Source organism: Rheinheimera hassiensis (assembly GCF_022436675.1).
GTDB classification, from domain to species: Bacteria; Pseudomonadota; Gammaproteobacteria; order Enterobacterales; family Alteromonadaceae; genus Alishewanella; species Alishewanella hassiensis.
The window spans coordinates 1-57,671 of record NZ_JAKUJZ010000012.1; the positions used below are offsets into that span (position 1 = coordinate 1).

A 57,671-nucleotide genomic window follows, 5' to 3' on the forward strand; every position below is an offset into this window, starting at 1 on the left:
ACCGAAATTAGGATGACACTATATTTTCAATGACTGAATTTTATTATGTGGGGTGAAACTTTATTTTCACCCCACAGCCTTAATATTCTTAACGCTACATTTATTCCACCGTCACACTCTTCGCCAAATTACGTGGCTGGTCTACGTCGGTGCCTTTGATAATGGCGACGTAGTAGCTGAGTAACTGCAGTGGCAGGGTGTAGACGATGGGTGCCAGGATGTCGGCGACGTGCGGTACGTTGATTACCCGCATGGTGGCGTCAGACTGGAATTTAGCATCGGCGTCGGCGAATACGTACAGAATACCGCCACGGGCGCGCACTTCTTCAACGTTCGATTTTAGTTTTTCCAGCAGGTCGTTATTCGGTGCCACCACAATAATTGGCATCTGGGCGTCAATCAGCGCCAGCGGGCCGTGTTTTAACTCGCCAGCGGCGTAGGCTTCAGCGTGGATGTACGAAATTTCTTTTAGCTTTAATGCGCCTTCCATTGCGATGGGGTATTGATCGCCACGGCCTAAAAACAGCGCGTGGTGTTTATCGGCAAACTCTTCAGCCAGGGCTTCAATTTGTGGCGCCAGCGTAAGGGCTTGTTCCAGCTTGCCAGGTAAGCTTTTCAGCGCTTCGGTCAGCTCGCGCTGCTGCGCGGCAGTTAAGCCGTTATATTTGCCAATCGCCAGCGTTAACATGGCCAAGCCTACCAACTGCGTGGTAAAGGCTTTGGTTGAGGCTACGCCGATTTCGGCGCCGGCGCGGGTCATAAAGGCCAGATCAGATTCGCGTACCAGTGATGAACCGGCCACGTTACAAATGGTTAAGCTACCAACATAACCGGCTTCTTTGGCCAGCCGCAAAGCGGCTAAGGTATCGGCCGTTTCGCCAGACTGGGAAATACTTACCAGTAAGCTGTTTGGCTGCACGAACGATTTGCGGTAACGGAATTCAGAAGCAATTTCAACGTTGCAGGAGATACCACCTAACGATTCTAACCAGTAGCGCGCGACCATTCCGGAGTGATAGCTGGTACCACAGGCGACAATTTGTACGTGTTTTACTTTTTTGAACAGCTCGGCCGCGCCGTTGCCGAAGGTTTCGTCCAGTACAGAATCACTGCTTAAGCGGCCTTCCAATGTGTTGTTGATGGCGTTTGGCTGTTCGTAAATTTCTTTTAGCATAAAGTGGCGGTACTGGCCTTTGTCACCGGCGTCGTAACTAACGTTAGACTCATGCACTTCGCGCTCAATCGCGTTGCCGTTGCTATCGAAAATACGCACGCTGTGGCGGGTAATTTCAGCTACATCGCCTTCTTCAAGGAAGATAAAACGGCGCGTTACCGGCAACAGTGCCAGCTGATCAGAAGCAATAAAATTCTCGCCAATACCTAAGCCAATTACCAGCGGGCTGCCTGAGCGGGCAACAACAACGCGGCTAGCGTCGGTTTTATCCATTAACACCGTGCCGTAAGCGCCGTGCAGCTGCTTAACCGATTTTTGTACTGCGGCTAACAGGCTAGCGGCGCTTTTTAGTTCTTCTTCCACTAAATGCGCGATAACTTCGGTGTCGGTGTCGGAGGTAAATACATAGCCTTTGGCTTGTAAGGCTTCGCGCAACGGTGCGTGGTTTTCAATAATGCCGTTGTGCACTACGGTAATATTGCTGGAAACATGCGGGTGGGCGTTACGTTCGCTTGGCTCGCCATGCGTTGCCCAGCGCGTGTGGGCGATACCGGTGCCGCCGGTTACCGGGGCAGCAGCTACGGCGTCGGCCAGTTCTTTTACTTTACCCAGGCGGCGCAGCCGGGTTAACTCGCCGGAGCTGTTTACCACGGCCACACCGGCTGAATCATAACCCCGGTATTCCAGACGGCGCAGGCCTTCAACCAAAATATCCACTACATCACGTTGCGCTACAGCGCCGACTATTCCACACATAATTATTCTCCGGAAAGCTTAAATATTATAACGTTACGTTAAGGTGTGGCGGTGAATCAGGCCTGAACCCGTATTACCTTAACACCCTGTTGTTCAATTTTTTTGGCATCGGCTAACGATAAGCCTTCATCAGTAATCAGCACTTTTATCATCGCCCAGGGCAGTTCAAGGTTATGAATTTTGCGCCCCAGCTTATCGGATTCAAGCATTACAATAACTTCGCGCGCCACTTCTGCCATTACCCGGCTTAAGCTGTATAACTCGTTATAGGTGGTGGTGCCACGGGCTAAATCTATGCCGTCGGCACCAATAAATAACTGGTCAAAATCATAGTTGCGCAGCATTTGTTCTGCCAACTGGCCTTGAAAAGCTTCGGATTGCGGATCCCAGGTGCCGCCTGTCATTAACAGCGTTGGCTCGTTTTCCAGCTCACGCAGGGTATTGGCAATGGCCAGTGAGTTTGTCATTACCACTAAGCCACGTTTTGCCGCCAGCTCGGGCAATAACGCGGCGGTAGTGCGACCGCTGTCGATAATAATGCGGTAGTGATCTTTAATCAGGCTGGCGGCCGCTTTAGCAATGGCCAGCTTTCGCTTTGAAACTTTCTCTAAGCTGGAGTCACTAACAAAATCCTGCGGCACCGGCACGGCACCGCCATAACGGCGCAACAGCAAACCGGCTTGCTCCAACACGGTTAAGTCTTTACGAATAGTCACTTCAGAGGTATTAAACTGCCCGGCCAGCTGCTCAACCGACAATTCGCCCTGTTGCTGCAACTGACTAACAATAAGATGCCGCCGTTGTTGGGTGTTACGTTTGTTCATTTCTTTCGCTTAAGTTTCAAAACGAAAGATATTTTACTGGCTATTGCGGCTTTTGCAAGCAAAACGTTGCGATATCCATTTGCTGCAATTATTTAATGAGAACCATTTGCATTTGAGAATTAGTCGTATTATAGTTTGCAGCGTTCAGGGATGAAGGTAGTTCCGGGCCCCGGATGGGCTTCTCTGGTCGTTGTTTTACTTGTCTTGCACGTTAAGGGGTGGGTTTTGCCACCCCTGTTTTTCTTTTGAGGCTTTATGTTGCAGCGCTGGCAAACCAAGCTGGAGTGGTTGAATTTAGTATTATTGCTAATGTTGCCGCTGTACCACCTTTATTCTGCCGATACCTTGCAACCGGGTAGCCTGGCATTACTTTACCTGTTTAATCTAGCGGCTCTTATCGCCAGTTTCTGCCTCAGGCCTTACTCTGCTGCAGTAAAAAAACTGCCGGCGTCTGCCTGGCTGGAGCAACATTTACTGCTGACGTTAATTATTACGCTGTTGTGCTGGTTTTATCTGCCGCAAGCGCCTTTTATTCAGCCCCAAGCGCAGTGGTTATGGCTGAGCACCCAACTAAGCATTATGGGTTTACTGCTACGGCTATGCTGGGCAGTAAAAAAGCAACCCTTAGCCCCTGCTGCCAGCGGGCAAAACTGGCTGGTGGGCTATGCCAGCCAGTCTGGTATGGCGCAACAACTGGCACAAAGTAGCGCCAGGCAGCTGCAGCAGGCAGGCTTTAGCGTTGCGCTGGCAGAGTTGAACCAGCTAACCCAGCAGCAGCTAAACCAATATCAGAAAGCGCTTTTTGTGGTAAGCACTTATGGCGAAGGTGAAGCGCCTGACAATGCCAGCCAGTTTTTTCAGCTGGCGCAGCAATGGCAAAGCTCGTTAGATCAGTTGCAGTTTGCCGTATTAGCACTGGGCGATCGCAGCTATCAGCAGTTTTGTGCCTTTGGCCACTGGTTGCAGCAGTGGCTGCATAGCCGTGAAGCAAAAGCGCTACAACCACTGCTGGAGCTGGACAGCTCTGAGCGGCAAAGCGCGGCCTTAACACAGTGGCAGCAGCTGCTTACCGGCTTTACAGCACCCTTAACAGCACAACAAGCGCCAACAATAGATACCGGCGCTACCTGGCTGCAGGCCAGCCTTAGCAGCCGTTATATTGCCAACCCGGCCAGCACCGGCTTGCCTTGCTATATTGTTAAGCTGCAAGCACCAGCCGGCACTCAGTGGCTAGCTGGCGACATTGTTGATATTCAACCGGAAAACAGCAAATGCAACGTAGCCCTGTGGCTAACACGACATTTAGTTAATGGCTGCCAGGCCGTGCATTATCATGGCCGGCATATTCCGCTATGCTGGGCATTAGCCGAGCTGCAACTGGACAAAGTGCAACCACCGGCCAACGGCGAATCGTTAGCCCAATGGCTGACAGCACAGCCCAAGCTGCCACTACGTAGCTATTCTATCGCGTCGGTACCCGGCGAGGGCCCGATAACCTTACTGGTGCGCCAGGTGCAATATAATAACGGTGCTTTGGGTATTGGCTCTGGCTGGCTAACGGCCTGGGCGATGGAGCAGCAACCGGTGCAAATTCGCCTGCGTAGCCATAACCAGTTTCATTTACCGGCTGATAGCAGTAACACTCCGCTTATTTTTATCGCCAATGGTACCGGCATTGCCGGCATTCGTGCCTTGCTGGCGCAGCGCGTTGCCCTGGGCCAACGACAAAACTGGCTATTGTTTGGCGAGCGCAAACAACAAAGTGACTTTTTCTTTGCCCGCGATATTCAGCAGTGGCAGCAGCAGGGTTTTATCAGCCATTGCAGCCTGGCATTTTCGCAAGACCAGGCCGAAAAGCGCTATGTGCAGCATGTGCTGGCAGAGCAGCAGCAACAGTTACGGCAATGGCTGGCGCAGGGCGCGGCTATTTATGTGTGTGGCAGCCTGCACGGCATGGGTGAAGCCGTGCATGAGGTACTACAACAGGTGGTTGGCGAGGCCGGCTTAGCGCAGCTTAAACAACAAGGCCGCTACCGGCGCGATCTGTATTAATTTTTACCCGGTGTAAAACTGATGCGGCCGCTTTGCACGGCCATATTTACCGGCACCGCGGTAAGTATTTTAACGGTAGGGTTAGATGTATCCAGTTTGTAAACCGGGTTCGCTGCCAGATAGCTGTTAACTAACTGCAATAACTCATTGGTTACCGGCGCCAGATTACCGCGATAACCGGCAGCTTCAATCTGTGAGCCCAGCAACTTAACCGAGCGCAGATATACTGCTTTCTCTGTACCATCATAATAAGGCACGCCTTCTACCTGCAGTTGCATATTGGCCGGATAACTTAAGCCAAACAATGACAACGCAGCAGTGGCGGCGGTATTAACCCGTATCACCTCAGAGTTATCCGGGCCTATTTCCACCTGCATGCTTTCTACCTGCATCTTTAGCGGAATACCTGCCACATTGGCCTGGCGGGTTAGTTTGGGTATTTGCTGGCGCAACAGTTGCTCTAAGTCTGTCTCCGTAACGTTATACGCCGACATTTGCTGCAACTGGCTACACGCCGCCACTAACGTCATTATGATTAACAGCATTATCTTGCGCATGTTTCCCTTTCCTTATGTACTATCCAGTCTGAATTGAGCTTAGTTTAACACGGCAATAAGATAACGCTTAGTGACTGACTTTTACCTGAATATAAGTTGCTCCACGTGAAACACAGCCGACCAGCTAAGCAAGGCCAGCCAGTTTAAGTTGTGATATGCTTTGGCGCGTTCACCGGGAACCTGTATAACATAACGAGAAACAACCATGTCCTTGATCCTTAAACTGATTGCCGGCATTATGCTGGGTATGTTGTGTGGCTTGTATGCACCACATTGGCTAACACAACTATTAATTACCTTTAAAGGCCTGTTTGGCGAACTGTTGTTCTTCACCGTGCCGCTACTTATCCTGTTTTTTATTACCAGCGGAATTGCAGCTTTACCGCGAAATTCCGGCAAGTTACTTAGCCGCACGCTGGGTTTTGCCTACTTGTCTACCGTCATTGCGGGCACCTTAGCGTTTTTGGTTGCCAGTGTAGTAGTACCTATGCTAACCAGCGCAAATACTGCTGCCGCGCCAACCGAAGTGACGCATTTAACCGCTTTTATCGAAATGGATATTCCTCCGGCAATCAGTGTAATGACAGCCTTAGCACTGGCATTTATTTTTGGTTTAGGTATTGCAGCAACACAAGCCCAGCAATTAAGACAGTTATCGGATCAAGGCCGTGATGTTATTCAGCTAATGCTGGAAAAAGTCATTATTCCACTGCTGCCGCTGTATATCGCGGGTGAGTTCGCACAAATGGCGGCAGCCGGTACCGTATTTACCACACTAAAAACGTTCGGCATCATACTGGTGCTGGCGGTTGTCATGCACTGGTGCTGGATTATTACGCTATACACTATTGCTGGCATTAAAGCCGGTAAGTCGCCTTTTGCCTTAATTAAAACCATGATGCCGGCCTATTTTACAGCACTGGGCACCATGTCGAGCGCGGCAACCATTCCGGTTTCACTACAAGCCACTAAAGCCAATGGCGTAAAACCGGATGTGGCTAACTTTACCGTACCACTGTGCGCAACCATTCATTTATCCGGCTCTACCATTACTATCGTTACCTGCGCCATGGCCGTTGTCACCATGGTAAACGGCCTCGAAATGCCGTCGTTATTAACTGTACTGCCGTTTATCTTTATGTTGGGCGTAGTAATGCTGGCCGCACCTGGCGTACCCGGCGGTGCGGTAATGTCTGCGGTTGGTCTGTTAGGTTCAATGTTGGGCTTTGGCGAAGCAGCAATTGCACTAATGATTGCCCTGTACATGGCGCAAGACAGCTTTGGTACCGCCTGTAATGTGACCGGCGACGGTGCTATTGCGGTGTTGGTGGATAAGGCAGAGTAAACGGTATCAGATTGCGCAGGTTGGAATCCCGATTTGGGCGTCACAGAGTGTCTGAGCCCTGCCGCAGGCATAAGAGCGAGTTGCTGTGACGAGCCAAAGCGGGAGCTGTAACCGAAGCCCCGTAGTATTACTGATATAAAACAGCCCGCAAATGCGGGCTGTTTTATTTAGGTTACTTTTTAATTTTCACCGGCCGTTGCCAATCGCTGATATGCCGCTGCTTAGCGCGCGCCACCACCAACTCACCATCGGCAGCATCACGCGTTAACACCGAGCCAGCACCCACAGTAGCATTAACGCCCACTGTTACCGGCGCGACTAAAGCACTGTTCGAACCGATAAAGGCACCGTCTTTAATGGTGGTAACAAACTTATTCGCACCATCATAGTTACAGGTAATAGTACCAGCACCCACGTTTACCTTCGCGCCTATTACTGCATCACCCAGATAGGTCAGGTGGTTCGCTTTAGACCCTTTACCTAAAGTGGTTTTTTTCATTTCAACAAAGTTGCCGACATGACTGTCATCCAGCATCACGCTATCCGGCCTCAGGCGGGCAAAAGGGCCTACCGAACAATCGCTGCCGACAGTAGCCTTTTCAATCATTGAATTTGGTTTAATCTCAGTGTTATCGCCGATAACGCAGTCTTTTAAAATACAGTTTGCGCCAACAGTCACGCCCTTGCCCAGCACCACGGTGCCTTCGAAGATCACATTGATATCAATCATCACATCATTACCCACCTCAACCGTGCCGCGGATATCAAGCCTGGCCGGGTCGCGTAAATTCGCCCCTGATAGCATCAGCTCTTCGGCTTTACGCAGCTGATAGGCGCGCTCTAGTGCTGCCAATTGCACACGGTTATTGGCACCTTCTACTTCCATCGGGTTTTGCGGCTGCGCAGTGGCAATTTCTACACCTTCACCGTGCGCCATCGCAATCACATCAGTTAAGTAATATTCACCCTGGGCATTACTGTTGGATAACCGACCCAGCCAGCTTTTCAACTGCTTGCCCGGCAACGCCATAATGCCACTGTTTACTTCATTAATTAACAGCTGCTCAGCGCTGGCATCTTTTTGCTCGACAATACCGGTTACCTTAGCGTTTTCACGCACGATACGGCCATAGCCGCTCGGGTTGGCTAAGTTCACCGTTAAAATGGCCAGGCCATTAGCCGGCTTTACCGCCAGCAACTGCTGTAAGGTCTCTAAACGGGTAAGTGGTACATCACCATATAGCACCAGTACAGTGTCATCATCGGCAATATTCGGTATCGCCTGCGCCACCGCATGGCCGGTGCCCAACTGCTCAGCCTGTAATACCCAGTGCAATGGCTGATCGCTAAGACCTGCTTTTAGCGCATCAGCACCGTAACCATACACCAACTGTGGTTTCGCTGAGCCCAAGGCGCGGGCAGTATCAATTACATGTTGAACCATCGGCCGCTCAGCCACTTTATGCAGCACCTTAGGTAAATCTGATTTCATCCTTGTGCCTTTACCGGCCGCCAGAATCACTACATTTAATGCCATAAAAGAATCCCTGTAATCATGCTTCATCGATAGTGTGGTTATTCTAATAGATAACGCAGCAGATTACAGGGCCAGGGTGAAGTTTTGCTGAACCCCCTGAGCAAAACCAATAAAAAAGCCACCCTAAGGTGGCTTTTTATATTTCGGAACCCGAACTTATTTTTTGCGCATTTTTTGAATAATACGCAGCTGTGCAATGGCTTCAGCCAGTTGCGCGGCAGCTTCAGCATAATTGAAATCTGCGCCAGCGTGTTGCATCGCTTCTTCGGCACGTTTTTGTGCGTCTAAAGCGGCTTGCTCATCTAAGTCTTCGCCGCGTACCGCGACATCGGCCAGTACGGTGATGGTATCGGGCTGTACTTCAAGTACACCACCGGCTACGTATATCACGTGTTCTTCGCCAAATTGTTTCACGATACGGACCATGCCAGGTTTCAGGGTGGTCAGTAACGGGGCGTGGAAAGGTAAAATACCTAACTCGCCCTCACTGCCTGTGACCTGCACGGATTCGACAAGGCCAGAGAAAATTTTCTCTTCGGCACTTACTACATCCAGTTGCACTGTCATCGCCATCTCCGCTCTCCTAAAGCCTGAACTTACAGTTTCTTCGCTTTTTCGATCGCTTCGTCGATTGAACCTACCATGTAGAACGCTTGCTCTGGCATATGGTCGAACTCGCCTTCCAGAATGCCTTTAAAGCCACGGATAGTTTCTTTCAGCGGTACGTATTTACCTGGTGAACCGGTAAATACTTCAGCAACGAAGAATGGCTGTGACAGGAAGCGCTGAATTTTACGCGCACGGTATACCGTGGTGCGGTCTTCATCAGACAGTTCGTCCATACCCAGAATCGCGATAATGTCTTTCAGTTCTTTATAACGCTGCAGTACAGACTGTACGCCACGCGCCACTTCATAGTGCTCTTTACCGATAACCAGTGGATCTAACTGACGTGAGGTAGAATCCAGTGGGTCGATGGCCGGGTAAATACCCAGTGAAGCAATGTTACGGCTCAGTACTACTGTCGCGTCTAAGTGCGAGAAGGTCGTAGCTGGTGACGGATCCGTTAAGTCATCTGCAGGTACGTATACGGCCTGGATTGACGTGATAGAACCAGTCTTGGTAGAAGTGATACGCTCTTGCAGCGCACCCATCTCTTCTGCCAATGTTGGCTGGTAACCTACCGCTGATGGCATACGGCCCAGAAGTGCAGACACTTCAGTACCGGCCAGCGTGTAACGGTAAATGTTATCGACGAAGAACAGTACGTCACGGCCTTCATCACGGAATTTTTCCGCCATGGTTAAGCCGGTTAACGCTACGCGCAGACGGTTGCCTGGTGGCTCGTTCATCTGACCGTACACTAACGATACTTTATCCAGTACGTTAGAGTCTTTCATCTCGTGATAGAAGTCGTTACCTTCACGGGTACGCTCACCTACACCGGCGAATACTGAGTAACCGCTGTGCTCGATCGCGATGTTCCGGATAAGCTCCATCATGTTTACGGTTTTACCTACACCGGCACCACCGAACAGACCAACTTTACCGCCTTTGGCGAACGGGCATACCAGGTCGATAACCTTGATACCGGTTTCCAGCAGGGCGTTAGACGCCGCCTGATCTTCGTAGCTTGGCGCAGCACGGTGAATAGGCATACGCTCTTCTTCACCGATAGGGCCAGCTTCGTCGATTGGCTCGCCTAATACGTTCATAATACGACCCAGTGTGGCTTTACCCACCGGAACGTGAATTGCTTTACCGGTGTTAGACACGGCAGCGCCGCGACGTAAACCGTCTGTTGTACCTAACGCGATAGTACGAACTGTACCGCCACCCAGCTGCTGCTGTACTTCCAGCACTAAACCAGCCAGATCACCGTCAGTCACGTTTAACGCGTCATAGATACCAGGTACCGCATCTTGTGGAAAGTCGATATCCACAACGGCGCCAATGATTTGGACGACCTTACCTTGACTCATGATGTTTCCTCAAATTTCTCAAAACTGTTTACCTTAGCCTACAGCTGCCGCACCTGCGACGATCTCGCTAAGCTCCTGGGTAATCGCGGCCTGACGTGCTTTGTTATAAACAAGCTTCAGGTCGTCCATCAGGTTACCGGCGTTGTCGGTTGCAGCCTTCATGGCTACCATCCGCGCAGCGTGCTCACTGGCAGAGTTCTCTACCACGCCCTGATAAACTTGCGATTCGACGAAACGGTCTAACAACATATCGATGATAGGTTGTGGGTCCGGCTCGTACAGGTAATCCCAGTTATGCTCTTTTTGTGCAATGTCTGCTTTTGGCAAAGGTAAGAGTTGATCGATCACTGGCTCTTGTTTCATGGTATTGACAAACTTGTTGTACACCAGAAATAAGCGGTCAATCCGGCCTTCGTTAAATGCATTAAGCATCACTTTTACCGAACCAAGCACATCAGCCAAACGTGGTACGTCACCTGAACCCGCCTGTTGCGCGACTACCTTACCACCGAAACGCTTAAAGAACGTTGTAGCCTTATTACCGATAACGGCAAACTGGGCATCAACGCCTTTGTCTTTCCAGCTTTTCAGCGCAAGGGCAACTTTCTTAAACTCGTTGGTATTCAGGCCACCGCAAAGACCACGATCAGTAGAAATGATAATGTAACCAACCCGTTTTACCTCACGCTCCGCTAAATACGGATGGCGGTATTCCAGGCTGCCATTAGCAACGTTACCGATCACTTTGCGCATACCTTCAGCGTATGGGCGTGTTGCAGCTACACGGTCCTGCGCTTTGCGCATTTTGCTGACCGCAACTTTTTCCATAGCACTGGTGATCTTGCGAGTATTATTAATACTCCCGATCTTACTTTTTATCTCTTTACCACCGGCCATGACTGTATCTCCGATTCATTCAACGAATGGGGTGGCACGCCACCCGCATTGATTACCAGCTCTGAGTTGCCTTGAATTTATCAATAGCAGCTTTGAACGTAGACTCGATTTGGTCGTTGTAGTTACCGGTTTTGTCGATATCAGCCATCAGCTCAGCGTGTTCAGCTCGCATGAAAGCAATGATGCCGGCTTCAAAATCAAGGATTTTGGCCACATCTACGTCTTTCATAAAGCCTTTTTCGATAGCGAAAATAGACACACCCATATCGGCTACAGACATCGGGCTGTACTGCAGCTGTTTCATCAGCTCAGTAACCTTTTGGCCGTGCTCTAACTGGGCGCGGGTCGCTTCGTCAAGATCAGACGCAAACTGGGCGAACGCCGCAAGTTCTGAGTACTGCGCTAACGCCAGACGAATACCACCACCTAATTTCTTGATGATCTTAGTTTGCGCTGCACCACCTACCCGCGATACCGAAATACCCGCGTTCACCGCAGGACGGATACCGGCGTTGAATAAGTCAGTTTCTAAGAAGATCTGACCATCAGTAATCGAAATTACGTTAGTAGGTACGAACGCAGATACGTCGCCAGCCTGAGTTTCAATAATTGGCAGTGCGGTTAACGAACCGGTTTTACCTTTTACTTCACCGTTGGTGTATTTTTCTACGTAGTCGGCGTTAACGCGTGATGCGCGTTCCAGCAAACGAGAGTGTAAATAGAATACGTCACCCGGGTAAGCTTCACGGCCTGGTGGACGACGTAACAGTAACGAGATTTGACGGTAAGCTACAGCTTGCTTAGACAAATCATCGTATACAATCAGCGCATCTTCACCGCGGTCACGGAAGTATTCGCCCATGGTACAGCCTGAGTATGGTGCCAGGAACTGCAGTGCAGCCGCTTCTGATGCAGACGCTACCACAACGATAGTGTGCGCCAGGGCGCCGTGCTCTTCCAGCTTGCGTACTACGTTGGCGATAGTAGAGGCTTTTTGGCCTACAGCAACGTAGACACACTTAACGCCGGTGCCTTTCTGGTTGATGATAGCATCGATAGCCAGTGCCGTTTTACCGGTCTGACGGTCACCGATCAGCAACTCACGCTGACCACGACCGATAGGGATCATCGCATCAACCGACTTATAACCGGTTTGCATTGGCTGATCTACCGACTGACGTTCGATAACGCCAGGAGCGATTTTCTCTACCGGCTCAAAGCCAGCAGCTTCAATCGGACCTTTACCGTCGATAGGTGCACCTAAGGTGTTAACCACACGGCCTAATAACGCCGGGCCAACTGGTACTTCTAAAATACGGCCGGTGCTTTTTACTTTAGTGCCTTCGGTTAAGTCCGCGTACGGGCCCATAACTACAGCACCAACTGAGTTGCGCTCTAAGTTCAGCGCGATAGCGTAGCGATTGCCAGGAAGCTCAATCATCTCGCCTTGCATACAATCCGCAAGACCATTGATACGAATAATACCGTCTGTTACCTGAACGATAGTACCTTCGTTACGAGCTTCACTGACCACTTCGAACTGAGCAATACGACTCTTGATCAGTTCTGATATTTCAGTGGAATTCAGTTGCATTCTCTGTTCCCCAATTATGACTGCAGCGCAGTTGCTAAGCGATCCAGCTTACCGCGGATCGAGCCATCAATAACCATGTCACCTGCTTTGATCAGCATGCCGCCAACCACTGCAGGATCTTCGCTACAGTTCAATTTAACTTTGCGTGCCAAACGTTGCGATAATGCTGTGGCCAGCTTGTCTTGTTGTGCTTTGGAAAGCTTGGTAGCAGAAACCACAGTAACGTCGATTTCTTTTTCAAACTCAGCTTTAAGCGTAACAAAGGCAGCTAACACTTCAGGCAACGCCAACAAGCGATGATTTTCTGCCATCACTTTAATAAAGTTCTGGCCGTGCTCATTGAGTTGCTCACCACATACCTGAATAAACAGACCGGCCTGCTTATCAGCAGCGCCGTTGGCGCTTAAATAAGCGCCAACCTGGTCGTTCTTTGCTACTTCAGCAGCAAAGGCCAACATCTGTAGCCAGGCGTCTAACGCTTTTTGCTCAACCGCAAAATCGAAAGCCGCTTTGGCGTAAGGACGAGCAATATTAGTCAAATCAGACATAGCTCTTCCTCATTACAGTTCTTGAACCAGTTTTTCCAGAATGTCGCTGTGAGCAGCTTCATCAATAGACCGTTGCAGAATTTTTTCTGCGCCGGCTACCGCTAATGCAGCAACTTGCTTGCGCAGCTCTTCGCGTAAGCGATTACGCTCAGCTTCCAGTTCTGCTCTGCCAATGGCCAGAATGTTTTCACGTTCGGCGTTGGCTTTGTGCACGGCTTCATCCAGCATTTTGGCTTCGCGTTTTTTCGCTTGCTCAATAATGTCTGCTGCCTGCGCTTTAGCATCTTTTAACTGATCTTTGGCTTTGTCCTGAGCTAGTGCCAGGTCTTTTTCTGCCCGATCAGAAGCGGCTAAACCGTCAGCAATTTTCTTCTGGCGCGCTTCGATCGCATTGATCAACGGCGGCCAAACAAATTTCATACAGAACAGCACGAACACCGCAAATGCGATTAATTCGCCGATCAGAGTGGCGTTTAAATTCACGACCGCTCCTCCTTAGTTAACAGTTGTTCGGAATAACACAAACCTTCAATTACATTGCGAACAACATGTACATGGCGATACCAACGCCAATCATCGCAACGGCATCGATCAGACCTGCCAGGATGAACATTTTAACTTGCAGTGAAGGGGCCAGTTCCGGTTGACGCGCACAAGCTTCTAAGAATTTACCGCCCATGTTACCGAAACCCAGTGCAGTACCGATAGCACCGAAACCGATTAACAAAGCAACTGCGATTAATTTAAGACCTAATACTAGTTCCATTTTTCTCTCCGATATTTCAATAGTTAAAGTTAAAGTTTAAAAAAATCAGTGGTTATCTGAACTGGCCATGCTTAGGTAAACAATGGTCAGCATCATAAATACAAACGCCTGCAGCACTATTACCAGAATATGGAATACTGCCCAGATAAAGTGCAGTGGTAACTGCGCTAATCCCACGGCACCAATCAGGATAAAGATCATCTCGCCGGCATACAGGTTACCGAATAACCGCAGCGCCAGTGAGAACGGCTTAGCGACTAGAGCAATCGTTTCCAGCAATAAGTTAGCCGGGATCAGGACAATTTGCAGTGGTACGTTTTTAGTGCTGAACGGGTGCAGCGTTAATTCTTTAATAAAGCCCAATACGCCTTTAATGCGAATGGAATACCCGATCATCAGAATAAATACCCCGATGGCCAGTGCAGCAGTTAAGTTAATATCGGTGGTGGGTACAATTTTCATGTACACATCGTGCGAATCCATACCCAAGGCTTGCTCACCAACAAAGCCGGCAAAGGCGGGCAGGAAATCCACCGGAATTAAGTCCATCAGGTTCATCAGGAACACCCAGACAAAGATAGTCAGTGCCAGTGGTGCGATTAATTTACTTTTGCCGTGATAAGTATCTTTAACGTTAGTGGCAACCAGCTCGACCACCATTTCGATAAAGCACTGAAACTTACCCGGAACGCCGGTAGTGGCTTTTGTTGCTGCACTGCGGAAAACCCACAAAAACAACAAACCAAGGCCAATAGACCACGCTAATGTATCGACATGCCATGTCCAGAACCCGGCCTCACTACACGCTTTATTAAATGCAACGCTACCATCAACGGTACACATTTTTGCGTTAGTAAGGTGGTGCTGAATATGGCTGGATAGAGTTAACTCTTCACCTGCAGCCATGTTTCATCCCATTGTTAATGTTTAAAAAAAACTGGTGCTGTCCATTGTGCTAACAGCGTAAGCAGAAAACCGGTTAAAAATATCTCAGGTACCGGTTGTTGCTGCGTAAATACGACGGCCAAAAGCACAGCGGTTAATATTAATTTTAGTGACTGCCCCCGCATAAAGGCTGCCAATACTGCATTTGCGTTATGTAATGCACTGTAACGAAACGCAAAAAACACAAATACACAATTTGGTATTACGGCAACCAAGCCACCTTTAAAGGCGGATTTGGCTGCTGCTGCATCGGCAGCTAAAAAAAAAGCCAGTGCGATAACCCCGGCTACTGCAAGCTGGCACAGTACCAGCTTATAAGCTGATTTGCGCGCCAACGCCGCATTTTGATCAGTCATTGTTTGTCCCCCTGAAATCACCCGTGAAGGGGGTATGAAAAACTTGCGAAAGTATACTTATCTGCCTTTAATTTGCAACAAAAAGCGGTGCAAGCACCGCGATAGTACAGATATCTGGTACATTTTGGTGCATTAATGCTCAGCGACGTTCAACTTATTTATAATACCGTCTAACTCATCCAGACTACTGTAAGCAATTTCCAGCTTACCTTTGCCTTTGTTGTTGTAACTTATCTGCACTGGTGCAGCAAAACGCTCGCTTAAGCGTTGCTCCAGCGCCAGTACATCCGGATCACGCGGTTTTTCTGCTACTGCAGGTTTAGGTTCTAAAATCCGTCGTACTAAATTCTCAGTTTCGCGCACCGTAAGCTGTTTTGCTGCCACTAAACGCGCCGCATCAGATTGCTCAGCATCTTTTAATGCCAATAAGGCCCGGGCATGGCCCATTTCAATATCGCCGTGCTCGAGCAACAGCTTTACATCATCATTTAACTGATTAAGGCGCAATAAATTGGTGACCGAAGCACGGGATTTACCCACAGCATCGGCCACTTGCTGGTGGGTCAAAGCAAATTCAGTCAGTAAGCGATCCAGCGCCACCGCTTCTTCCATCGCGTTTAAATCTTCGCGCTGAATATTTTCAATCAGTGCAATAGCGACAGCGGCTTCGTCCGGTACATCTTTAACAATACAGGGTACTTCAGCCAGCTGAGCTAACTGGCTGGCACGCCAACGCCGTTCACCGGCGATAATTTCGAACTTATCTTGTGCCAGTGGCCGCACTACTATTGGCTGAATAATACCCTGAGCGCGGATAGAACTGGCTAAATCTTCCAGTGCTTCCTGCGACATATCTTTACGTGGCTGGTATTTGCCCGGCACCAGAAACTCAACCGGCAGCTGTTGCAGCGCGCTGGCTGTAGTCGTGGCGGTATCACTGTTACTGGTTCTGTTGGACGTAAGTAAGGCATCCAGACCCCGGCCCAGGCCGCGTTTCTTTACCGACATGCTAAATAGCTTCCCTAAAATTATTCAGATCAGACAGAGGTAGTGCTGTTAACCGTTTTTTTATCAGCCCGGCGTAGCATTTCGCCCGCCAACGCCAGATACGCTTTAGCCCCGGTTGAGCTTTTATCGTAATACATTACCGGTGCACCAAAACTGGGCGCTTCAGCCAACCTTACATTGCGCGGAATCACCGCGCGGTAAACCTTGTCACCAAAATGTTGTTTTAACTGTTCCGAAACATCATTTGCCAGACGATTGCGCGGATCGTACATGGTTCTTAATATACCTTCGATCTTTAACTCAGGATTAACCGCAGCAGCAAGCTGATTAATGGTATCAACCAACGCCGTTAAGCCTTCCAGCGCAAAGTATTCGCACTGCATCGGTACAAGCACGGTATCAGCAGCGGCCATGGCATTTACAGTAAGCATATTCAGTGACGGTGGGCAGTCGATAAAAATAAAGTCGTAACTGTTGCGGTAATCTTTCAGCGCGTTGCGCAAACGCAGTTCTCGGGCAAACACATTCATTAAACGCACTTCTGCGGCGGTAAGATCAGAGTTTGCCGCAACCAGGTGATAACCACCGGCGGTTTCTTTTACCAGTACGTCAACCAGCGGTTTTTCATCAACCAGTAAATCATAGGCGGTGGCCGGCAGGCTATATTTATCTACGCCGCTGCCCATGGTGGCATTGCCTTGCGGATCAAGATCGATCAATAGCACCTTGCGCTTGGTCGCAGCCAGTGAGGCAGCCAGATTCACTGCCGTAGTGGTTTTACCAACACCACCTTTCTGATTAGCTATTGCGATCACTTTCGCCACAAGATGTCCTCGTTATCAGTTAGCAGGGGTTCAGTATTACCAAATGCCGTTGTGCTTGCAACTGCGGTACAACAAGAGGCTGAACGGAGGCTACTTTAACAAAATCGGGCAAAGCTGCAATTTCTTCTTGTACTGCAGCACCTTTCATGGCGAAAAAGCAACCGTTTGTCGCGGGTAAATGCCGACACCAGCTGAGCATATCATTGATTGAAGCAAATGCCCGGCTTATTACACCATCGTAGCCTTGTTCGGGCTGATGTTCTTCAACCCGGCTTTGCAACGGCTGAATATTAGCCAGTTTCAGCTGTAATTTAACCTGATTTAAAAACCGGATACGTTTGCCCAGACTATCTAGCAGGGTAAAGTGTTTATCCGGGTAATAAATAGCCAGCAACACGCCTGGTAACCCTGGGCCTGTACCCACATCGATAAAGCGCTCACCGGTTAAAAACGGTGCAACCACTAAACTGTCCATTACGTGCTTGATCAGCATTTCTTCAGGGTTACGCACTGAAGTCAGGTTATAAGCACTGTTCCATTTATCCAGTAACTGCACATAAGCGACACATTGTTGCAACTGCTGTTCAGACAGCGTCAGGCTGGTTTGCGCTACCAGCACCCTAAGTTTTTCTAACATCGTGATCCTTAAGCTGGCTTAGGCTGATTTTCGCAGTAACCCTTGTTTTTTTAAGTAAACCAGCAGTAATGATATCGCCGCCGGAGTAATACCGGAAATACGCGATGCCTGGCCGACAGTTTGCGGCTGAGTCTGATTTAGCTTAACGATTACCTCGTTAGATAAACCTCTAACTTGTTTATAATCAAACTGTTGTGGTAACAAAGTTTGCTCGTTGCGCTGCTGTTTCGCAATTTCATCTTGTTGACGGTGAATATAACCTTCGTATTTGATCTGAATTTCTACCTGCTCAGCAGCGACAGGATCTGCCAGGCCTGGGCCCAGATCAGCTATTTGCATCAGATCAACGTAATTAATCTCTGGCCGGCGTACCAGTTCTTCCAGGCTGGCCTCTTTGCTTAACGGGGTTTTAACTAACGCATTAACGGCTGTCAGCGCAGCATGTTGCGGGTGGATCCAGCTTTGTTTTAACCGCTGCCGTTCCAGCGCAATTCGTTCCATTTTTTCGTTAAATGCGGCCCAGCGTGCATCATCAACCAGGCCAAGTTCACGGCCTTTTTCCGTTAAGCGTGAATCGGCATTATCTTCGCGCAACATCAGACGGTATTCAGCACGGCTGGTAAACATGCGGTATGGCTCTTTGGTGCCCATAGTGGTTAAGTCGTCCACCAATACGCCAAGGTAAGCTTGTTCACGCCCTGGTGACCAGCTGTCTTTATCCTGGCTAAACAGCGACGCATTTAGCCCTGCCAATAAGCCCTGAGCACCGGCTTCTTCGTAACCTGTGGTGCCGTTAATCTGGCCGGCAAAAAACAGGCCTTTAATAAATTTGGTTTCCAGGCTGTTTTTCAGATCGCGTGGGTCAAAAAAGTCATATTCAATGGCGTAGCCTGGCCGGGTGATATGTGCATTTTCCATACCTTTAATTGAGCGCACTATGCTCAGCTGGACATCAAACGGCAGGCTGGTTGATATGCCGTTCGGATACACTTCATGTGTGGTTAAGCCTTCCGGCTCGATAAAGATCTGATGCTTGTCTTTATCGGCAAAGCGCATAATTTTATCTTCAATTGACGGACAATAGCGTGGGCCAATACCTTCAATTACTCCTGTGTACATGGGTGATCTGTCCAGATTATTGCGGATCACATCATGGGTGTTTTCATTGGTGTAGGTTATATAACAGGGTATTTGTATTGGATGATCAGCCTGTTTGCCCATAAACGAAAACACCGGAGTAGGGTTATCACCTGGCTGTGGCTGCATCAGTGAAAAATCTATCGTCCGGGCATCAATACGTGGTGGCGTGCCTGTTTTTAAACGATCTACCCGAAATGGCAACTCACGTAAACGTTTTGCCAGTGCGATAGACGGCGGATCGCCTGCTCTGCCGCCTGAATGGCTCTGTAAACCAATATGAATTTGGCCACCCAAAAAGGTGCCAACGGTAAGTACTACAGATTTAGCCTTAAACTTTAACCCCATCTGGGTTACTACGCCGCTAACCTGATCGTTTTCAACCATCAGATCATCACAGGCTTGCTGAAAAATACTTAAATTTGGCTGGTTTTCCAGCATTGTACGAATGGCAGCACGGTACAACTGTCGGTCAGCTTGTGCTCTGGTGGCTCTTACCGCCGGGCCTTTAGAGCTGTTTAAAGTGCGAAACTGAATACCACCTTTGTCAGCTGCTATTGCCATAGCACCGCCTAACGCATCGATTTCTTTAACCAGATGACCTTTGCCAATGCCACCAATAGCCGGATTGCAGGACATTTGTCCTAAGGTTTCAACATTGTGGGTTAGCAATAATGTTTTACGGCCCATGCGTGCAGCTGCCAGAGCGGCTTCGGTGCCTGCATGGCCACCGCCTACAACGATAACGTCGAATGTCTCTTGGTACAGCATAGTTGCCTCAGTATCTGGTTAATCTGTGAAAGTGTTTAAGGGGCGCTATTGTAGCGCGATCCAGGTGTAAGTGGAATGCTGTACCGGGCTTAGGATCTTCTAAATTAAATAAGATCTTTTTAGAGATCTTTTTATTATTTTTACTACTAAGGAGCCGGTTTTCAGTGCATAAGCGGATCTTTATAAGAATGATCAGAAGCTTACTAAGGATCAGATCCTGTGATCAAGCTAGGATCTGTTGCGGTTGAACCGGTGATCAAAATGGCACTTTATCCACATGTCAGAAAAATATTTTTTTTATATTTAGGATAAATACAGCTTAATAACCGGTTTTACCTATACTTATGCACAGAGTGATTTATTAAATTGTAATTTTGTTGATAACTTGGGTGTAACTGGATCCTAACGCTTAAAATGCTTTTATCATGGCTTTATCATGCTGATATCAAGACTGTTTGTTAGATTGCCGTTAAGGTAACCACAAGTTGGTTTTATTGCTGAGGCCAACCTGGGAGAGACTAACGTTATCCTGTTCTTCCTGAGATATACTTGTGTTTGCGGGTGCTTGCCACCCGCTTTTTTTATTGCAGCGTTTTAATAAAGTCAGGTAGCCAGCGCAGGGCATGTTCCTCTGGTAGTTCGGCATCCTGGGCATCAATTTGCAGTGGCATTAACAAGCATTTTGCCTGCTGCGTATCTAGTAAACTCGCTATTTTTTCGCCAGCCAGACAAAAAGTATCGTAGGCAGAGTCACCTAAAGTGATCACGGCATAAGAAAGTGTGGTAAGATCACGCCGATCTTGTGCTAATTGATCCGCAAAGGGTTGAATATTATCAGGCAGATCTCCTGCGCCATAGGTGGATGTGATCACTAACCAAACCCCGGAAGGGTTAAGGTGATCCAGTTCGGGTTTCAGATGAAGTGTTGCTTCATAGCCCGCTTGTACCAGTGTTTCAGCAACTTGTTCTGCCACATATTCCGCTGCGCCCATTTGGCTGCCAACGAGGATGTCTATCATGATATGCCTCTTGTCATAAAAATGTTTGGCTATACTACTGGAATAAAATCAGTTAAAGCTATGCTTTGGTCTGATTTACGTGCTTTTACTGCTCTGCAGGCTAAGTAAAAGCAACAATAGCACTACCACTACGCCTGCGTGTTATTGAGGTTTAAACAACGTATGTCTGACACTGTGTCATTTTCCCAGCTAATGCTGCCTGAAGCTATTGTTCGTGCTGTTACTGAACTTGGCTATGAAACGCCGTCGCCTATCCAGGCTGCTGCTATCCCCAAACTATTAGCTGGCGAGGATGTATTAGGCCAGGCGCAAACCGGTACCGGTAAAACCGGTGCTTTCGCGCTGCCTTTATTAGCACGGCTTGACCCTGCGCAAAACGATCCACAAATTCTGGTTCTGGCGCCAACCCGTGAGCTGGCGATTCAGGTTGCTGAAGCCTTCCAGGCTTATGCCCGTTATATGCCGGCTTTTCATGTTCTGCCGTTATACGGTGGCCAAAGCTACACTAACCAGCTTAAATCACTAAAACGTGGCTCTCAGGTTATCGTGGGTACACCTGGCCGTATTCTCGATCACTTAGACCGTGGTACTTTAAAGCTGGATAAGTTGCGCGCTATCGTGCTGGATGAAGCTGACGAAATGCTGCGTATGGGCTTTATCGACGACGTGCAAACTATTATGGATGCTACGCCGCCGGGCCGTCAGGTCGCCATGTTCTCAGCCACTATGCCTGCGCCTATCCGTGCTATTGCTCAGAAGCATTTAAAAAATGCTGAAGAAATTAAAATTGCCTCTAAAACCAGTACCGTTGAGCGTATTACCCAACGTTATGTGATGTTAGATGGTAACCAGAAGCTGGATGCGTTAACCCGTCTACTGGAAGGCGAAGAGTACGATGCCACTATCGTGTTCGTGCGCACCAAAAGCGCCACTGAAGAAATTGCCGAAAAACTGGGCGCACGCGGTTATGCCGTGGCCTGCTTAAACGGTGATATGAATCAGGCACACCGTGAACTGACCATTCGTAAAATGAAAGCTAACCAGCTGGATATTATTGTGGCAACTGACGTTGCCGCCCGTGGTTTAGACGTAGAGCGTATCAGCCTGGTAGTAAACTACGACATTCCTTACGACAGTGAAGCCTATGTCCACCGTATTGGCCGTACCGGTCGCGCCGGTCGTGAAGGTAAAGCGATTTTATTCGTGTCACCACGTGAGCGCCGTTTACTGCGTACTATTGAACATGCTACCAAACAGCCAATTGAGCAGATGTCACTGCCTACCGGCCGTGTGATTGAACAGCGTCGTATAGAATCGTTCCGTGAACAGTTAGCGCAAACCATTGAAACTCAGGATTTAAGCTTCTTCCAAACGTTAATTAACGATTGGCGCGAGAAGATTGAAACTACAGAAAATGATCTGGCTGCGGCTTTACTGTTTTTAGCGCAGAAAGACCAGCCGTTAAACGTTGCCAGCCAGTTCCCGGAAATCCGCGAGCCGCATGCCCGTGGCGAGCGTGAAGAACGTCCACGCCGTGAGCGCTCAGATCGCCCTGAACGCAGTGGTGAGCGTCCGGATCGTGGCCCACGTGTTAAGCGTGAAATGAAAGGCGATTACCAGACTTACCGTATTGAAGTAGGTAAAGAGCACGGTGTGCGTGCAGGTGATATCGTTGGTGCAATTGCCAACGAAGCCAATATCGACAGCCAGTTTATCGGTAATATTAAGCTGTTTGATCATTTCAGCACTGTAGAGTTGCCGGCAACTATTCCGAATGAAATTTTCCAGCACCTGAAAAAGGTGTATGTGCGTAAGCAAAAGCTGAATATCACCGTAGACAGCGGCGCGACAGCTGCGCCAGCAGGCGAGCGTCGTCCGTCAAACGGCCCTGGCCCACGCCCTGGTGCTGCGCCACGTGCGCCACGTAAACCGCGTGATTAAGTTTTACCCTGTGTGATAAAACCCTGCCGCGGCAGGGTTTTTTATTGGCGACAGATTAACCACTGCACGTGTTAAACAGTGCTTGTTTGCCAGGCTGAAGTTTCTTATTGTAGAAGGCTTGCTTAACATCCTGAAAAATAACAGAGCAGCTGACTATGCCAAGCGTTTCATCCCGCTTTACTTTACCGCCGTTACCCTTACTTAGTTTGCTGGCGACATTGCTGTGTAGCAGCGTTGTCAACGCAGATGCTATTCGTCAAACCAAAGGTGACTTTGAAGATAAGTTTCGTCAGTTAGACGAAGTATTGCCAACGCCTAACGTATATCGCAATGCGGCCGGTGAACCGGGCCAGCAATACTGGCAGCAACAGGTTAACTATAAAATGGACGTGGAGCTGGATGAAACCGCGCGCCGGCTCAGTGCTAAACAGCAAATAAGTTATAAAAATAATTCACCGTACAGTTTGAAGTACCTTTGGCTGCACTTGGATCAGAACATCTTTAAAAACGATTCAATGGCCGAAATGAGCACCGACTTTGGTGGTATTGGCCGGCGTGGCCCTGCCACGTCGATTGGCGATGGTGACATTACTGCGCGCTTAAGTTTGGAAGAGCTGCGCCGGCAACAGTTTATGGCTGACAATGAGCTGGGCTTTGTTATCAGCAACGTAAAAAGCAGCAGCGGCAAAGCCTTACCGGTTACACTGGTGGGCACTTTGATGCGCATCGATTTGGATAAGCCGTTAAAACCGGGCCAATCGGCAGATTTCAGCCTCGATTTTGCCTTTAATATTGTAGAGGAAGATGCGGTATCGGCACGCTCCGGTTATGAGCACTTCCCCAAAGATGCCCGTGAAGGTGGCAACGATATTTTCTTATTGGCGCAGTGGTTTCCGCGTTTAGTGGCTTATACCGATTATGAAGCCTGGACCAATAAAGAGTTTTTAGGTCGTGGTGAGTTTACCTTGGAGTTTGGTGATTATGATGTCCGGTTAACGGTACCAAGCGACCATATTGTATCGTCCACCGGCGAGCTGCAAAACAGCAGCAAAGTGTTAACTAAAGAGCAATTAGCCCGACTGGAACAAGCTAAAACGGCGAAACGACCGGTGTTCGTGGTTACTGAAGCGGAAGCGCTGGAAAACGAGAAAGCCGGTACAGAGCAAAGCAAAACCTGGCATTTTAAAGCAAAAAATGTGCGCGATTTTGCCTGGGCTTCATCGCGTAAATTTATCTGGGACGCCAAAGGTTATCAACAAGGTGGCACTGAGCAGCCGTTTGTGATGGCGATGTCGTTTTACCCCAAAGAAGGCGGTGAGTTGTGGCAGAAGTATTCCACCGAAGCCATAGTACATACGATGGAAGTGTATTCACGCTTCTCGTTTGATTACCCGTATCCGGTAGCGCAATCGGTAAATGGTCCGGTTGGCGGCATGGAATATCCGATGATCACCTTTAACGGCCCGCGCACTAAGTTGCAGGACGATGGCAGCCGCACATACTCGCAAGCCGAAAAACGCTTTTTAATCGGGGTGGTGATCCATGAAGTAGGCCATATTTACTTCCCGATGGTGGTGAATTCCGACGAGCGGCAGTGGACCTGGATGGATGAAGGCTTAAACAGCTTTTTAGACGGTGTTGCCGGTCGCGAGTGGGACCCGACTATTCCGTGGGGCGTAGAGCCGCGTGACGTTGTCGACTATATGAAATCCGACGTCCAGGTGCCGATTATGACGCAGTCTGACAGCGTATTAAAGCTGGGCCCCAATGCTTACACCAAACCGGCTGCTGCGCTGAATATCCTGCGCGAAGTGATTTTAGGTCGCGAACTGTTCGATTTTGCCTTTAAAGAATACGCTACACGCTGGAAGTTTAAGCGGCCAACACCGGCAGACTTTTTCCGTACTATGGAAGAGGCCAGCGGCGTTGATCTGGACTGGTTTTGGCGTGGCTGGTTTTACAGCACCGATCATGTTGATATTTCACTGGATAAAGTGTTTCAGCTGCGTTTAGACAGCAAGAACCCGGACATTGATTTCGAGCGCCAGCGCCAACAGGAGCTGGATAAACCGATGCCGCTGTTTGTTGAGCGTAACAAAGCGCAAGGCAAAGTGCTGTGGATTGATAAAAACCAGGATGTGCGCGACTTTTACGATGACAACGACCGTTTTACCGTTACCAACAAAGAGCGCAATACCTATAATAAATTTCTGCATGAGTTAGAGCCGTGGGAGCGCAAAGCGTTTGAGCGTGCAGTGGCAGAAGATAAAAATTACTACGTACTCCAGTTTAGCAATAAGGGCGGTTTGGTAATGCCGATTTTGCTGCAGCTGAACTATGCCGACGGCAGCAGCGAGCAGCAGTATATTCCGGCCGAGATTTGGCGCCGTAGCCCCAAGGCAGTGAATAAACTTATTGTTACGGCCAAAGATAAAGTGCTGCAGGACGTAGTAGTCGATCCGAGGTGGGAAACCGCCGATGTCGATATTGAAAACAACTTCTACCCGCGGCGGATTATTCCGTCACGCATTGAAGCTTATAAAGCCGACAAGAGCAAAGCAAAAGTCAGCCGCGATATTATGCAGGACAGCAAAACCGAATTGAAAGATCTGGCGAAAAAGCCAGAAGACGGACAAAAGGATAATAATTGATGCGTAGGCTGTTAGCCTTGTTGTTAATGGCTGGCGTTTGCGGCCAGTTAGCGGCACATGAAATGAAAACAGCACTGACTAAGGTGCTGTTTAATCAACGCAGCGGCAATATCGAGGTGATGCACCGCTTTTATGTGCACGATGCTGAACACGGCGTAAAGCAATTGTTTGATGAAGGCGCTGACTTACTCAACAGCGAGCAAACTCAACACACCTTCAGCCGCTATGTTAGCGAGCATTTTGCGTTAACCTCTCTAAGCGGCGACGCCATCAACCTGACGTTGATTGGCGGACAACTGGAGGGCCGGTTTTTCTGGGTGTATCAGGAAGCGGCTATGCCGACCGGGTTAGACGGTTTGCGGATTAAACACAACGCCTTGCAGGCATTGTGGCCAGCGCAGGTGAACACGGTAAACGTTGAAGGCCGTGGTGAGGTAAAAAGCCTGAGCTTTGACAATAAAACCGGCTGGCAGCAGCTAAGTTTTTAGCCTTGGCTTTAAAAGTAACCGGCCAGGCGCCATATATCAGCCGGTAGACAAAATCTGGAGCTGAGCATGATTATCGCCTGTTCGAATTGTAATGGCTTAAATCGTTTGCCGGCAGAGAAGCCGGCACTTGAAGCGCGTTGTGGCAAATGCAAACAGCCATTGTTTAGCGGTGAGCCGCTTGAGCTTACTGCGGCTAATTTTAGTGCCCACGCCCATAAAAGTGAGCTGCCGTTGGTGGCTGATTTTTGGGCCAGCTGGTGCGGCCCGTGCCAGAGTTTTGCGCCGGTTTTCAGTCAGGCTGCACGTGAGCTGGAGCCGCATTTTCGCTTTGGTAAAATCAATACTGAGCAACAGCAGCAGTTGGCGACGCAGTTCAATATCCGTTCTATTCCTACCTTAATGCTGTTTAAACAGGGTAAGGTTGTGGCACAGCAAGCGGGTGCTCTACCCAAGCAAGCCTTTTATCAATGGTTATCACAGTATAAGTAAGTATTCACTCGCATTTCGGAGGCTTTATGACATCACAGGTTTTTACGCTCAGCAGTCCGGACGTTAAAGAAGGCCATTTTATGGCCACAGATCACGAGTTTGATGGCTTTGGCTGCAATGGCAAAAATATATCGCCTGAGCTTAACTGGACTAACGCCCCGGCCGGTACTAAAAGCTTCGCCGTTACCGTATTTGACCCGGATGCGCCTACTTGCTCGGGTTTCTGGCACTGGTTGGTAACCGATATTCCGCAGGACGCTAAAGGTTTAGCCCGTGGCGCCGGTAAAGGCAGCCTGCCAACGGGCAGCCGCAGTTTTAACAATGATTATGGCAGTAAAGACTTTGGCGGCGCTTGCCCGCCGGAAGGTCATGGTATGCACCGTTATCAATTTACCGTGTGGGCCTTACCCGAAGAAGCACTGCCGGCCGCTGATGGCGCCAGCTCTGCGGTGGTTGGTTTTATGTTAAATGCTATGGCGCTGGGTAAAGCCACGTTAACGGCAACCTATGCCCGTTAATCATTAAAAAAGGTACATCAGACTAAGGCCGCATACCGCGGCCTTTTTTCTTACGCTAAGCTAAGGTTTTCGCCTTGCGGGGTTAGTACTCTGACAACCACAGCTAATATTATGCCGCAACGTTTCTATGTGTTGCTAGCCGGGTTTTTCAGCCAGTTACTTTGCCTGGGTGTGGCCCGCTTTGCCTATACCCCGCTGTTGCCATTAATGCAGCAGCAAAATGTGCTGGATGACGCCAGTGGTGGTTATCTGGCTGCGGTTAACTATCTGGGTTATATGGCCGGGGCTTTGCTGGCGGCCAGCCTGAGTAATCTTAAACTAAAAGATACCCTGTACCGGCTTGGCTTAATTTTAGCGGTGCTGAGCACTCTTGGCATGGCGTTAACCGATAACGTTTGGCTGTGGTCGTTCTGGCGCTTTGTGGCGGGCTTAAGCAGCGCTTGTTCCATGCTGATTGCCTCTGGCCTGATTATGCATTGGCTGTTAAGCCACAAACAACGGGCTGAACTGGGCATCCACTTTGCCGGCTTAGGCTTTGGTATTGCACTTGCTGCGGTATTGGTAGAGCTGATGCTAAGCCTGCAGCTGGACTGGCGCACCCAGTGGCAGTATTTAGCCTTGTTCGGCGTGTTACTGGCCATTCCGGCCTGGCGCTGGTTACCAAAGCCGCTACAAACAACTTTAACCAGACAGGCTGGCATGGCCGACACGCCACCGGAGAAACGTTTTATCCGCCTAATGCTAGCCAGTTATTTTTGCGCCGGTTATGGCTATGTTATCAGTGCTACTTTTATCGTTACCATTGTCGAGCGTATGCCGGGTTTAAGCGGCAGCGGTAATCTGAGTTTTATCGTTTTAGGTTTAGCAGCAGCACCGGCGGTATTGTTGTGGGATTTAATTGCGCGTAAAACCGGCTACCTGAAAGCTATTATGCTGGCGTTGTTGGCACAAAGCGCCGCTATTTTACTGCCGCTATGGTTTAGCTCGTTAACGGCAGTATTGCTAAGCGCGGCCTTATTTGGCGCGACCTTTGTCGGGGTGGTTAGTTTAGTGCTAACCATGGCAGGGCGCTTGTATCCGAGTAAACCGGCGAAATTAATGGGCAAGATGACCCTGGCCTACGGTAGTGCACAGGTAATAGCACCGGCCCTGACCGGTTATCTGGCTGAAATAACAGGCCAGTACGATATTGGCCTGTATCTGGCCGCCGGCTTTGTTACGTTAGGTGCGCTGCTGATAGCGGTGTTGATAGCAACGGACAATACTTCACAGCAGCTAGATGTCTTGCCTTAGCTAATTGACTATACAAAAAATTATTTAAATAAATCAGTAATATGCTTGTATCTTGATGGCCAATAAGAGGGGGGCATGTCGGAACAAAATAAATCGTATCGTAAAGAGTACTTGCTTTACTCATAGGGTAATTAAACAAATATGCTAATCATAAACTACTTTATGATCTTTAGATTTGGGTTTGGATAAGATAGCCTTAAAATCTTTAATAATTTGTTGTCAATTTATGTTGGTTTGCCTAAATTAGACTAGTCATAAGAATTGTGTATAGCTCGAGGGATCGTATGAGTTCATTAGATTCGCACGTTGGAATTGTTCTGAATCAGTATGCAACTAGGCTGGAAACCGAATTCGAAAGTAATATATTTTCCTATTATGGGCAAATTCACCCTAATTTTCTTAGCCACTTTCGAGATAGATTTGAGGCATTTGTTCAGCAGAAATCATCTACAAACGTTAAAAAAGACACTGTCTCGTTTGTTATTAATACGCCTGGTGGCTCAGCTGAAATGGTTGAGAAAATGTCCGAAATTATCAGATATCATTTCAAAGAAGTTCATTTTATCGTTCCTGATACAGCTATGTCGGCCGGCACAATCCTTTGTATGTCAGGGGACAAAATTTTTATGGATTATTCCTCTTCTTTAGGCCCTATAGATCCCCAAATTCAGACTGCTGATGGAAAGTTCGTTCCAGCACTTGGATACCTGGACAAAATCGAAGAAATGATCGCCAAAGATCGAAACAATCAGTTGTCAAATGCTGAGTTTGCACTGTTTCAGAGCCAAGATTTAGCAGAACTCAGAAAATACGAACAAGCGAGGGATTTGACCAAGGAGCTATTAACAAAATGGCTAGTCGAATTTAAATTCAAAGATTGGAATGTCCATAGAACCGACCGTGCTAAGGTTGGGAAAGAGGTGACGATTGCCGAGAAAAGAGAAAGAGCTGAGGAAATTGCTCGATTACTGGGGAATAACGGTCATTGGAATAGTCATGGGAGAATGATAAGCTTGACTAAGTTAAGGAACGAACTCCGATTAGAAATTGAGGATTATACAGACCAGCTGGATCGTAGAAACATGATTAGAGCGTATAACGATTTATTAACTGATTATGTGCAGAGGAATCGGATACCTGTGTACATGCATCATTGTTAGAACAGGAGTTATTATGACCTTAGAAGACAAAGTTCGAGTATTGCAAGACAGGGGCCCTAAGTTCTCGAGTGAACAAGAGCGAAAACAATTCGAAGAAAAAATGCAGTATATACAAGAGCTTAAAGATAAAGGCTTAGTTAGGAAACGTACTTATAACCTTGCTATGTCTGGCACGCTTTGTAATACATATTAGTTAATATCCCGCCTACTTAAGTTACAGTGTTGCTTTGATAGCAACACTGTAACAATGTTGTTTGCTTTGAATCTTAATTGAGGGACGACTCGACTAGGGTAAACACGGTTCCAGAGACTCTCTCAGTTGTTTGGCAAAAAACGTTGTAGAACTTGTTGAGAACTTACATGACCCAGTCTTTGTGAGCTCTCCATTGGCGCTAACACCGTTTTCAAATTCTATTTTGAATTTTAATGAATCTAATTTATATGTTTTGCCGTCAAGAAGAGCTTCTAGATCTCGCCTCACATCAGTTGTACCTTTAACATTTATTTTTGCCAAGCAATCGAACTTGGTACGGACTCCATAGCAAGAGATATTATCTATAGTGAGTATGCAATTTCTACTCTCTATCTCTGAAATCCACTTTTCTATATCGAAATTGATATCCGCAACTACGACACCTAGTCCAACCATTGATCTGATTTCATTAATGAATTTTCTTAGGGAGCGGGGCGGATCAGTTATGCTTAGGAGTTTCGATTTGCTATTCCATGCAAATTTGCAGATGTAATAGACGGTGCTTTGACTTTGTATTTTGTTCCCCATTGGGTCTTCTATGTATACGTTTTCTATAGTTTTTTCTATATATTTACCAGTTAGTGATTCACTGTTGGAAGAACTTAATAAGAAGCCTCGGCCTGACTTTTCAGAATACTGATTTGCCAGCATTAAACTGGATAGCTCTCTCAACGAAATTGGGAGTTCGGAATATAGCCATCTCGTGCTTATCATTTTCATTCTTCCAATGAATTGATGACAGTTTTGTATGCTTGCTCCGCAGCTTCTCGAAGCAGCTTGTTCATCGTGTCGTTCTCTTTAGGTGTTGCCGCCCTTCTGGTTATATTGAAAGACTTCGTTCTTTCTTGAAAGTTATAAATTCCGCGAACCATGTATTTGAAGTCTGTACAGTCTGATGGAGAACCGAATTGTGTCTCGAACTCTACTTTGTCACCACCTTCAACTCCAGATATCCCAGTCCAAATTATTTTATATATGAAGAAACCTCGCTTGTGGAGTTGCTGGAACTCCTGAGAGTCAAGGACCCCTTCTCCAGCAAGCGCAGCTCTATTTATATATGAAGCTAACCTTGCTTCTCGTTCATCATCATCATCTTCACTCTCATCTTCGATCGTGTGGAATACGTCTACGCTGGTTACCGTATCAAATTTATACCCCGGCACGTTTCGCACAAGTACATCGAAAAATCTGCTTCGAGTCTCTGGTGATATGATGCTTGAAAGGTTAATACTGAACTCTTCAATCGTTTGACCATCCTGGAGCTGAGCGCTTAGTACTTGCTTTAGTCTAGAGGCGATATCTGCAGCTTTCTTAGTTGAAGGCATTTTTAACACTACGCCTTCATTAGTTTTTTCAATCTCGATATCACAGGTTTTTACTGCACGTTGACGTAACTCAGTTTTTGAGAAATCAAGATCGACGTAAGTCACAGATAGCTTGGTTGTACCGTTTTTCTGAGTTAATTTAACGGAGTTATCAATTTCTATGTTTGACTTTACAGTCGTGCAAGCTTTTCTAACATCATCTTCGGTTACTTCAAATTTTAAGGTCGTATGTGTAGATTTTTCTTTCTTGTTCGGGTTTTCAAGTAGCTTGGTTAGCCAAATAAAATCATGATACCCAAAGTTCAGCGAAGTAATTCGCTCAATCAGCATGTCCTTTGGAGCATTTAAAGGAAAAAATATTCCTCTAGTTCTTAAAAATTTTAGTAGTTCTAATTGTGTTACTTTCTTGTGTTGCAAAGCATCAAAAATGTTCTTATCCGTTGGGATGTAGATTGCTGGACCGGTAGCATTACTCATACTGCATTCCTATCTCAATTTCACTGAACCTTGTCGTGAATTGCTTAATCTGGGCGCACTCAACGCGTGACATTTGTTTACGCCTAGCTTCATCCTCACCCCAGATTCTCATGTACTCAATTTTTGCTTTTTCGAAATTTGAGATAGCGAAATTAGAAGGGTTTACCAAGCGGACTCTTATTTTGTAATCACTCACGAGCATTTGATAGTGTGACATTGCATCAATCAAATAGATGAATTCTTCAATAGTTTCACCTGATGGATGGTAATAAATAATAAAGCCATCTGAAATCATATCTTCAACTCCTCGATGTTTGATTATTAGCCAAGGAGCTGTAAGAGCTTCTATCGTAGCGGCTTTCTTCCATTCATCACCATTTCGTCTAGACCGAACTAAGTCAGGGTAGAAAAACGTGTAGTTTTCAATGCTTGGGAGTAAGTCGTCTCCCTTTAACATTTTCAGATCACATACTATGTTCAGAAGTTTCTCTATGAGATCTGGCCCCATCAAAGTCAGGGAGCCGAATTCAGATATTGGGATTTTTTCAAAATCGATTGTATTTATATGATCTTGGAAATTTTTATCGAAATCGCCATCATGGTTATAGATAAAGAGAATTCCTGATACCTGATCAAATCCATCAGGTTTTATCAAATATAGTTTTTGCCAGTCTTCACTGATATTTGCGCACTCTGTAGCAATAGCAAGTGACTTCAACGCCTTGGTAATAGATGTAACCTGGATTGACGATTTCGCATAACTCTTAAGATCAACGTTTTGATAGACTGTCATTCCTGAATACGGATCGTCATAGTAAAAAACTACATCGGAAGGATGGGTTTTTTTACCGTGGCTATCGGTAACACATTCCCAATCAATATCACGTGGTCCGGATGAACTCCATTTAAAATACTTAAAAAGCTCATCAAAAACGAGCTTGGCCATTGTTTCGATATTTCCAGTCTCTGACATAAGACACTCTCATTTAGCGAGTTGCTAATTCTGTTCGCATAGCCAAACTATTACGTGATGTGTCTAAATGCAATCCAAAGTTTAAAAAAGTAATTAAGAAAATGTTTTGAATATAGAAGATCGCAGTCTGTTTACGCCGATCATCTTTTTTTAATAAAATTCCGAATTTCTCTGGGTACTAATGCAGTTATCCGGAACTTCCGGATAACTTAAAGCTGGAGCTATTACCTGAACGAACTGCTGAAATGGGCGTGTTTTAAGTGGTTGGATATATTTATAATTTTCTCTTATTGATCTTTCTTTTCGTGCTTTATTTTCCTATACAAAACGAGCTGAAAATCTTACCCAGCAAATCATCAGAACTAAACTCGCCGGTTATTTCATTTAAGTGCTGCTGGGTTAGCCGCAGCTCTTCGGCGAGAATTTCGCCGGCGATATAGCTGTGCAGTTGCTCCTGGCCAATAGCAAGGTGCTCTGCGGCACGATCCAGTGCGTCTAAATGGCGGCGGCGGGCGAGAAAGCTGCCTTCGGTACTGGCGTCAAAGCCGATACATTGTTTTAAATGCTCGCGCAGCGCATCGATACCATCGCCGGTTTTGGCCGACAAACGATACACGGGTGTATGACTATCAGTATCCGGAGTCATTGGTTCGCCGGTTAAATCGGCTTTATTGCGAATAACCGTTACACCCAAATTTGCCGGTAAGCGGTCGATAAAGTCGGGCCAGATATCGTGCGGGTCGGTGGCGTTGGTGGTGGTGCCGTCGACCATAAACAACACACGGTCGGCCTGCTCAATTTCTTTCCACGCCCGTTCTATACCAATTTGCTCCACCTGATCGGTAGCATCACGTAAACCGGCAGTGTCGATAATATGCAGCGGCATACCATCGATATGAATATGCTCGCGCAGCACGTCGCGGGTGGTACCGGCTATTTCGGTCACTATAGCCGCTTCATGGCCGGCTAGGGCATTTAGCAGGCTGGATTTGCCGGCGTTAGGTCGTCCGGCTATTACTACCTTCATGCCTTCGCGCAAAATACTGCCCTGGGTCGCCTGCTTTTTTACGGTGGCCAGGTAGTCGATAATTTCAGCTAAATCGGCGGCGACTTTGCCGTCGGATAAAAAGTCGATTTCTTCATCAGGGAAATCTATCGCTGCTTCGACATACATGCGCAGGTGAATAACTTTTTCTACCAGTTGATGAATACGGTTCGAGAACTCGCCTTGCAGCGATTGCATGGCACTGCGTGCAGCTTGTTCGCTGCTGGCGTCAATTAAGTCGGCGATGGCTTCGGCCTGAGCTAAATCGAGCTTGTCGTTTAAAAAAGCGCGCTCTGAGAATTCGCCGGGGCGGGCAATACGGACATTCGGCTGGGCTAATACCTGTTTTAACAGCATATCGAGTAATACCGGGCCGCCATGGCCTTGTAGCTCAAGTACATCTTCGCCGGTAAACGAATTTGGGCCGGGGAAGAGCAGGGCAATGCCTTGATCCAGCACCTTGGCTTGGCCATCAAAAAACGGTAAGTACTCAGCGTAGCGCGGTTTAGGCAGTTTGTGCAGGATAGCCTGAGCTACGGCTTTGGTGTCGGGGCCGGAGATGCGGATAATACCAACACCGGCGCGGCCGGGGGCGGTGGCTAAAGCGGCGATGGTGTCGGTAGTAAACATGCTGTTGCCTCTTAATAGAAAAAGCCTGTCAGCACAAGGCGACAGGCCATTGGTATTGTTCAGGGTATGAACCGGGAAATTCCTGCTTCGCCGCCTTCGACAGTACGTCCTTGTACTGTCTCAGCCTGCGCGGCATCCCTGCCGCTGCTACGCAGGAACACCCGGTTCACACCTCATGGTATTTCAATCAAGCTTTTTTAGTATGTAAGCCTTTCTTTTCCATACCACGGTAGATATACAGCATCTGTGCCAGTGAAATCAGGTTACTAACAAACCAGTACAGTACCAGGCCACTTGGAAACCACAGGAAGAATACTGAGAACGCCACCGGCATCCACATCATGATCTTCTGCTGCATTGGGTCAGTTACCTGCATCGGCGTTAGCTTTTGCATTAAGAACATGCTGGCACCAAACAACACTGGTAATACATAGTAGGGGTCAAGCGCGGATAAATCGTCAATCCACAACATAAACGGTGCATGACGCAGCTCAACACTTTCAACAAATACCCAGTACAGCGCAAGGAAAATTGGCATCTGGATAATCATCGGCAAGCAGCCACCCATAGGGTTAACTTTTTCTTTGCGATACAGTTCCATCATCGCCGGCCCCATTTTCTGCCGGTCGTCTTTATAGCGTGCTTGCAGCTCTTCAATTTTTGGCTTTAAGTTACGCATTTTCGCCATTGACTCGTACTGCACTTTAGTTAGCGGGTACATCGCGCCTTTAACGATAATGGTGATGCAGATAATGGCCAGGCCCCAGTTTACTACAAAGCCCTGGATGGTCGTCAGTAACCAGAACAACGGTTTAGAGAGAAACCACAGAAAGCCATAATCTACTGTTAAATCTAAACCACTGGCTAACTTTTCCAGGTTGTCCTGATTTTTCGGACCTGCGTAAAAGGTGCTACCTAAGGTGGCTTCAGCGCCTGGCTCAATATTGACTACCGGGCCTTTAGTGCCAATAACACCCTGCCCGTTACGTACCATACTGTATAACTGGTTATCAGCTTGCTGATCGGGTACCCAGGCAGATACAAAATAGTGCTCTAACATGGCCACCCAGCCACCTACTGTAGCTTCAAGCAGGTTTTTATCTGTCATGTCGTCAAATTTGTACTTGGTGTAACGTGTTGATGACGTACCATAAGCGCCGCCACGGTAAATTGGCATCATCATGCTGCTGCTTTCACCGTTATCGATAGTTTGCACCAGGTGCTGATACGGCTGCACGGTTTTAACTTCGCCGCTTTGGTTTTGGATAAAATATTCTACCCGGACATCATATTGGCCAGCGGTAAAGGTAAAGCGTTTTTCAATTTGCAGGCCGTTGTGGTTAAACAGCAAAGGCACTACCAGCTCGGTTGCACCTTCGGCCAGCGTGTAACTGTTTTGTGCGCTGCTATATACCGGGCGCGCGTTACGGCTGTCGTCCGGGCCGTCGCGGCCAATCAGGCCACTTTGGGCTACGTACTCAAAACCGGGCAGGCGGCGCATTAATGGGTAAGCATCACCGGCACCTTTATTCAGTTCGAACGCGGGCAATTGCAGGTCAACAATATCACCGCCACGGCTGTCAATGCTCAGCTGCAGTACGTCAGTATTAATGCGGATAGTACGTGCCGCTGCTGCCACTGCGGTAGCCGGTTGTTCGGCATCGGCGGTGGTTAGCTGTAAATCAGCAGAACTGCTGCCAGAAGTTTGGCTTTGCTGCGTTACCGGGGCGACTGGTTTTGGCGCAGTGTCAATATTCCACTGTTGCCAAAGTAAAAAACTGACCAGTGCCAGGCCAATAACTAATAAACTACGTTGTGATTCCATGGCTTAGCTTTTCTCATTGTGCTTTTCAGGAACAGGATCATCACCGCCTGCATGTAAGGGGTGACATTTTAATAAACGTTTCGCCGCTAACCAACTGCCTTTTAGTATGCCAAAGCGTTCTATCGCAGTAATAGCGTAATGTGAACAAGTCGGATGAAAACGGCAGCTGGGTCCGAATAGTGGGCTAATCAGTCTCTGGTAACCGCGCAGCAGCGTTAACGCTATGCTGACAGCGAAGCGGTGTACTGGCGAGCGATCTTGCGCCATAACTTTTCCAGTTGCCTCTGTAACTCATCATTAGCCGTATTGCTAATATCACCTTTTACCATCAGCACCAAATCGACACCAGGCAACTCATGTTGATGCAAACGAAAGCTGTTACGCACACAGCGCTTAATGCGATTGCGTTGCACGGCTAATTTAACACGTTTTTTTGCGATAGTAAGGCCTAATCGGGGATGAGGCAGATGATTGGCTTTTGCCAAGATGGTGAACAGCGGGGAAGAAACCCGAAAAGGAAGTTGGAAAACGTTATCGAATTGACCGGGAGTTAACAGTCGTAACTCCCTGCCGAATTTCAAGCTGACCACGCAGCGGTTAACAGCTAATTAAGCTGATAAACGCTGACGGCCTTTAGCACGACGACGCGCTAATACCTGACGACCACCTTTGGTAGCCATACGTGCACGGAAACCGTGGTTACGCTTGCGCTTTAATACGCTTGGTTGAAAAGTTCTTTTACTCATAATTTCATCCGTCCGGTCGAAATATTTACTAAAGGTTTCTGTGTTTTAGTAAATATACCAAAACGCAGCTGACAAAAATGAGCGCGAATTTTAAGTAGTCTGCAGCTTAAAGTCAATCTGATCCTGTGTTTTATTGCACGGCGATCAACTCAGATCCTGTTTTCACTAAAGTTTTCCACAGGCAGGCCTATGCTAACTGAATAAAGTGTGAGTTATTTTACTTTTAGTTTAAATTCTTCGGGCAAAAAGCAGTGGTATTATGAAAAGGTATAAGAGAATTTATGTTATATAAAACATTTAGTTATGGCTAATTGCGCTGGCAATGCGTTAATTTACAAAAGTCAATATTGAAGTTGTGGATAAGATAGTACCATAATGTGCGCTTCGTTAACTTACGCCAGCCTTTTTAATCATAATAACTAAGGCTTCAGGAGATATGGTGTATCAGTCCGTTTGGCAAAATTGCCTGCAAGCGCTGCAAGCCGAATTGCCCGCGCAGCATTTCAGCATGTGGATCCGCCCGCTGCAAGCTGACAGTTCTGACACAGGGCTAACCTTGTACGCACCCAACCGCTTTGTGCTGGATTGGGTACGCGAGAAGTACCTGAACCGGATCATGGAGCTGATCCACGATTACTGTGGCGATGACGCGCCACGGCTGAAGTTTGACGTAGGTTCCAGCCAGAGTAATAAAGCGCGTTCAAATACTCCGGCGCCGGCCTTAGCGGCTGTGCCCCAGGCCGCGCCTGTGCAAAGAGAAGCGCCCGAGCCCGCACCGAAAACTATTGTTACCAGTAATGTACGCGCCAACTACACCTTTACTAACTTTGTTGAAGGTAAATCTAACCAATTGGCGCGAGCTGCTGCCAGCCAGGTGGCCGATAACCCCGGCACAGCTTATAACCCGCTATTTATTTACGGTGGTACCGGTTTAGGTAAAACTCACTTATTGCATGCAGTAGGTAATGGCATACTGGCAAAAAAGCCGGATGCTAAAGTGATTTATATGCACTCTGAACGCTTTGTACAGGATATGGTAAAAGCGTTACAAAACAATGCTATAGAAGAGTTTAAACGCTATTATCGTTCGGTAGATGCGCTACTTATCGATGATATTCAGTTTTTTGCTAATAAAGAGCGCTCGCAGGAAGAGTTTTTCCATACCTTTAATGCGCTGCTTGAAGGCAACCAGCAAATTATTCTTACCAGCGATCGTTACCCGAAAGAAATTGACGGCGTAGAAGACCGGTTAAAATCGCGTTTTGGTTGGGGCCTGACCATTGCCATTGAACCGCCAGAGCTGGAAACCCGGGTGGCTATTTTGATGCGTAAAGCGCACGAAAACCAAATTCGCCTGCCCGAAGAAGTGGCATTTTTTATTGCCAAGCGGTTACGCTCTAACGTGCGCGAACTTGAAGGCGCGTTAAACCGCGTTATTGCTAACGCCAATTTTACTGGCCGGCCTATTACTATCGACTTTGTCCGTGAAGCACTGCGCGATTTACTCGCGCTGCAGGATAAGTTAGTTACCATCGAAAACATCCAGAAAACCGTTGCCGAATACTATAAAATCCGCGTTGCCGATCTATTGTCTAAACGCCGCTCGCGCTCGGTAGCCCGGCCGCGGCAAATGGCGATGGCGTTGTCAAAAGAGCTGACCAACCACAGTTTGCCGGAAATTGGCGATGCTTTTGGCGGTCGCGATCACACTACAGTGCTGCATGCCTGTCGTAAAATCGAGTCGCTAAAAGAAGAAACGCACGAAATAAAAGAAGACTTCCAGAATTTAATCCGTACTTTGTCATCGTAAAGGGACTTGGTCATGCAATTTACTATCAACAGAGACGCCTTACTTAAGCCATTACAAATGGTGTCTGGCGCTATAGAGCGCCGCCATACGCTGCCTATTTTATCTAACGTATTACTGGAAGTAACCGAAGCAAGCTTGTCACTTACCGGTACTGATTTAGAAGTAGAGCTGGTTGCCACTACCGATGCCCTTAGTGTACAAAGCCCCGGCCGTATTACCGTGCCAGCAAAAAAGCTGTTGGATATTTGCCGCAGCCTGCCGGAAGGTTCTGATATTCGCGTACAACTGCAGGGTGATAATTGCATTCTTACCTGCGGGAAAACCAAGTTCACTTTATCTACCTTAAGCGCGTCTGAGTATCCTAACCTGGAAAGCTGGCAGGGTGAGGTAGACATTCAGCTAACACGGATGCAGTTGCGCAAGTTGCTCGACGACACTGCGTTTTCTATGGCGAATCAGGATGTACGTTATTACTTAAACGGCTTGCTGTTTGAAGTAGATAACGGCGCGGTAAAAGCGGTAGCGACTGACGGCCACCGTTTAGCATTAAGTGGCCTTGATTTACCGGGCCTGACGGCGCAACAAAAGCAAATTATTATTCCGCGTAAAGGCGTGCTTGAAGTGATGCGCTTGCTGGCCAGCGATGATCAGCTGATTACTTTGAGCCTGGGCCAAAACCATATTCGCCTGACAGACAGCAACTATGTGTTTAGCAGTAAGCTGATTGATGGCCGCTTCCCCGATTACCGCCGCGTATTGCCGCGTAACAGCAATAAGCTGGTTACGGCGCATCGCAGTGTATTAAAAGATGCCTGCACCCGGGCGTCTATTTTATCTAACGAAAAATACCGCGGTGTACGTTTTACGCTAACCAGTGGCGAGCTGCAAATTGTGGCGAACAACCCCGAGCACGAGCAGGCCGAAGAAATTATTGAAGTAGAATACCAGGGCGACAACCTGGAAATTGGTTTTAATGTCGGCTACCTGCTGGATGTACTCAATACCTTAGCCACCGATTTAGTGGTGCTGCACCTGAACGATGCTAACTCCAGTGCACTGGTAGAGGGCGTTGGCAATATTGGTGCATCTTACGTTGTTATGCCAATGCGCCTGTAACGATGTCACTGTTGTCAGTTAGCGCCAGTCAGTTTCGCAATCTGACGGCAGTGTCTTTAAGCGCGCATGCTCAGTTTAATTTAATTATTGGCATGAACGGCAGCGGCAAAACCAGTTTGCTGGAGGCCATTTATTATTTAGCGCATGGCCGGTCATTTCGTACCAGCCGGCCGCAGCGTTTAGTGCAACACGACACAGATGCCTTTGTTATTCATGCTAAGGTGTCAGCGCAGCAGCAGGTGCACAGTTTAGGCTTACAGCGCGATAAGCAGGGCGATTTGGTGCTGCGGCTTAATGGTGCCAACGTAAACCGGCTGGCAGAGTTTGCCAGCTTGTTGCCGGTACAGCTGATTACACCAGACAGCTTTCGTTTATTTTTTGGCGGCCCGAAAGAGCGTCGACAGTTTTTTGATATGGGATTGTTCCACGTGGAACCTGCCTTTTTCGATAGCTGGTTGCGTTTTAATAAAGTATTAAAGCAGCGCAATGCTTTGCTAAAAACCAGCCGCCAGTACGACAGCCAGTTTGAGTTTTGGGATCAGCAGTTTGTATTGCTGGCCTTTGAGCTACAGCAGTTGCGGCAACACTACGTTAGCCAACTGGAAGCCGCGTTTCGGCAGTTGACTGGCGGCGACGAATTAATGCAGCAGTTAAGCTTTCAGCTGCAGCAGGGTTGGCCAGAAAAAATCAGCAATCCTGCAGAGTTACAGCAGCTGTTGCAACAAAGCTTTAGCCAGGACAGCCGTATGGGCTTTACCCAGTATGGCCCGCAAAAAGCCGATTTAAAGATTAAAAAAGACCAATGGGCGGCAGAAGAAGTGTTATCCCGTGGTCAGTTAAAAGTGTTATTATTTGCGCTTAAAATTGCGCAAAACAATGTAATTCGTGACAACGGCCAGAAACAACCGCTGTTGTTAATCGATGATTTGGCGTCGGAGTTAGACCAAGAGTCAACCCGACAGATTTTTAGCTATTTACGCGATATTAACTCACAGGTTTTTATTACTGCAATTAACGCTGAACAGGTTTCACCTTTTATCACCGCCGATCAACTGGCGATGTTTCACGTGGAACACGGGCAGCTAACAGCACGGACAGATGACGATGGCCGAACAACATAACTACGATTCCTCGAGCATTAAAGTATTAAAAGGACTGGATGCAGTTCGTAAAAGACCGGGCATGTACATCGGCGATACCGATGACGGCTCAGGCTTACACCACATGGTATTTGAAGTCGTTGATAACTCTATCGACGAAACCTTAGCTGGCCACTGCTCTGATATCTGGGTAACCATTCACAGTGATGGTTCGGTATCTGTACGCGATAACGGACGTGGTATTCCTACCGACATGCACGAAGAGGGTGTATCGGCCGCTGAAGTTATTATGACCGTGCTGCACGCCGGTGGTAAGTTTGATGATAACTCCTATAAAGTGTCTGGTGGTTTGCACGGTGTAGGTGTGTCTGTTGTTAACGCCCTGTCTGACAAACTCGAGCTTACCATTCGCCGTAAAGGCCAGGTGCATCAACAAATTTACCATTTAGGTGTGCCGCAAGCGCCATTAGCGGTAATTGGTGAAACCGAAGATAAAGGTACCACCATTCGTTTTTGGCCCAGCCCAACCGTGTTTACCGATATCAATTACCACTTTGATATTCTGGCCAAGCGTTTACGCGAGTTGTCGTTCTTAAACTCCGGTGTCAGCATTATTCTTAGCGACGAGCGCACCGACAAGAAAGACCACTTCAAATATGAAGGCGGCATAGAGGCTTTTGTACAGTACTTAAACCGTACCAAAACCAGCGTGCACCCTAAGGCATTCTATTTTACTGATCAGCGCGACGACGGCATTTCGGTAGAAGTAGCAATGCAGTGGAACGACAGCTATCAGGAAAACGTGTTTTGTTTTACCAATAACATTCCACAGCGTGATGGTGGTACTCACTTAGCCGGCTTCCGCGGTGCTTTAACGCGGGTATTAAATACCTATATCGAGCAGGAAGGCTACGCCAAGAAAATGAAGGTACAGGCCTCTGGCGATGACGCCCGTGAAGGCTTAACCGCTGTTATCAGCGTAAAAGTGCCAGACCCTAAATTCAGCTCGCAAACCAAAGACAAGCTGGTATCCAGCGAAGTGCGCTCAGCAGTAGAGAGCGTAATGGGCGAAAAGCTGAACGAATACCTGCTGGAAAACCCGGGCGATGCCAAAATTATTGTGGGCAAAATTGTCGACGCCGCCCGTGCCCGTGATGCCGCGCGTAAAGCGCGTGAAATGACCCGTCGTAAAGGCGCGCTGGATATTGCCGGCTTACCCGGTAAACTGGCCGACTGCCAGGAAAAAGACCCGGCGTTATCTGAACTGTACATAGTAGAGGGTGACTCTGCGGGTGGTTCTGCCAAACAGGGCCGCAACCGCAAAAACCAGGCAATACTGCCGCTGAAGGGTAAAATTCTGAACGTAGAAAAAGCCCGCTTCGACAAGATGCTGTCATCTCAAGAAGTCGGCACCTTAATCACGGCGTTAGGCTGTGGTATAGGCCGTGAAGAATACAACCCGGATAAAACCCGCTACCACAGCATTATCCTGATGACGGATGCTGACGTCGACGGCTCGCACATCCGTACGTTGCTGTTGACCTTTTTCTACCGTCAAATGCCTGAGCTAATCGAACGCGGTTATATCTATATTGCTCAGCCACCACTGTACAAAGTGAAAAAGGGCAAGCAAGAGCAGTATATTAAAGACGAAGCGGCGTTAACCGAGTACCTGACCACCCTGGCCCTGGACGAAGCCTCACTGCATGTTAATGCAGACGCGCCGGGCATTGGTGGTGCAGCGCTGGAAACCCTGGTACGCCAGTATCACAAGGTATCGGCCACTATCTTGCGGTTAACGCGGAAAATCCCGTATAACCTGTTAAACGAGCTGATCTATGTACCGGCATTAGATGTTGCCCAGGCAAAATCGGCCGAGTACAGCGAGCAGTGGGCGAAGACACTGGTACAGCGTTTAGATGACAAAGAAGGCGACGGTTCAAGCTACAGCTATGTGGTGCACGAAGACCGCGAGCGTCAGCTGTTTCTGCCAAAAGTGATTATTCGCCAGCACGGTATCGACAATGAATACCTGCTGCACTACGACTTTGTTACCTCGCGCGATTACCTGAGTATTGCAGCACTGGGTGATGCCATTCGTGACCTGATCGAAGAAGGCGGTTATATCCGCCGTGGTGAGAAAATCAAACCGGTAGAAACCTTCCTGGAAGCGCTGGACTGGCTGATGAGCGAATCAAAACGCGGCCTGTATATTCAGCGCTATAAAGGGCTGGGCGAGATGAACCCGGATCAGCTGTGGGAAACCACCATGGACCCGCAAAGCCGTCGTATGCTGCAGGTAACTATTGAAGACGCCATCGGCGCCGACCAGTTGTTTGCCACGCTAATGGGCGACCACGTAGAACCACGCCGCGCCTTTATTGAAGAGAACGCGCTCTACGTAGCTAACCTGGATGTATAATCTGATGTACGATTAAAAAACGGGCCTACGGGCCCGTTTTTATTTGTGAGCTGCAATATTCTCCGGTTCGGCATAGTAATAACCGACACCATACATAGTGTGGATGAAGCGTAGTTTGGGGTAGAGCTGGCGGTGTTTGGCGCGTAGTTTGCGGATATGGCAATCTATAGTGCGCTCGCAAATATCTGCATAATCGGTATAGCTGCTGTCCATCAGGTGGCTGCGGCTAAATACCTGCCTGGGGTGGGTTGCCATTAACTGATGAAACTTAAATTCCAGTTTAGTTAGCTTTACCGATTGCTGCGGCGAGCTTAGCGTAAAGCGCAGGGTGTCTATAATTAGCAGTGGCGGTGGTTGCGGGCTGGCAGGTTCAATAATAGGGCTAGCCGGGCCTGCCAGGGCTTTTAAATGCGAGCTTAAGTCGCCAAGTACGCCGTTTAATTCGGTGATCTGTGCAGCCATACGCTGATAGAGATCTGGCGGAATATCAGATTTACGCACCTGTTGTTCCAGCAGCGATACCAGCAAAAACGCTTTCTGTGAAAGTTGTACACCTTCATGATTGTCCGTTTTATCTGTCACTGTCATCGCACCTCCCGAAAACAATACTATGAATGAAAACTGAATAATGTGAAGGGTATTTTACCTTTATTAACGCTTTTCCCTGATCCTTCCATAGTTTTTCCACATTGTTTCGCTAACCTGATACTGGCTGAATACGGCTGGGTTAAGGTAATAATGGCTATGAACAAATATCTTGTTTGCTTACTGCTAAGCATAAATACACTAACAGCGTGTTCATCTTTTGATGATGCGGCCCCGCCAGCTGGCCTGGAAGACAGGGTACGGCCGGACGCGGGTTTACCGGTGTCGAAACTGGACAAGCCAGACCCGGATGACCCTTACTACGCCGCACTGGAACCCGAGCCTGAAGTGATGCCGCTAAAAAGAAATGGCTCCTTGTTTAACCCCGACCGGTTGCACAGTTTGTATGTTGAGCGCTCGCACTTTAAAGCTGGCGATATAGTGTCGGTGCAATTGTCGGAGTCGACCCGCGCGACCAAAAAGGGTAATACCGAGCTGCAGAAAAGCTCTGACTACAACCTCGACCCGATCCAGATCCCCGGTGGTAACCTGCGAATTGCCGGTAAAGAAGTAAACCTGGGCCTAAGCCAGGACCAACGCTTTAAAGGTGACGGTTCTGCCAGCCAAAGTAACGACTTTGAAGGTGAGCTAACGGTAACGGTAATGCGGGTGCTGAATAACGATAACCTGCTGGTGCGTGGCGATAAATGGATGCTTATTAATAACGGTAAAGAATTCATAAGGTTAACCGGAATTATCCGGGCAAAAGATGTCGATAAAGATAACAAAATTAAATCGACTAAAATTGCTAACGCCCGCATTGAATATTCCGGTACCGGCGCCCTGGCTGACAGCCAGCGTCTGGGCTGGTTAACTGAAAAACTGAATAACCCTGAGCTATGGCCATTTTAAACCTGCGCCTGCTGCTGGTAGTAGCGCTGGCGCTGCTTAGCGGCTGCAGCTATGAGCGCACTATAAGATATACGCTGGAGCCGCCAGAGCAGCGGCTGATCCTGGAAGCTACCGGCTATGCGGTGGTGGAGTCGCAGCCCGGCGTTAGCTATGAAGATAAGTTACTGGTGGCTATGGCGGCGTCGCGCCAGGATGCGTACCGCCAACTGGCAGAACAGCTTTACGGCAAAAGGTTAACGGCCAGCTCAAGCGCTGAGCAGTCGGTGCTGCTTGAGGATACTGTACAAAGCCAGGTGCAGGGCGTAATAAAAGGTGCTGAGCTGGTTGAAGCGACGGTAGACGGCAAGCTGTATGTAACCCGGCTAAAACTGGACACGGCTAATTTAATTACACTGCCGCAGGCTAGTCTAACCCCGGCCAGCCCCCGGCAGAAGTGGTGGCGCTGATGACAATATTACGCCTGACACTGGCAGCGTTACTGACATTTAATGTACAGGCCGAATGGTACAGCGGTAGCGGTACGGCGGTTATTTTTGATGATAACCGCCAGCTGGCACGGCAACAGGCGGCGAAACAGGCGCTGCGTAATGTACTGCTACAGGGCGATGTATCGCTCGCTGCGTTGCAGTTGTATCGTCAGGAAGATCTGGCCGAAGAGTTATTTGCCCTGCATTCGTCTGTGCCGGTATCACAAATTGTTATTCAGGAAGAGCATGAGCGCGACGGCCAGCTGTCAATTACGTTAAAAGCCGACGTCTGGCCGCAGGCAAATCTGTGTGATGATCGCAGCATAGCCAAGGCACTGGTGTTAACGCCATTTAGTTTGTCGGCCGGGGCAACGCAGGTTGCGCTGGGCAATAATGCACTGAATACAGAAATAAACCGCCGTTTTACTACGGCGGTGCAGCGCAGCCCGGCTGATTTTCTGGTTAAAGCCATAACCGCCGAGCCACTGTTTGCCCCCGAGCAGTATCAGCAGGGCCCGGCGCAGCAGCAACTGCGTAATATGGCGGAATCATCACAGGCACAATTTATTGTCGCAGGAAGGCTGCGTAATTTATCGTTTGGCCGTCAGCAGGCCGGCTTGCTAAAAAAAGAACGCTGGGTTCGCCAGTTTGCGCTGGAAGTCAGCGTGCTTGATGGCGTTAGTGGCCGGCCAATTCAAAGCCAGATTTACCAAACGCGCACCTTATGGCCGTTTGCTATGACCACAGAGCTAGATCCGGCCAGCGATCAGCTGTGGCGCTCTGATTTTGGCATCGAGCTGCAAAGGTTAATCAATGAAGCAGTGGATGATATTGCGGTAGCGCTTAGTTGTGTGCGTGTTAAGGCTCAGGTTATCCGGGTGACAGGCAGTAGCATTACTATCAGCGTTGGCAGCAGGCAGGGGATAAAGCCGGGCGATACCTTTAGCCTGCTGCATAGCGACAGCTTTACTGATAGCTGGGGGAACAGCTACGCCGTAACGGCTGAAAATGACAGCCAACTTGAAGTGGTACGGGTGTATCCGGACCATGCAGAAACACGGGCGGTTAAATCTCATTATCTGGCTCCGGTGCAGGTGCGGGATCAGGTGCAACTAGACAGTGTGAGGGAGAGACAATATGCAAATTAACAGCAATATGTTTAGCACCATGACAGACTGGTTAAGTGACGGCACAGCAGAAAGCGATAACAATGCTGGCTTTATGCAAACACTGAACTCTGCGCTGGACCCCAATAACGAAAACGCAGAGCAGCAAGCAACGCAGCTGGTAAGCATGCTGAGCGGACAAGACGACACAGCATCTGCGATGAAGGGTTCTGACGCTATGTTTGCCGCCCTGACACAAAATATGATGCAAAGCATGGTGCAGGCAGCGCTGGCGCCGACACCTGAACAAGCTGCTGCAACGGCAGCAGAAGCGGCAGATCCTGCCGCAACAGCCTTTGCTGATGGCAGTTCACCTGGCCTGGGCGATGCGCTGGATATTATTAACCCGCTGCAACATATTCCACTGGTAAGCCAGTATTACCGCGACTGGACCGGCGATGATATGGGCTATATTTCACAGGTGGCCGGTGGTGCGCTGTGGGGCGGTAGCCTGGGGGTAGCCACTTCTTTTGTTAATCTCGGCCTGACCAGCGTGATGGGTAAAAGCCCAGCACAGTATATGCAGCAGTTTTTTACAGCTGATGAAGCCGCCACTGCCAGCCCGGGCAATGTAGCAGCAAGCGCGCCATCGCCAACTCCGAAGCCAGCACCGGCCCTGCGCCCGGCCAGCAGTTAACCGCGTTTGATTTTCCCGTTTGGGGGCCATTGCGGCCCCCAATCCTGCAATAACTGCAACCGGGCCGCTAACATTTTTGCCAAAAGCCGGTTCTGACCCTACAGATCACTGCCACAACCAAGTATACTTTCCAGTCATTTTTTCAGTGAGTCACTACGCATGCATAAGTACGATATTAAAACCTTCCAGGGGTTAATACTGGCCTTACAGGATTACTGGGCGCGGCAGGGCTGTGTATTGGTACAGCCACTGGATCTGGAAGTAGGTGCTGGTACTTTCCACCCTATGACCTTTTTACGCTCACTGGGGCCGGAACCGACCAACGTGGCCTATGTGCAACCTTGCCGTCGGCCCACAGACGGCCGCTACGGCGAAAACCCGAACCGGTTGCAGCATTACTATCAGTTTCAGGTAATTTTAAAGCCGTCACCGGATAATATTCAGGAGCTGTATTTAGGCTCGTTACGTGAACTGGGTATTGATACCCTGGTGCACGATATCCGCTTTGTTGAAGACAACTGGGAATCGCCGACACTGGGCGCCTGGGGTCTGGGCTGGGAAGTCTGGTTAAACGGTATGGAAGTCACCCAGTTTACTTACTTCCAGCAGGTAGGGGGCTTAGAGTGCCGCCCGGTTACCGGCGAAATTACCTACGGTTTAGAGCGCCTGGCGATGTATATCCAGGGCGTCGATTCTATTTACGATCTGGTCTGGACCGACGGCCCGCTCGGCCGGGTAACCTATGGCGATGTGTTCCATCAGAATGAAGTTGAGCAAAGTACCTATAACTTTGAGCACGCTGATGTTGCCGCGTTGTTTAGCTACTTTGATCAGTGCGAAAAAGAAAGCCAGTACTTAATTGAGCAAGGCCTGGCTTTACCTGCCTACGAGAAAGTAATGAAGGCCTCGCACGCTTTTAATATGCTTGATGCCCGCCATGCTATTTCGGTAACCGAGCGCCAGCGCTATATTCTGCGGGTGCGGGCACTGGCTAAAGCCTGTGCTGAAGCCTATTACGCTACGCGTGAGAAGCTGGGTTTCCCACTATGTAACAACCAGCGCAGCAAGCAGGAGGCATAATGAGCGTGCAAGATTTTTTTGTTGAAATTGGCACCGAAGAGCTGCCACCCAAGTCGTTAAAAACGCTGGCCAGCGCCTTTGCCGACAACCTGAGCGCCGAACTGGCCAAACTGGAATTAAGCCACGCCGACGTGCTTTGGTACGCTGCACCACGCCGTTTAGCGGTGCGCATTAATGGCTTAGCCGCGCAGCAGGCTGATAAAGTTGTCGAAAAGCGCGGCCCTGCTATTGCCTCCGCCTTTGACGCTGACGGCAAGCCTACTAAAGCCGCTCAGGGCTGGGCTGCCGGTTGTGGTATTACCGTAGAGCAGGCGGAAAAGCTGGAAACCGATAAAGGCGCCTGGCTGTTGCATAAAGCCAAAGTGGTTGGCGCAGCAACGGTAACCTTACTGCCGGAAGTAGTGCAGCTGGCATTGGCCAAATTGCCGATTGCCAAACCGATGCGTTGGGGCAACTCTACCGCTGAGTTTATCCGCCCGGTACATACCATTATCATGTTGTACGGCAAAGATGTAGTACCGGCGACTATTCTGGGCCGCGTCAGTGGCAACCAGACCCATGGCCATCGCTTTCATGCACCGGAAAAAGTCGCTGTTAACCATGCGGATGACTACCTGGCCACCCTGCGTAAAGCCTTTGTGGTGGCAGATTTTGCTGAACGTAAGGCCTTTATCGCTGCAGAAGTAGCAAAAACTGCTGCCGGACTTAACGGCAAAGCGCTGATGGACGATGCTTTACTGGAAGAGGTTACCGCCCTGGTCGAATGGCCGGTGGTGTTAGTGGGCAGCTTCGAGCAAAGCTTTCTGCAGGTGCCGGCAGAGCCATTAATTTCTACCATGAAAGATAACCAGAAGTACTTCCCGTTGCTGGACCAAAACGACAAGCTGCTGAATAAGTTTATTTTTGTCGCCAACATTGCCAGTAAAGACCCGCAGCAGATTATTTCCGGCAACGAAAAAGTAGTACGGCCGCGCTTGTCTGACGCGCAGTTCTTCTTTAACACCGACCGCAAGCAAAAGCTGGAACAGCGCTTAGATAGTTTAAAAACGGTGTTATTCCAGCAGCAGCTGGGCACCCTGGCAGAAAAGTCAGAGCGTATCAGTAAAGTCGCCGGCTTTGTCGCCGCGAAAATTGGCGCCGAGCAAGCCGCCGCTGAGCGTGCCGGTTTACTGTCTAAAGCAGACTTAATGACTAATATGGTTGGCGAGTTTCCTGAAGTACAGGGCATTATGGGCATGCACTATGCCCGGTTGGATGGCGAAGGTGAAGCCGTAGCGCTGGCCTTGAATGAACAGTATATGCCGCGTTTTGCCGGCGATCAGCTGCCCAGCCGGTTAGAAGGTGCAGCAGTCGCCATTGCCGATAAGCTGGATACCTTAGTGGGTATTTTCGGTATCGGCCAGGCGCCGAAAGGCGATAAAGACCCCTTTGCACTGCGCCGTGCCGCAATTGGTGCACTGCGCATTATGGTAGAAAAACAGCTGCCGCTGGATCTGGTGGACATTATCGCCTTTAGCCAACAAACCTTCGGTAGCAAGCTGAGTAACGCCAAAGTGGCAGAAGAAGTACTCGACTTTATGCTCGGCCGTTTCCGCGCCTGGTATGAAGCTGAAGGTTATAGCGTTGATGTGATCCAGGCCGTATTAGCGCGTCGGCCGACGAACCCGGCGGACTTTGACCGTCGTGTTAAGGCGGTAGCAGAGTTTGGTAAGCTCGACGCTGCTGCAGCCTTAGCCGCCGCTAATAAGCGGGTAGCCAATATACTGGCCAAAGTAGAGGGTGATATTGCCACTACGGTAAATACCGCTTTGCTGCAAGAGGAAGCTGAGCAAGCCCTGCATAGCGCTATAGTGGCGGAGCAAGCCTATCAGGCCAGCCAGCACAGCTATGCCGAAGGCCTGGCGCACCTGGCCTCAATGCGTGATGTTATCGATCAGTTCTTTGACAAGGTAATGGTAAATGCTGATGACGCCGCCGTGCGGGCCAACCGCCAGGCGCTGTTAAAGCAATTACGCGAGTTGTTTTTGCAAGTAGCCGATATTTCCGTACTGCAATAATGCATTGAAGTAATTACAGAAAAGCCAGCTAAATGCTGGCTTTTTGTTAGAAAAATTAGCAACATGACATCATGTTAAATGCAGGAAATCACATCATGTCAGACAAGGCAGCCCCAACGAGCAAGGTGTCATACCACAGTTTGCATAAATATATATTGGAAAACCGGCGCTACTTCCATTCTTTACAGCAATTCTGCCGCAACCATCCCTCTATTCTGATTACATTACTATACCTGTTGTTGAGCTTGTCAGGCATTGTGCAAATGGTAGCGCTATTTCGCCATTTTAACTTTGATATTCTGCCTTATCTTGATCTTAGCGATTATGTTCTGGCCGGAGTAACGTTTTATCAACCGTTATTTCTGATGATCGCCGGCCTGTTGCTTGGGGCCTTGTTTTACTACATACACTTGCGTTTACTAAAGCGGTTGCGGTACCGACGCTGGAGTCGGGGGCGTGTTGTGAAAAACGGTTTACTGGCTAAACTGTACTTTCCCCGGCCGCAACTTACGATCCCGGTAGTATTATTAATTTTTACCGTTTCATATGCGTGGTCGCAAGGTAATCGCACGGCAGCACATTTACTTCATAATACTGCTGCAGAACTGCAGGTGCAGTTAATTTATCCGATGCCTTTTACCACAACCCCTCTGGCAGTAAATAATACGAGGTTAATAGCAAGAACATATAACTATATGTTTTTACTTAAAGATCAAAAACTACTGGTTGTGCCGAATGCCAATATAGCGGCTATCAGCCCGGTTCCTGAAGTGGCAGAAGTTAAACAAGAGCCTGAAACTGCCGAACCGGTAATATTGCCGGAGCCAACCCGGCCAGAGGCTGACGGGCAATAAGTCAGTTCACCTGATTACGGCCATTGCGTTTAGACAGGTACATTTGCTGATCGGCCAGTTTAACTGCGTCCTGAAAGCTGTCTGGGCTATCGCACAGTGCTACGCCAAAGCTGGCGCTGACTTTATACTCAGCATTGTTAGCCAACAACCGGCTACTGCCAAGCTGTTGGCGGATTTTCTCTGCTACCAAAAAGGCATCAGCGCGGCTGGTATGCGGTAAAATCAACAGAAATTCTTCGCCACCGGTGCGGCTGGCTATATCCTGTTGTCGCAGATTACGACGAAATAACGCTGCCACTGCTTTTAAAACTTCATCACCGACATCGTGGCCAAAGCGATCATTGAGCTGCTTAAAATGGTCAATGTCGCACATAATCAGCGCCATTGGTAAAAACTGCCTTGGTTGCTGTGCCAGACTTGGCAGCAGGCTTGAATCAATAAAGCGGCGGTTGGCTAATCCGGTTAATGAGTCGGTATTGGCTTGTATTTCTTTGCTTTGTTGCAGTAGGTCCATCGCCTGGTGGCTACGCTCACGGTAATGTTCGTTAATCCAGCATACAGCAATAACAATCAGCAAAGAGGCAATAAAACGGCTGGCTTCAGCGTCTTTGTACTGCGCCAGAATAAGTTCGGGTATAAACAACATAATGCATAACGCTACTAACATCAGGGCGTTACTCAGCAGGGCATTGCGCACGCCAAGTAAACCAAACAAAATGGCCGGAAACGGAAATACCCAATACAGCGCAGTATTATTAAAGCCGCCCTGATATACCAGGCTGAGCACAAAACTACCTACCAGCACCGCTTCAACGATACAAGCACGTTCAAGGTTACGGCTAAAATGAAACAGCAAAATATTCAGCAGAAATGCCAGCCCGGTACCAAACAGAATAATGGGCAGTAATATTTGTTCAGCATTAATATTTTTAACGCCATACACAAACATGATAGCGCTGGTGATATAGCTGACAAAAGCCAGAATATAATGCCGTCTGCGTGCATCAATGTTCTGTGCTTGTTTAGTGTAATTTCTGTTCAGTGATGCTTGCAACTACAGCCTCTGACTTCTGGTTTATATATATGATGCTAGCACAAATTTTCGCCAGTCAAGCAGCCAAATACGGCAGAGCACTGCAGAGAATATAAGCCGGCACGAACTGCATACAAAGTGCTGTTAATAATTTACCGGGGAAGGTGTTTTTGCGGGTGTTAACATTACATGCTGGTTACGCAAGTGTGATGGAGTACTCTGTTAGCGGTAAAAGAGTTTTTTGCCCCAATCCGGTGCTTGTTTGCACTATTGCAAAGCAATCTAAAGTCCACTCGTTAAACGCAACTGTATTATTTTAAGTAAAATCAATCATATAAAAGCTGGCATTCTTTGTGCTTTGCTTGTATGAGAGTTTGATCAGCAACACCAACACGGTTTGGTGTTAAAACAATTTGAATTGAAGTGCCAAGCGTTGCTTGGCACGGGCAACGAAGCCCAGGATCTGGCCACCTTTTTTGGTGGTTCAGGCCTGGGTTTTTTTATGGGCAAAATTTACTGGCAGTAATGGGGCGGTAAATGCCTTAAGGACTTAATAATGCAGCAGACCAAACAGATTCTGGTGATCGGCAATGGCATGGTAGGGCACCATTTTGTTGAGCAATTACGTGCTAAAGATCCGCTGGTGCAAATTACTGTGCTTTGTGGTGAAGCGCAGCTGGCGTACGACAGGGTGCATTTATCCGGCTATTTCAGCGGCACCAGTGCAGAGCAACTGGCGTTAACGACAGAAGAAGCCTACAAGGCGTCTGGTATCCAATACCGCTTAAATTGCTGGGTGGAACAAATTAACCGCGAGCAGCAATTGGTTGTAACCAGCCATGGCGGGCAGTTTTATTACGACGAGCTGGTGTTTGCTACTGGTTCTTACGCTTTTGTGCCGCCTATTCCGGGTAATGACCAGCCGCATTGTCTGGTGTACCGCACTTTGCAGGATTTAGATGCAATAGCGCAAAGCGCTGCGCTCAGCAAAGTTGGGGTGGTGATAGGCGGTGGTTTGCTCGGGCTGGAAGCAGCAAATGCGCTAAAACAACTCGGCTTACAAACTCATGTGGTGGAGTTTGCACCACAGTTAATGGCTGTGCAGTTGGATCAGGCCGGTGGCCAGATGTTAAGCCAGAAAATTACCGAGCTGGGTGTGCAGGTGCATACCGGCAAAGCCACTCAGGCGATAGTGGCTGGCGCAGAGTGCCGTTATCAGCTGAAGTTTGCTGATGGTGAATGCTTAGAGGCAGACTTAGTGCTGTTTTCTGCCGGTATCCGGCCTTATGACCAGTTGGCGCGCAGCTGCGGTTTAGCTGTCGGCGAACGGGGTGGCATAGTCGTTAACGATCAGTGTCAGACGTCTGACCCACATATTTATGCCATAGGTGAATGTGCCTTGTGGCAGCAAAAGATTTTTGGTTTGGTGGCACCCGGTTATCAGATGGCGCGTGTGGTGGTAAGCCAACTGACAGCTGGCGGGCTGAGTTTTAGCGGCGCTGATATGAGCACCAAGCTAAAGCTGCTGGGTGTGGAAGTGGGTTCTATTGGCGATGCCCATGCCAGAACGCCTGGCGCGTTAAGTTATGTGTTTACCGATCCGCGCGCTCAGGTGTATAAAAAAATGGTCGTCAGTAAAGACGGTAAACGTCTGCTGGGTGCTGTGCTGGTGGGCGATACCAGTAACTACGACAGCCTGCTGCAATATGCCTTAAACGATATGTTGCTGCCCAAACAGCCGGAGCAACTGATTTTACCTGCCACATCGGGTGCACCCTTAGCAGCTTTAACTTTGCCCAACAGCGCCACCATTTGTTCCTGCCATAACGTCGCTAAAAGCGACATAGTGGCGGCGATGGACGGTGGTAGTTGTGATTTAGCCGGCATTAAAAGCTGCACTAAGGCCAGTACAGGTTGTGGCGGTTGTACTGCTTTGCTGAAGTCAGTGGTGGACGATGAGCTGAAAAGCCGTGGCGTTGAGGTGAAAAATCATCTGTGTGAACACTTTGCTTATTCCCGGCAGGAATTGCTGCATTTAGTTCAGGTGGGCGGTATTAAAACCTTTGCTGAACTGCTGAGCCGCCACGGTCAGGGGCTGGGCTGTGATATCTGTAAGCCGACAGTGGGCTCTATTCTGGCGTCGAGCTGGAATGATTATGTGCTGAAAAAGCCTCATGTAGGTTTGCAGGATACCAACGATACCTTCCTGGCCAATATGCAAAAAGACGGTTCCTATTCGGTGGTGCCCCGCATTGCCGGTGGCGAAATTACCGCTGAAAAATTGCTGGTGATAGGCCAGGTAGCGTTAGATTTTAACCTCTACACCAAAATTACCGGTGGTCAGCGTATCGACCTATTTGGCGCCCGTTTAGAGCAGTTACCTGCCATTTGGCAACGTTTGGTCGATGCGGGTTTTGAGACAGGCCATGCCTATGGCAAGTCGCTGCGTACCGTCAAATCTTGTGTTGGCAGCACTTGGTGTCGTTATGGCGTACAGGATAGTGTTGGTCAGGCCATAGCTATTGAAAACCGCTACAAAGGTTTACGTGCACCCCACAAAATTAAAATGGCAGTGTCGGGTTGCACCCGCGAATGTGCTGAGGCGCAAAGCAAAGACATCGGCATTATTGCCACTGAAAATGGCTGGAACCTGTATGTCTGCGGTAACGGCGGTATGAGACCACGCCACGCCGACTTATTTGCTACCGATCTTGATACCGACACTTTAATCCGCTACATAGACCGCATTCTGATGTTGTATATCCGCACTGCCGACCGTTTGCAGCGCACGTCAGTCTGGATGGAAAAGCTGGATGGGGGGCTGGATTATCTGCGTAAAGTTATTATCGACGACGAGCTGGGTTTAGCGGCAGAGCTGGAAAACCAGATGGCAGCCTTAGTGAATACTTATGCCTGTGAATGGAAAGCCACGCTGGACGACCCCCAAGCGCTGAAACGTTTCCGCCAGTTTGTAAACAGCCCGGATGCAGATGAAAACATCGTTTTTGTTGAAGAACGTGCGCAAATTCGCCCGGCTACGGCAGAAGAAAAACGTCAGTGGCAACAACAAATTCCCGTAACAGAAATCGCTGTCAAAGCTTTAGCAGAGGAGAACTAACATGGCCTGGGCGGATATTTGTGCTTTTGAAGATTTAGTCGAAAACAGCGGCATCTGCGCTTTGCTCAATGGCCAGCAGGTTGCGGTGTTTTTGCTGGCGCCTAGTGATGAACCGCAGGTTTATGCTGTGGGAAATTACGATCCGCTCGGTAACGCTAATGTGCTGTCGAGAGGGATTTTAGGTTCTATAGGTGAGCAAATAGTGGTCGCTTCACCTTTGTATAAACAGCATTTTAGCCTGACCACAGGCCAGTGTTTAGAACAACCTGATGTAGTGATCCCGGTGTATCGGGTGAAGCTGCAACAGGGCAGGGTGTGGCTGAATGCCGGACAACAAAATCAACAGGCATCAGCCGCCTGATTAACAACCCGATATAAAGGGTTGGCTAAAAGGGCAAAGGACAAGGTTAACTAGAAAGGTAAACATAATGAGTGTGATGAGCTACTTTTTACGTTCGCCGCTAAGCCGTTCTGTGGTGTCCGGCTGGAACTGGCGCAGCGCGAAAGCAGAACTACAACAGCCCGATAGCAATGGCCGGGTAGTGCTGATAGGTGCCGGGCCAGGCGATCCTGAACTGTTAACAGTGAAAGCCCTGCGTTTATTGCAACAGGCAGATGTACTGTTGTTTGACAGTTTAGTGTCGGCTGAACTATTAGCCATAGCGCCACGGCGTTGCAAAAAGGTGTTTGTCGGCAAAAGAGCCGGCCGCCATGCTATGCCACAGCAAGACATAAACCAATTGTTGGTAAAGTACGGCCAGCAAGGTGGTTTAGTGGTGCGGCTAAAAGGTGGCGACCCGGCGATTTTTGGCCGGATATCAGAAGAAACTGCAGCGTTGCAACAAGCCGGAATTGCCTTTGCGATAGTGCCGGGCGTGACCAGCGCCTGCGCCGCTTCGGCCTATTGTGGTATTCCGCTGACCGCCCGCGGCAGTGCCACGTCAGTGCAGTTTTTAACCGCGCAGTTTGCCGACCCGACCAAACAGCCGGACTGGTCTGGTTATCAGTACAGAGTCAATGGCTCTAACCCCACGCTGGTGGTCTACATGGGCTTAAACCGTTTGCAGCAATTGTGTGCTGGTTTAGTGTCTGTCGGCTGGCCGGACAATACCGCTATAGCGCTGCTGGATCAGGTCAGTACAGCCCAGCAACAGCAACTGCAGGGTACGCTGGCTGATATTGGCCAGCGTTTAGCGGCCAATCCGCTATGCGGCCCGACATTGATTGTGATTGGCGAGGTACTACACCAACGTATGACAGTTGATTTAAGCTTACTGCAGGCCAAGGCTGTTGCTTAGTTTGCCAGCAGCCACAAGATCACCAGGCATTGCAGCAAGCAGCAGCTTTGCCAGAACCACAGCGGATGCAGCCTGAAACTTCGCATTGGGATGGCGTAAATCATATAAAAACTCAGACAAGGCCTGATAACGCAGGCTGGGATCAGGCTGCAGGGCTTTTTCCAGTGTCCGGTCCAGCCAGGCGGGTTGCTCACTGTCGGCGGATAACACAGACTGATACTGTAGTTTTTTCTGCGCTTTTAAACTTCTGCGTCGGGCAACCTCAGGCCCGTAAGGAAAGCGCCCCGACAGCAACTGATAGGTTAATACAGCTAGTGAGTACAGATCTGAGCGCTCACTGCCTGGCGCACCTAAAAAATACTCAGGTGCACAATATAAGGCAGTGCCGGGAATATCGCCGGCTACTTCGTCATCTGGTTGTAAACCGGCCAGCCGTGCAGCACCAAAGTCGATAATTTTAACGCTGCCCTGTGGCGTAACCATGATATTTTCCGGTCGTAAATCCTGATGCAATATTTCGCTGCGGTGCAAAGCCTGTAAGCCTTTGCCAATTTGCTCTGTAAGCGTACGTATTTGTTCCAGAGTGGCTTTGGGGTGGTCGAGTTGCCATTGGCGCAGGGTTTGGCCATCGATATATTCAAATAGTGTATACAGCGCTGTGCGTGGCCTGTTGATACTGGCCGGGCGCATTATATAAGCACTGTTAACCCGTTTTGCTATCCACTCTTCGCGTAGCAGCCGCTCCAGATAATCGGGCTGTTCGGCTAAATCAATCGACGGTGCTTTTAACACCATCAGTTGGTCTGTTTCGCTGTCCTGCACCAGATACACATGGCTGCGGCTACTTTGTTGCAGTGGCCGTATCATCTGCAGGCCGTCCAGTGTATCGCCTTGTTGCAATAGCGGTGGCAAAGGCAATTGCTGATCGACACAAGCCGGTAAACTGCTATCTGCCGCCAAGGTGTTAATACGCACCAGTTGCAGCGTAATATTGTCTTTGCTGCCAGCGGCTAAAGCGGCGTCTGCCAGTTGCTGAGCCAGCGCGGATAAATCTGCTTGTTCTGGCCCAAGTAACGCCATTAGTTGCGGCTGTGGTAACACTTCAAATAAGCCATCTGTCGCCAGCAGAAATATATCACCTGCCAGCAATGGCAGGCTATGGTAATCGGGTTCCAGCACTGCGCCGGCTCCAAGCGCCTGGCTTAAAAAACTGCTTCTGCCACGCCATACCCGGTGATCCCGCGTCAGTTGTTCCAGTTGCCGGTTACGCCACAGATAAATCCGGCTGTCACCCACATGCAGAAAATGCGCATGGCGTTGCTTTAGGATCAGCGCACTAAAAGTGCAGACATAACCTTTGTCCGGATCGGCAGCAAAAGGGCCATTGCGGTTTTGTGCATATAACCAGTTATGGCTGGCCTTTAACACCTGTAAGGCGGCATGCGGCACCGACCAGGCATCGCTGGTACAGTA

At 48.7% G+C, this 57,671-nt stretch carries 52 protein-coding genes (1 of these 52 running past the window's edge); 24 read left to right on the plus strand and 28 right to left on the minus strand.

Going from position 1 to position 57,671, the window contains the following annotated elements; genetic code table 11:
- Window positions 1-100: 100 nt before the first annotated feature.
- Window positions 101-1,930 carry a glutamine--fructose-6-phosphate transaminase (isomerizing) gene (gene glmS / locus MJX74_RS20385; RefSeq protein WP_240224858.1) on the minus strand — a complete coding sequence of 610 codons (1,830 nt, stop codon included), beginning with the start codon at window positions 1,928-1,930 and terminating at the stop codon, window positions 101-103.
- A gap of 56 nt (window positions 1,931-1,986) precedes the next feature.
- Window positions 1,987-2,754: a DeoR/GlpR family DNA-binding transcription regulator gene (locus MJX74_RS20390; RefSeq protein WP_240224859.1), complete on the minus strand. Its 768-nt coding sequence runs from the start codon at window positions 2,752-2,754 to the stop codon at window positions 1,987-1,989.
- Between the two features lie 255 nt (window positions 2,755-3,009).
- Between MJX74_RS20390 and MJX74_RS20395 the strand changes: the two genes are divergently transcribed.
- Window positions 3,010-4,806 (plus strand): flavodoxin domain-containing protein, encoded by a 1,797-nt coding sequence (locus tag MJX74_RS20395; protein WP_240224861.1) that lies wholly within the window; start codon window positions 3,010-3,012, stop codon window positions 4,804-4,806.
- Here the strand turns inward: MJX74_RS20395 and MJX74_RS20400 are convergent.
- Window positions 4,803-5,363, minus strand: coding sequence for a YceB family lipoprotein (locus tag MJX74_RS20400; RefSeq protein WP_240224863.1), 561 nt, complete (start codon window positions 5,361-5,363; stop codon window positions 4,803-4,805). The genes MJX74_RS20395 and MJX74_RS20400 overlap by 4 nt on opposite strands.
- A 205-nt stretch (window positions 5,364-5,568) precedes the next feature.
- Here MJX74_RS20400 and MJX74_RS20405 point away from each other — a divergent pair, with 205 nt between their 5' ends.
- Window positions 5,569-6,708, plus strand: a complete 1,140-nt coding sequence (locus tag MJX74_RS20405; protein WP_240224864.1) for a dicarboxylate/amino acid:cation symporter — start codon at window positions 5,569-5,571, stop codon at window positions 6,706-6,708.
- Between the two features lie 172 nt (window positions 6,709-6,880).
- Here MJX74_RS20405 and glmU read toward each other — a convergent pair whose 3' ends face one another.
- The 15 genes from glmU to mioC form a co-directional block, all read right to left on the minus strand.
- Window positions 6,881-8,245 carry a bifunctional UDP-N-acetylglucosamine diphosphorylase/glucosamine-1-phosphate N-acetyltransferase GlmU gene (gene glmU, locus MJX74_RS20410; protein WP_240224866.1) on the minus strand — a complete coding sequence of 455 codons (1,365 nt, stop codon included), beginning with the start codon at window positions 8,243-8,245 and terminating at the stop codon, window positions 6,881-6,883.
- A 156-nt stretch (window positions 8,246-8,401) separates the two neighbouring features.
- Window positions 8,402-8,818: a F0F1 ATP synthase subunit epsilon gene (locus tag MJX74_RS20415; protein WP_027670541.1), complete on the minus strand. Its 417-nt coding sequence runs from the start codon at window positions 8,816-8,818 to the stop codon at window positions 8,402-8,404.
- Window positions 8,819-8,841: 23 nt separating this feature from the next.
- Window positions 8,842-10,227: a F0F1 ATP synthase subunit beta gene (atpD, locus tag MJX74_RS20420; protein WP_027670542.1), complete on the minus strand. Its 1,386-nt coding sequence runs from the start codon at window positions 10,225-10,227 to the stop codon at window positions 8,842-8,844.
- 33 nt (window positions 10,228-10,260) lie between these two features.
- A complete protein-coding gene (gene atpG, locus MJX74_RS20425) occupies window positions 10,261-11,124 on the minus strand; it encodes a F0F1 ATP synthase subunit gamma (protein WP_240224868.1) in 864 nt (287 codons plus the stop codon).
- A gap of 52 nt (window positions 11,125-11,176) precedes the next feature.
- A complete protein-coding gene (gene atpA / locus MJX74_RS20430; protein WP_240224870.1) occupies window positions 11,177-12,718 on the minus strand; it encodes a F0F1 ATP synthase subunit alpha in 1,542 nt (513 codons plus the stop codon).
- Between the two features lie 14 nt (window positions 12,719-12,732).
- Window positions 12,733-13,266, minus strand: coding sequence for a F0F1 ATP synthase subunit delta (atpH, locus tag MJX74_RS20435; RefSeq protein ID WP_240224871.1), 534 nt, complete (start codon window positions 13,264-13,266; stop codon window positions 12,733-12,735).
- 12 nt (window positions 13,267-13,278) lie between these two features.
- Window positions 13,279-13,749 carry a F0F1 ATP synthase subunit B gene (atpF, locus tag MJX74_RS20440; RefSeq protein WP_240224873.1) on the minus strand — a complete coding sequence of 157 codons (471 nt, stop codon included), beginning with the start codon at window positions 13,747-13,749 and terminating at the stop codon, window positions 13,279-13,281.
- Window positions 13,750-13,798: 49 nt separating this feature from the next.
- Window positions 13,799-14,032: a F0F1 ATP synthase subunit C gene (atpE, locus tag MJX74_RS20445; protein ID WP_008985017.1), complete on the minus strand. Its 234-nt coding sequence runs from the start codon at window positions 14,030-14,032 to the stop codon at window positions 13,799-13,801.
- Between the two features lie 45 nt (window positions 14,033-14,077).
- Entirely contained in the window at window positions 14,078-14,938 is an 861-nt protein-coding gene (atpB, locus tag MJX74_RS20450; protein WP_240224874.1) for a F0F1 ATP synthase subunit A, read from the minus strand.
- Window positions 14,939-14,952: 14 nt separating this feature from the next.
- Window positions 14,953-15,333: an ATP synthase subunit I gene (locus tag MJX74_RS20455; RefSeq protein WP_240224876.1), complete on the minus strand. Its 381-nt coding sequence runs from the start codon at window positions 15,331-15,333 to the stop codon at window positions 14,953-14,955.
- 132 nt (window positions 15,334-15,465) lie between these two features.
- Window positions 15,466-16,341, minus strand: a complete 876-nt coding sequence (locus tag MJX74_RS20460; protein WP_240224877.1) for a ParB/RepB/Spo0J family partition protein — start codon at window positions 16,339-16,341, stop codon at window positions 15,466-15,468.
- Between the two features lie 29 nt (window positions 16,342-16,370).
- Window positions 16,371-17,165, minus strand: a complete 795-nt coding sequence (locus MJX74_RS20465) for a ParA family protein (protein WP_068237070.1) — start codon at window positions 17,163-17,165, stop codon at window positions 16,371-16,373.
- Window positions 17,166-17,184: 19 nt separating this feature from the next.
- Window positions 17,185-17,802 carry a 16S rRNA (guanine(527)-N(7))-methyltransferase RsmG gene (rsmG, locus tag MJX74_RS20470; RefSeq protein ID WP_240224879.1) on the minus strand — a complete coding sequence of 206 codons (618 nt, stop codon included), beginning with the start codon at window positions 17,800-17,802 and terminating at the stop codon, window positions 17,185-17,187.
- A gap of 18 nt (window positions 17,803-17,820) precedes the next feature.
- The gene (gene mnmG / locus MJX74_RS20475; protein WP_240224881.1) at window positions 17,821-19,710 is read right to left on the minus strand and encodes a tRNA uridine-5-carboxymethylaminomethyl(34) synthesis enzyme MnmG; all 1,890 of its coding nucleotides are present in this window, start codon (window positions 19,708-19,710) and stop codon (window positions 17,821-17,823) included.
- Between the two features lie 581 nt (window positions 19,711-20,291).
- Complete coding sequence (gene mioC, locus MJX74_RS20480) at window positions 20,292-20,729, minus strand: FMN-binding protein MioC (RefSeq protein WP_240224882.1); 438 nt, start codon at window positions 20,727-20,729, stop codon at window positions 20,292-20,294.
- Between the two features lie 162 nt (window positions 20,730-20,891).
- On the opposite strand from mioC, the gene MJX74_RS20485 reads away from it, so the two are divergent.
- The 8 genes from MJX74_RS20485 (at window position 20,892) to MJX74_RS20520 (ending at window position 29,462) form a co-directional block, all read left to right on the plus strand.
- On the plus strand, window positions 20,892-22,670 hold the full coding sequence (locus MJX74_RS20485; protein ID WP_240224884.1) for a DEAD/DEAH box helicase: 1,779 nt from the start codon (window positions 20,892-20,894) through the stop codon (window positions 22,668-22,670).
- Window positions 22,671-22,825: 155 nt separating this feature from the next.
- Window positions 22,826-25,321, plus strand: coding sequence for a M1 family metallopeptidase (locus MJX74_RS20490; protein ID WP_240224885.1), 2,496 nt, complete (start codon window positions 22,826-22,828; stop codon window positions 25,319-25,321).
- Complete coding sequence (locus MJX74_RS20495) at window positions 25,321-25,809, plus strand: DUF6702 family protein (protein WP_240224887.1); 489 nt, start codon at window positions 25,321-25,323, stop codon at window positions 25,807-25,809. Before MJX74_RS20490 ends, MJX74_RS20495 begins: the two co-directional genes overlap by 1 nt.
- A 66-nt stretch (window positions 25,810-25,875) precedes the next feature.
- Window positions 25,876-26,298 (plus strand): thioredoxin TrxC, encoded by a 423-nt coding sequence (gene trxC / locus MJX74_RS20500; RefSeq protein WP_420851428.1) that lies wholly within the window; start codon window positions 25,876-25,878, stop codon window positions 26,296-26,298.
- Between the two features lie 26 nt (window positions 26,299-26,324).
- A complete protein-coding gene (locus MJX74_RS20505) occupies window positions 26,325-26,816 on the plus strand; it encodes a YbhB/YbcL family Raf kinase inhibitor-like protein (RefSeq protein WP_240224888.1) in 492 nt (163 codons plus the stop codon).
- Window positions 26,817-26,927: 111 nt separating this feature from the next.
- Complete coding sequence (locus tag MJX74_RS20510) at window positions 26,928-28,109, plus strand: YbfB/YjiJ family MFS transporter (RefSeq protein WP_240224889.1); 1,182 nt, start codon at window positions 26,928-26,930, stop codon at window positions 28,107-28,109.
- Window positions 28,110-28,393: 284 nt separating this feature from the next.
- Window positions 28,394-29,269, plus strand: coding sequence for an SDH family Clp fold serine proteinase (locus MJX74_RS20515; protein ID WP_240224890.1), 876 nt, complete (start codon window positions 28,394-28,396; stop codon window positions 29,267-29,269).
- Between the two features lie 13 nt (window positions 29,270-29,282).
- The gene (locus MJX74_RS20520; RefSeq protein ID WP_240224891.1) at window positions 29,283-29,462 is read left to right on the plus strand and encodes a hypothetical protein; all 180 of its coding nucleotides are present in this window, start codon (window positions 29,283-29,285) and stop codon (window positions 29,460-29,462) included.
- A gap of 776 nt (window positions 29,463-30,238) precedes the next feature.
- On the opposite strand, the gene MJX74_RS20525 is transcribed toward MJX74_RS20520, so the two are convergent.
- From MJX74_RS20525 to rpmH, 7 genes are all read right to left on the minus strand, one after another.
- Window positions 30,239-31,324: a DUF4518 domain-containing protein gene (locus MJX74_RS20525; RefSeq protein WP_240224892.1), complete on the minus strand. Its 1,086-nt coding sequence runs from the start codon at window positions 31,322-31,324 to the stop codon at window positions 30,239-30,241.
- Complete coding sequence (locus MJX74_RS20530; RefSeq protein WP_240224893.1) at window positions 31,317-32,297, minus strand: PD-(D/E)XK nuclease domain-containing protein; 981 nt, start codon at window positions 32,295-32,297, stop codon at window positions 31,317-31,319. Before MJX74_RS20530 ends, MJX74_RS20525 begins: the two co-directional genes overlap by 8 nt.
- A gap of 310 nt (window positions 32,298-32,607) precedes the next feature.
- The gene (gene mnmE / locus MJX74_RS20535) at window positions 32,608-33,972 is read right to left on the minus strand and encodes a tRNA uridine-5-carboxymethylaminomethyl(34) synthesis GTPase MnmE (protein ID WP_240224894.1); all 1,365 of its coding nucleotides are present in this window, start codon (window positions 33,970-33,972) and stop codon (window positions 32,608-32,610) included.
- 187 nt (window positions 33,973-34,159) lie between these two features.
- Complete coding sequence (gene yidC / locus MJX74_RS20540; RefSeq protein WP_240224895.1) at window positions 34,160-35,797, minus strand: membrane protein insertase YidC; 1,638 nt, start codon at window positions 35,795-35,797, stop codon at window positions 34,160-34,162.
- Window positions 35,798-35,800: 3 nt separating this feature from the next.
- The gene (gene yidD, locus MJX74_RS20545; protein ID WP_082694829.1) at window positions 35,801-36,064 is read right to left on the minus strand and encodes a membrane protein insertion efficiency factor YidD; all 264 of its coding nucleotides are present in this window, start codon (window positions 36,062-36,064) and stop codon (window positions 35,801-35,803) included.
- Window positions 36,019-36,387, minus strand: coding sequence for a ribonuclease P protein component (gene rnpA / locus MJX74_RS20550; RefSeq protein ID WP_068237135.1), 369 nt, complete (start codon window positions 36,385-36,387; stop codon window positions 36,019-36,021). Before rnpA ends, yidD begins: the two co-directional genes overlap by 46 nt.
- Before the next feature lie 18 nt (window positions 36,388-36,405).
- A complete protein-coding gene (gene rpmH, locus MJX74_RS20555) occupies window positions 36,406-36,543 on the minus strand; it encodes a 50S ribosomal protein L34 (RefSeq protein WP_068237138.1) in 138 nt (45 codons plus the stop codon).
- Between the two features lie 439 nt (window positions 36,544-36,982).
- Between rpmH and dnaA the strand changes: the two genes are divergently transcribed.
- From dnaA to gyrB, 4 genes are read left to right on the plus strand one after another with little or no spacing between them, the layout of a single operon-like run.
- The gene (gene dnaA / locus MJX74_RS20560) at window positions 36,983-38,353 is read left to right on the plus strand and encodes a chromosomal replication initiator protein DnaA (RefSeq protein ID WP_240224896.1); all 1,371 of its coding nucleotides are present in this window, start codon (window positions 36,983-36,985) and stop codon (window positions 38,351-38,353) included.
- A gap of 12 nt (window positions 38,354-38,365) precedes the next feature.
- Window positions 38,366-39,469 (plus strand): DNA polymerase III subunit beta, encoded by a 1,104-nt coding sequence (dnaN, locus tag MJX74_RS20565; RefSeq protein ID WP_068237141.1) that lies wholly within the window; start codon window positions 38,366-38,368, stop codon window positions 39,467-39,469.
- A gap of 2 nt (window positions 39,470-39,471) precedes the next feature.
- On the plus strand, window positions 39,472-40,590 hold the full coding sequence (gene recF, locus MJX74_RS20570) for a DNA replication/repair protein RecF (protein WP_240224897.1): 1,119 nt from the start codon (window positions 39,472-39,474) through the stop codon (window positions 40,588-40,590).
- A complete protein-coding gene (gyrB, locus tag MJX74_RS20575; RefSeq protein WP_240224948.1) occupies window positions 40,574-42,991 on the plus strand; it encodes a DNA topoisomerase (ATP-hydrolyzing) subunit B in 2,418 nt (805 codons plus the stop codon). Before recF ends, gyrB begins: the two co-directional genes overlap by 17 nt.
- Before the next feature lie 39 nt (window positions 42,992-43,030).
- Here the strand turns inward: gyrB and MJX74_RS20580 are convergent, their stop codons facing one another.
- On the minus strand, window positions 43,031-43,579 hold the full coding sequence (locus tag MJX74_RS20580) for a winged helix-turn-helix domain-containing protein (protein ID WP_240224898.1): 549 nt from the start codon (window positions 43,577-43,579) through the stop codon (window positions 43,031-43,033).
- A gap of 156 nt (window positions 43,580-43,735) precedes the next feature.
- On the opposite strand from MJX74_RS20580, the gene MJX74_RS20585 reads away from it, so the two are divergent.
- The 7 genes from MJX74_RS20585 to MJX74_RS20615 all read left to right on the plus strand — a co-directional run bounded on the left by MJX74_RS20585 (window position 43,736) and on the right by MJX74_RS20615 (window position 50,749).
- The gene (locus MJX74_RS20585; RefSeq protein WP_240224899.1) at window positions 43,736-44,488 is read left to right on the plus strand and encodes a flagellar basal body L-ring protein FlgH; all 753 of its coding nucleotides are present in this window, start codon (window positions 43,736-43,738) and stop codon (window positions 44,486-44,488) included.
- Window positions 44,476-44,934 carry an LPP20 family lipoprotein gene (locus tag MJX74_RS20590; protein WP_240224900.1) on the plus strand — a complete coding sequence of 153 codons (459 nt, stop codon included), beginning with the start codon at window positions 44,476-44,478 and terminating at the stop codon, window positions 44,932-44,934. The genes MJX74_RS20585 and MJX74_RS20590 overlap by 13 nt, the downstream gene beginning before the upstream one ends.
- Complete coding sequence (locus tag MJX74_RS20595) at window positions 44,934-46,103, plus strand: flagellar assembly protein T N-terminal domain-containing protein (protein ID WP_240224901.1); 1,170 nt, start codon at window positions 44,934-44,936, stop codon at window positions 46,101-46,103. Before MJX74_RS20590 ends, MJX74_RS20595 begins: the two co-directional genes overlap by 1 nt.
- Window positions 46,093-46,758, plus strand: a complete 666-nt coding sequence (locus tag MJX74_RS20600) for a hypothetical protein (protein ID WP_240224902.1) — start codon at window positions 46,093-46,095, stop codon at window positions 46,756-46,758. The genes MJX74_RS20595 and MJX74_RS20600 overlap by 11 nt, the downstream gene beginning before the upstream one ends.
- A gap of 159 nt (window positions 46,759-46,917) precedes the next feature.
- The gene (glyQ, locus tag MJX74_RS20605) at window positions 46,918-47,838 is read left to right on the plus strand and encodes a glycine--tRNA ligase subunit alpha (protein ID WP_068237157.1); all 921 of its coding nucleotides are present in this window, start codon (window positions 46,918-46,920) and stop codon (window positions 47,836-47,838) included.
- Window positions 47,838-49,895 carry a glycine--tRNA ligase subunit beta gene (gene glyS / locus MJX74_RS20610; protein WP_240224903.1) on the plus strand — a complete coding sequence of 686 codons (2,058 nt, stop codon included), beginning with the start codon at window positions 47,838-47,840 and terminating at the stop codon, window positions 49,893-49,895. Before glyQ ends, glyS begins: the two co-directional genes overlap by 1 nt.
- Window positions 49,896-49,990: 95 nt before the next feature.
- On the plus strand, window positions 49,991-50,749 hold the full coding sequence (locus MJX74_RS20615) for a hypothetical protein (RefSeq protein WP_240224904.1): 759 nt from the start codon (window positions 49,991-49,993) through the stop codon (window positions 50,747-50,749).
- Between the two features lies 1 nt (window position 50,750).
- Here the strand turns inward: MJX74_RS20615 and MJX74_RS20620 are convergent, their stop codons facing one another.
- Window positions 50,751-51,803, minus strand: a complete 1,053-nt coding sequence (locus MJX74_RS20620; protein WP_240224905.1) for a GGDEF domain-containing protein — start codon at window positions 51,801-51,803, stop codon at window positions 50,751-50,753.
- 535 nt (window positions 51,804-52,338) lie between these two features.
- On the opposite strand from MJX74_RS20620, the gene nirB reads away from it, so the two are divergent.
- From nirB to cobA, 3 genes are all read left to right on the plus strand, one after another.
- On the plus strand, window positions 52,339-54,900 hold the full coding sequence (gene nirB, locus MJX74_RS20625; RefSeq protein WP_240224906.1) for a nitrite reductase large subunit NirB: 2,562 nt from the start codon (window positions 52,339-52,341) through the stop codon (window positions 54,898-54,900).
- 1 nt (window position 54,901) lies between these two features.
- Window positions 54,902-55,261, plus strand: a complete 360-nt coding sequence (gene nirD, locus MJX74_RS20630) for a nitrite reductase small subunit NirD (RefSeq protein ID WP_240224907.1) — start codon at window positions 54,902-54,904, stop codon at window positions 55,259-55,261.
- A 67-nt stretch (window positions 55,262-55,328) separates the two neighbouring features.
- Window positions 55,329-56,198: a uroporphyrinogen-III C-methyltransferase gene (gene cobA / locus MJX74_RS20635; RefSeq protein ID WP_240224908.1), complete on the plus strand. Its 870-nt coding sequence runs from the start codon at window positions 55,329-55,331 to the stop codon at window positions 56,196-56,198.
- On the opposite strand, the gene MJX74_RS20640 is transcribed toward cobA, so the two are convergent.
- Window positions 56,172-57,671, minus strand: partial view of a bifunctional protein-serine/threonine kinase/phosphatase gene (locus MJX74_RS20640; protein ID WP_240224909.1) — the 3' portion only. The gene runs 201 nt beyond the window's last position; only the last 1,500 of its 1,701 coding nucleotides appear in the window; its start codon lies off the right edge, out of view — the gene reads right to left on this strand; it ends in the stop codon at window positions 56,172-56,174. The two genes, cobA and MJX74_RS20640, sit on opposite strands and share 27 nt — an antisense overlap.

Coding starts and splice junctions, on each gene's coding strand:
- glmS (WP_240224858.1), bottom strand. CDS start 1,930: ATGTGTGGAATAGTCGGCGCTGTAGCGCAACGTGATGTAGTGGATATT.
- MJX74_RS20390 (WP_240224859.1), bottom strand. CDS start 2,754: ATGAACAAACGTAACACCCAACAACGGCGGCATCTTATTGTTAGTCAG.
- MJX74_RS20395 (WP_240224861.1), top strand. CDS start 3,010: ATGTTGCAGCGCTGGCAAACCAAGCTGGAGTGGTTGAATTTAGTATTA.
- MJX74_RS20400 (WP_240224863.1), bottom strand. CDS start 5,363: ATGCGCAAGATAATGCTGTTAATCATAATGACGTTAGTGGCGGCGTGT.
- MJX74_RS20405 (WP_240224864.1), top strand. CDS start 5,569: ATGTCCTTGATCCTTAAACTGATTGCCGGCATTATGCTGGGTATGTTG.
- glmU (WP_240224866.1), bottom strand. CDS start 8,245: ATGGCATTAAATGTAGTGATTCTGGCGGCCGGTAAAGGCACAAGGATG.
- MJX74_RS20415 (WP_027670541.1), bottom strand. CDS start 8,818: ATGGCGATGACAGTGCAACTGGATGTAGTAAGTGCCGAAGAGAAAATT.
- atpD (WP_027670542.1), bottom strand. CDS start 10,227: ATGAGTCAAGGTAAGGTCGTCCAAATCATTGGCGCCGTTGTGGATATC.
- atpG (WP_240224868.1), bottom strand. CDS start 11,124: ATGGCCGGTGGTAAAGAGATAAAAAGTAAGATCGGGAGTATTAATAAT.
- atpA (WP_240224870.1), bottom strand. CDS start 12,718: ATGCAACTGAATTCCACTGAAATATCAGAACTGATCAAGAGTCGTATT.
- atpH (WP_240224871.1), bottom strand. CDS start 13,266: ATGTCTGATTTGACTAATATTGCTCGTCCTTACGCCAAAGCGGCTTTC.
- atpE (WP_008985017.1), bottom strand. CDS start 14,032: ATGGAACTAGTATTAGGTCTTAAATTAATCGCAGTTGCTTTGTTAATC.
- atpB (WP_240224874.1), bottom strand. CDS start 14,938: ATGGCTGCAGGTGAAGAGTTAACTCTATCCAGCCATATTCAGCACCAC.
- MJX74_RS20455 (WP_240224876.1), bottom strand. CDS start 15,333: ATGACTGATCAAAATGCGGCGTTGGCGCGCAAATCAGCTTATAAGCTG.
- MJX74_RS20460 (WP_240224877.1), bottom strand. CDS start 16,341: ATGTCGGTAAAGAAACGCGGCCTGGGCCGGGGTCTGGATGCCTTACTT.
- rsmG (WP_240224879.1), bottom strand. CDS start 17,802: ATGTTAGAAAAACTTAGGGTGCTGGTAGCGCAAACCAGCCTGACGCTG.
- mnmG (WP_240224881.1), bottom strand. CDS start 19,710: ATGCTGTACCAAGAGACATTCGACGTTATCGTTGTAGGCGGTGGCCAT.
- mioC (WP_240224882.1), bottom strand. CDS start 20,729: ATGATAGACATCCTCGTTGGCAGCCAAATGGGCGCAGCGGAATATGTG.
- MJX74_RS20485 (WP_240224884.1), top strand. CDS start 20,892: ATGTCTGACACTGTGTCATTTTCCCAGCTAATGCTGCCTGAAGCTATT.
- MJX74_RS20490 (WP_240224885.1), top strand. CDS start 22,826: ATGCCAAGCGTTTCATCCCGCTTTACTTTACCGCCGTTACCCTTACTT.
- MJX74_RS20495 (WP_240224887.1), top strand. CDS start 25,321: ATGCGTAGGCTGTTAGCCTTGTTGTTAATGGCTGGCGTTTGCGGCCAG.
- trxC (WP_420851428.1), top strand. CDS start 25,876: ATGATTATCGCCTGTTCGAATTGTAATGGCTTAAATCGTTTGCCGGCA.
- MJX74_RS20505 (WP_240224888.1), top strand. CDS start 26,325: ATGACATCACAGGTTTTTACGCTCAGCAGTCCGGACGTTAAAGAAGGC.
- MJX74_RS20510 (WP_240224889.1), top strand. CDS start 26,928: ATGCCGCAACGTTTCTATGTGTTGCTAGCCGGGTTTTTCAGCCAGTTA.
- MJX74_RS20515 (WP_240224890.1), top strand. CDS start 28,394: ATGAGTTCATTAGATTCGCACGTTGGAATTGTTCTGAATCAGTATGCA.
- MJX74_RS20520 (WP_240224891.1), top strand. CDS start 29,283: ATGACCTTAGAAGACAAAGTTCGAGTATTGCAAGACAGGGGCCCTAAG.
- MJX74_RS20525 (WP_240224892.1), bottom strand. CDS start 31,324: ATGAGTAATGCTACCGGTCCAGCAATCTACATCCCAACGGATAAGAAC.
- MJX74_RS20530 (WP_240224893.1), bottom strand. CDS start 32,297: ATGTCAGAGACTGGAAATATCGAAACAATGGCCAAGCTCGTTTTTGAT.
- mnmE (WP_240224894.1), bottom strand. CDS start 33,972: ATGTTTACTACCGACACCATCGCCGCTTTAGCCACCGCCCCCGGCCGC.
- yidC (WP_240224895.1), bottom strand. CDS start 35,797: ATGGAATCACAACGTAGTTTATTAGTTATTGGCCTGGCACTGGTCAGT.
- yidD (WP_082694829.1), bottom strand. CDS start 36,064: ATGGCGCAAGATCGCTCGCCAGTACACCGCTTCGCTGTCAGCATAGCG.
- rpmH (WP_068237138.1), bottom strand. CDS start 36,543: ATGAGTAAAAGAACTTTTCAACCAAGCGTATTAAAGCGCAAGCGTAAC.
- dnaN (WP_068237141.1), top strand. CDS start 38,366: ATGCAATTTACTATCAACAGAGACGCCTTACTTAAGCCATTACAAATG.
- recF (WP_240224897.1), top strand. CDS start 39,472: ATGTCACTGTTGTCAGTTAGCGCCAGTCAGTTTCGCAATCTGACGGCA.
- gyrB (WP_240224948.1), top strand. CDS start 40,574: ATGGCCGAACAACATAACTACGATTCCTCGAGCATTAAAGTATTAAAA.
- MJX74_RS20580 (WP_240224898.1), bottom strand. CDS start 43,579: ATGACAGTGACAGATAAAACGGACAATCATGAAGGTGTACAACTTTCA.
- MJX74_RS20585 (WP_240224899.1), top strand. CDS start 43,736: ATGAACAAATATCTTGTTTGCTTACTGCTAAGCATAAATACACTAACA.
- MJX74_RS20590 (WP_240224900.1), top strand. CDS start 44,476: ATGGCCATTTTAAACCTGCGCCTGCTGCTGGTAGTAGCGCTGGCGCTG.
- MJX74_RS20595 (WP_240224901.1), top strand. CDS start 44,934: ATGACAATATTACGCCTGACACTGGCAGCGTTACTGACATTTAATGTA.
- MJX74_RS20600 (WP_240224902.1), top strand. CDS start 46,093: ATGCAAATTAACAGCAATATGTTTAGCACCATGACAGACTGGTTAAGT.
- glyQ (WP_068237157.1), top strand. CDS start 46,918: ATGCATAAGTACGATATTAAAACCTTCCAGGGGTTAATACTGGCCTTA.
- glyS (WP_240224903.1), top strand. CDS start 47,838: ATGAGCGTGCAAGATTTTTTTGTTGAAATTGGCACCGAAGAGCTGCCA.
- MJX74_RS20615 (WP_240224904.1), top strand. CDS start 49,991: ATGTCAGACAAGGCAGCCCCAACGAGCAAGGTGTCATACCACAGTTTG.
- nirB (WP_240224906.1), top strand. CDS start 52,339: ATGCAGCAGACCAAACAGATTCTGGTGATCGGCAATGGCATGGTAGGG.
- nirD (WP_240224907.1), top strand. CDS start 54,902: ATGGCCTGGGCGGATATTTGTGCTTTTGAAGATTTAGTCGAAAACAGC.
- cobA (WP_240224908.1), top strand. CDS start 55,329: ATGAGTGTGATGAGCTACTTTTTACGTTCGCCGCTAAGCCGTTCTGTG.